Below are 57,671 nucleotides of genomic sequence, written 5' to 3' on the forward strand. Positions count from 1 at the left end.
AACCTTCCGATGGCTGCCTGATGCTCAAGAGCAACGTCTACCTGTACGGCGACGGCATGGGCGACACCACGGTCAAGCTGGCCGATGGTTCCGACACCAAGATCACCGGCATCATCCGCTCGGCCTATGGTGAAGAAACCCATGATTTCGGCGTGAGCAACCTCACCATCGACGGCAACCGCGACAGCACCACCGGCAAGGTCGATGGCTGGTTCAACGGCTATATCCCCGGCGAAGAAGGCTACGATTCCAACGTCACCCTCGACAGCGTCGAGATCAAGGATTGCTCCGGGTACGGTTTCGACCCCCACGAGCAGACCGTCAACATGGTTATCAAGAACAGCGTGTCCCACGGCAACGGCCTGGACGGCTTCGTCGCCGACTTCCTCAGCGACAGCACCTTCGAAAACAACATTGCCTACAACAACGACCGCCACGGTTTCAACGTCGTCACCAGCACTCACGATTTCACCATGACCAATAACGTCGCCTACGACAACGGTGGCAATGGCATCGTGGTCCAGCGCGGCAGCGAGGACATCCCCTCCCCCAGCAACATCACCATCACGGGCGGCGAGGTGTACGGCAACGGCGCCGAAGGCGTGCTGATCAAGCTCTCCAGCGAGGTCACCGTCACCGGCGTCGATATCCATGACAACGCCAGCGCCGGGATCCGCATCTACGGCAGCAACCACGTCGAGGTCATCGACAACACGCTCAACAACAATTCCCTGGGCGGCGCCGTACCGGAAATCATCATCCAGTCCTACGACGATACCCTGGGCGTGTCCGGCAAGTATTTCAACGGCAGCGACAACCTCATCCAGGGCAACATTATCAGCGGCAGCGACCTGTCGACCTACGGTGTCGCCGAGCGCAATGAAGACGGCACCGACCGTAACGCCATCATCGCCAACACCATCAGCCACACGAGCAAGGGCGCCACGCTGGTCTACGGCGACGGCAGCTACGTCAGCGCCACGGTGCCAATGACGACCGTGCAAGGTACGGCGGGCAACGACATCCTGACGGGCACCAGCGCCAGCGAGATTTTCTATGGCGCGGCAGGCAACGACACTCTCAACGCCGGGGCCGGAAGCGACATCCTGGTAGGCGGCGCGGGCATCGACAAACTCACCGGCGGCACCGGCGCCGATACGTTCCGGTTCGTCGCGCAGTCGGACAGTTACCGCAACGCGACGACAAGCTTCGATGACACCATCACCGATTTCGACGTCACCCAGGACAAGATCGACCTCGCCGGCCTCGGTTTCACCGGCCTGGGCAACGGCCGCGGCGGCACCCTGCAAGTCAGCTACAGCGCCAGCAACAACCGGACCTACATCAAGGACTTCGACGCCGACGCCAGCGGCAACCGCTTCGAGCTGATCCTCACGGGCAACCTCGCCAGCACCCTGACCGCCAATAACTTCATCTTCAACCGGGTGATCACCGGCACCAGCGGCAGCGACTCGCTGTTGGGCAGCGATGCGGCCGACACCCTGCTCGGCCTGGCGGGCAACGACAGCCTCAGTGGCGGCGCCGGCGACGACAAGCTCGACGGCGGTGCCGGCATGGACACCCTCACCGGCGGCACGGGCGCGGACACTTTTGTGTTCGCCAATCGCCTGGACAGCTACCGCAACTACAACACCGGCGGCGCCAATCTCGGCGACCTGATCACCGACTTCAACATCAGCGCCGACAAAATCGATCTCTCGGCCATGGGCTTCACCGGCCTGGGAGATGGCAAGAACAACACCGTGTACCTGGTGCTCAACAGCGCAGGCACCAAGACCTACATCAAATCCCTGGAGGCCGACGCCAACGGCAACCGCTTCGAAGTAGCACTGGACGGTAATTACCTCAACACCCTGACCAGCGCCAACTTCGTCTTCGCCACGTCCTCGCCGACCAACCAGGCGCCCGTGCTGGCCACGCCGTTGCTGGACCAGAACGCCACTGAAAACACCCCGTTCAACTACGTGGTGCCGGCGACCAGCTTCACCGATCCGGATAACGACAGCCTCAGCTACACCGCCAGGCTCGCCAATGGCAGCGCCCTGCCCAGTTGGCTGACCTTCGATGCGGCCACCCGCACCTTCAACGGCACGCCACCCGATACGGCATCGGGCACCTACTCGATCCAGGTCACCGCGACCGATGGCAGCAACGCCACCGTCAGCGACAGCTTTACGCTCGCCGTGCAGGACGTCCCCGCCGCCATTGTGATCAATGGCACACCGAACAACGACACGCTGACCGGCACCGCAGCCAATGAGCAACTGTTCGGTGGCGCGGGCAACGACACCCTCAACGGCGGCGCCGGCAACGATATCCTGGTCGGCGGCACCGGGGTCGACAAGCTCACCGGTGGCACGGGCGCCGATGTGTTCCGCTACACCTCCAAGCTCGACAGCTACCGCACCAGTTCCACCAGCGCCAGCGACCAGATCCTCGACTTCGACGTGGCCGCCGACAAGATCGACGTTTCCGCGCTCGGCTATACGGGCCTGGGCAACGGGCTCAACGGTACCCTGCAGGTCACCTACAGTTCGTCGACCAACCGCACCTACCTCAAGGACCTGACGGTGGATGCCAACGGCAACCGGTTCGAGATTTCCATGGCGGGCAACTTCGTCAGCAGCCTGACGGCCAGTCACTTCGTCTTCGCCGACCAAGGCACCCCCACCAATGTGGCGCCCGTGGTGGTCACCCCACTCCTGGACCAGAACGCCAGTGAGAGCACGCCGTTCAAATACACCGTGGCCAGCAACAGCTTCAGCGACGCCAACCAGGATGTGCTGACCTACACCGCAACCCTCGCCAACGGCAACGCCCTGCCCGCCTGGCTGAGTTTCAATGCCACCAACCTGACCTTCAGCGGCACGCCCACCAGTACCGCGGCGGGCAACTACGACGTCTTGGTCAAGGCCACCGATCCGTCAGGCGCCTCGGTCAGCGACAACTTCACCCTGGTGGTCGCCGATGCGCCCGCCAACACCATCACTGGCACCGCCAACGCCGAGACACTCAATGGCACGACGGGCGCCGACCTGATCCTCGGGCTTGGCGGCAACGACACGATCAAGGCCGGCACCGGTGCGGATATCGTCGATGGCGGTGCCGGACGCGACTCGCTGTACGGCGGTGATGGCGCCGACACGTTTCGCTACAACAACCTGTCCGACAGCTACCGCGACTACGACACCGGTGGTGTCACGGCCACCGACACGATTTACGATTTCACAGCCGGCGTCGACAAAATCGACGTCTCCGGGTTGGGTTTTCTTGGTCTCGGCGACGGCACCAACAGCACCTTGTACATGACTCTCAACGCGGCCGGCGACAAGACCTACGTCAAGTCCGCCGAAGCCGACGCCGATGGCAATCGCTTCGAGATCGCCCTCAATGGCAACTACCTAAACACCCTTACCGCCAACGACTTCGTCTTCGCCGAGCGCGCCCAGCAGGACATCCTCTACCTGCCAACCCTGGGTCAATCCAACGCGCGCCTGCTGCGCATGAGCGAGGACGATGATCAATCCGGCACTTCGATGCTGGTCAACGACCTCAACCGCTACACCACCTACGACGTGCGCAGCCAGTTCAACGATGCCGATGGCAACGGCATCGACATCGCGGTGGGCGGTAGCACGGTCAACGGCCTGTCCACCCTCAGCGCCGAGGAACTCAAGCTGTGCTGGTGGTTGACCGACACCAACCAACCCGGGGCGGCACTGTTGCGCGCGGTGACGTTGCTGCGCGACCAGCGCACCGAATTGCAGTCGATCGATAACGTCACCATGGGCATCATCTGGGGCCAGGGTGAAGAAGCCGCCCAGGAAATCGCCCGTGCCACGGACAAGGCCGCAGCGGCGGCGGCGTACAAGGCCGCGACCTTGAAGGTATTCGACTACCTGCATGCCCAGTTCGGCAACTTCAGCGTGTACCTGATGGAAACCGGTCATTACTCAGAGGACGCGGCCCGGGCCCGGGGTTATTCAGAAGAGAAGATCGCTGCCATCGTCGAGGGCGTCGGTTATGTCCGCGCCGCCCAGGAGGCCATGGCCGCCGAACGCGCCGACGTCAAGCTGGCGGTGGACTACACCGACCTGCCGTTGCGCTATGAAGTCGATCCGCTGGTGTATCCCGATGACGTCTGGCACCTGCACGAGGAATCGGCGGAGATCGTCGGCCAACGCCTGGCGGACTACATTGCCAATGACCTCGGCTTCCAGGGCAACCCCGACGACAATAACAGCGTGCAGGACATCTTCAACAAAGGCCAGAACCAGGGCGGGATGATCGCCGGCACCGACCAGGACGACACCCTGGTGGGCAGTGCGGGCAACGACAACCTGGATGGCGACTTGGGCGCCGACACCTTGACCGGTGGCGATGGCAACGACATCTACGTGGTCGACAATGCGTTCGACAGCGTGGTGGAAACCAACACCTCGACCGCGCAGATCGATACGGTGCAAGCCTCGGTCAGTTGGACGCTGGGGGCCAATCTCGAGAACCTGGTGCTCACCGGCGTGTCGGACATCGACGGCACCGGCAACGAACGGCGCAACTTCATCACCGGCAATGTCGCCAACAACGTGATCGACGGCGCCGCCGGGGCTGACAGCATGAGCGGCGGCGATGGCAACGACACGTATTTTGTCGACAATGCCGACGACAGCGTGATCGAGACCAGCACCAACGCAGTGACCGGCGGGATCGACAGCGTGCACAGCAGCCTGGCGGCCTACACCTTGGGCAGTAACGTCGAGAACTTGTATGTCGATAGCCCCGGCGCCGCCAATGGCACCGGCAACGCCTTGGACAATACGTTGTTCGCCAGTGCCGGCAACAATGTCCTGGATGGACGCGATGGCATGGATACGGCGAGCTATGAACGGGCACTGTCCGGCGTGACCGTCAACCTCTCGACGTCGGCGCAGCAGAACACCGTGGGTTCCGGGCTCGACACCTTGAAATTCATCGAGAACCTGGTAGGCAGCGCCTCCGCCGACACGCTGTCGGGGAACAGTGCGGCAAACGTCCTCGACGGCGGGGCCGGCAACGATACGTTGGTGGGCGGTTCGGGCGATGACCGCTTGATCGGCGGCGCAGGCACCGACAACCTCACCGGCGGCACCGGCGCGGACACCTACGCGTTTGGTGCGCTGTCGGACATGGGCGTCGGGGCTTTGCGCGATGTGATCAGTGGTTTCAAGAGTGCCGAGTTCGACAAGTTGGACCTCACCGACCTGGACGCCAACCCACTGACCGCCGGGGTCGATGCCTTCACGTTCATCGGCAGTAACGCCTTCGACGCCAGCAATGCCACCGGCCAGTTGCGCTTCGTCGATGGCGTCCTCTCCGGCAGTACCAACGCCGACGCCACCCCCGAGTTCGAATTCGAACTGGTCGGCGTCAAGGAGCTGCACGCCAGCGACTTCACTGCCTGACCCAAGCCCCCTCCGGGGGGGCTTGAGCTGAAAAACCCAAGACAACCGCAGACCAGAACTGTGGGAGCGGGCTTGCTCGCGAAGGCGCCGGCACATCCAACAGGGATGTTGACTGACACACCGCTTTCGCGAGCAGGCTCGCTCCCACAGGAGTCGTGTTGTGCGTGAAAAATTCAGGTCAACCACAGGGGATCTGTTGTGCCTGAAAAATCCAGGTCAACCACAGGGGATCTGTTGTGCCTGAAAAATCCAGGTCAACCACAGGGGCTCTGTTGTGCCTGAAAAATCCAGTTCAACCGCAGATCAAAACTGTGGGAGCGGGCTTGCTCGCGAAGGCGCCGGCACATCCAACAGGGATGCTGACTGACACACCGCTTTCGCGAGCAAGCCCGCTCCCACAGGAGTCGTGTTGTTCCTGAAAAACCCAGGTCAACCACAGGGGCTCTGCTGTGCCAGAAAAACCCAGGGCAACCACAGGGGCCCTGCTGTGCCAGAAAAATCCAAGTCAACCACAGGGGCCCTGCTGTGCCAGAAAAATCCAAGTCAACCACAGGGGCCCTGCTGTGCCAGAAAAACCCAGGGCAACCACAGGGGCCCTGCTGTGCCAGAAAAACCCAGGGCAACCACAGGGGCCCTGCTGTGCCAGAAAAATCCAAGTCAACCACAGGGGCCCTGCTGTGCCAGAAAAATCCAAGTCAACCACAGGGGCCCTGCTGTGCCAGAAAAATCCAAGTCAACCACAGGGGCCCTGCTGTGCCAGAAAAACCCAGGGCAACCACAGGGGCCCTGCTGTGCCAGAAAAACCCAGGGCAACCACAGGGGCCCTGCTGTGCCAGAAAAATCCAAGTCAACCACAGGGGCCCTGCTGTGCCAGAAAAACCCCAGGGCAACCACAGGGGCCCTGCTGTGCCAGGAAAATCCAGGTCAACCACAGGGGCTCTGCTGTGCCTGAAAAATCCAGGTCAACCACAGGGGCTCTGCTGTGCCTGAAAAATCCAGGTCAACCACAGGGGCCCTGCTGTGCCAGAAAAACCCAGGGCAACCATGATCAAAACTGTGGGAGCGAGCCTGCTCGCGAAGGCCCCGGCACATCCAACAGGGATGCTGACTGACACACCGCTTTCGCGAGCAGGCTCGCTCCCACAGGGGGTTTGTGGTGCCAGGAAAATCCAGGCAACCACAGGGATGCTCAAACTTGAACCCAGGCTTGTCTAGAACAGGCTTTGCACCTGCTCCAGCACTGCGCGGTTCATCTGGCCGGTGTGGGTGTGCAGGCTCACATAGCTTTGCAGCATGTCGAGCTTGGTGTTGAGCAGGTCCCGGCGGGCCTGGAACAGTCGCTGCTGGGCGTCAAGGATATCCACCGTGGAACGCACCCCGCCCTGGAAGCCTTTTTCCGTCGAGGTCAGCGCTCGCTGGTTTGACTCCACCGCCCGCTGCATGGCCTTGCTCTTGGCGAACCCGGCGACGACGCCCAGGTAATCGGCCTCGATGTCCTCGGCCAGCTGCTGGCGCTGCACGTCGTAGTCAGACTGTGCACCCGCCAGTTGCGCTTCGGCCTTGGCCACCGAGGCCCGTACCGCCCCGCCGCGGTACAGCGGAATGTCCAACTGCACCCCCACATAATAGGTGTCCTGGCGCGGGTCGAGTTCCTGGTATTGACGGGTTTCACGGCGGGTCAACTGAGTGGTCAATGACAACGTCGGATAATGACCAGCACGCTGACTGTCGGCCTGGGCCTCGGCGACTTTCACCGCTGCCAGCCGAGCGGCCAGCTCGGGGCTGGCCTGACGGGCAATCGCGGTCCAGTATGGCAAGTCCTGCTCCGGCGGGATCGGGCTACCGGCGGCCAGTTCCTCGCGCATCGGCAGGATGTCATCGATGGGCACACTGGCCCGCCCGGACAACGCCCGCAATGCCGCCACGCGACGGGCCTGGGCTTCGGCTTCCTGGGCCTGCACCAGGTCGAGCCGCGCCTGGGCCTCGTCGATATCGGTAATCGCCCCCTGGCCGCCCTCATAAAGCTTTTTGCTCTGGATGACCAAGCCTTGGATCGCCGCCTTCTGCTGCTGGATCAGCTTGATCTCGTTCTCGGCCCGGGCGACGTCGAAATACCCCTTCGCCACTCGGTCATACAAGGTCTGGCCGGCCACGTCGAACACCTGGGTGCCCAGTTTCCCCCGCGCCTTGCCTTCCTGGTACGCCGCCCAGCGGGCCTTGTCGTAGAGCGGTTGTTGCGCCGCCAGGGTGACGTTGTTCGCCTGGTAATCATTGCTGTTGACGTAACTGCTGTCGTCGCCGCCGTCGGTCCGCCCACCGTAGCCATAACGCGAGGACAGCGAGACTTGCGGATAGAGGCCGCCGCGACCGATGTCCTCCTCGTGCCGCGAGGCTTCAAAGGCGTGGGCCGCCGCTTGCACGGTCGGATCGTTGAGGCGCGAGGCATCGTAGGCAGCGGTGAGGCTCAAGCCACTCTCCGCGGCCCACACAGGACTGAGCACCACCCAACCGGTCCACAGGCTTAGCAGTACACGCACGCAAGAGCGGCAACGGTCGACCATGCTCATTCCTCCTTGAAGGCTGCCAGCAAGCGTTCACGCAACGGTTTCATCAGGTAATTCATCAAGGTGCGTTCGCCCGTCACCACCGTGACATCGGCAAGCATGCCGGGGCGCACCAGCAGGCCGGCGCTTTGCAACGCGGCCACGGTGTCGGCGGGAATCTCGACCTTGGCGGAGAAGTACGGTAGGTGCGTCTGCTCGTCGATCAGTTGGTCGGCCGACACGGTCGTCACGGTGCCGGTGACCGTCGGCGTATCCACCCGTTGCAGCGCGGTGAAATGCACGTGCACCGGCAGGCCCGGGCGCAGTTTGTTGGCCATCAGCGGCTCGAAGCGGGCGGTGATCGCCATCGGCGCATCCAGCGGCACCACTTGCATCAGGGTCTGGCCAGCCTGCGCCACGCCGCCGACCGTATGAATGCTCACGTCCATTACCTGCCCGGCCACCGGTGCGCGGATCGCACCGTTGTCCACTTCGAACTGCAAGGCCCGGATCTGATCGGCATAACCGGCCGCCTCGGCCGAGACCTCGCTGAGCTGCGTCTCGGCATCGCGGCGAAATTCCTGCTGCGCCTGCAAGGCCTTGAGCCGGCTTTCGTTGATCGCCTGGCGGGTCCTGCCGACATCCCCCACGCCGGAGGCGATCTGCCCCGCCAACTGGGCCGCGTTGCGCTCGGCCTCGAACAGTTTGTTGCGCGGAACGTAGCCTTCCCGGGCCAGGTCACGCAGGCCTTCAAGCTCCTGCTGCTGAAAACGCATCTGCGCGTCGTAGTTGCGCTTGACGCCTTCGTAGCCCAGCAACTGTTGCTGCAACGCCGCGACTTCGTGCTCGATGATCTGCAAGCGGCTGCCCAGCTCCGCACGACGTGTGATGAACAACTGACTCTGCAAGGCCATGGCCGCCTTCACTCGTGGCTCGTCGGCGCGCGCCAGCAGCTGCGCAGGCCATTGGATCTCGGCGCTGCCCAGGCGCTCGGCAATCAGGCGTGCCTCGATGCTGCGATCATTGAGCAGCTTGCCCAGGGTCACGTCCAGTTGCGACTGCGCTTGCACCGTGTTCAGTTGCACGAGCAATTGCCCCTGGGTAACCCGGTCGCCATCGCTCACCAGCAGCTTTTCCACCACTCCGCCGACCAACGACTGCACCGCCTTGCGCTCCCCCGCCACCACCACGGTGCCGCTGCCCACCACTCCCTGGTCGAGTGGCGCCAGGCAGGCCCAGAGCAGGAAACCGCCCAGCGTCAGGACCAGGAATCCCACGCCATAACGCGCCGCATTCCCGGCATCAGTCCGAGCGCTGGGTAGTGTCGTGGTGCCGCGCACGCTCAGCCCCTGCTCGCTGTAGGTCTGTGCCTCAGGGATCAGATCACGCATCGCCGCCCGCCTCCCGGACCGCGGCCGGTCGCGGCCCCGGCATCAGTGCCTTGAGCACCCGGTCCCGAGGGCCGAACGCTTGTTGAGTCCCGTCCTTCAACACGAGGATGTGATCGACCACCGCCAGCACACTGGGCCGATGCGTGATCAAGACCACAGTGCTGCCGGCCGCCTTGAGGGCACTGATGGCTTGGACCAGCGCCAGCTCGCCGGCGTCATCGAGATTGGAGTTGGGTTCATCGAGCACGATCAGCGAGGGCCTTCCGTAGAGCGCGCGCGCCAGGCCCAGGCGTTGTTTCTGCCCACCGGACAAGCCAAGCCCGCCGGGGCCCAGCGGCGTGTCGTAGCCCTTGGGAAACCGCAGGATCATTTCGTGGATACCGGCATGCCGTCCGGCAGCGATGATCTGGTCGGCGTCCTGCTCACCGAAACGGGCGATGTTGTCGGCGACCGTGCCGTCGAACAACTCGATGTCCTGGGGCAGGTAGCCGAGGTGCGGGCCCAGGGCGTCGTGGGACCACTGGCTGATCTCGGCATCGTCCAGGCGCACCGACCCGCCCATGGCCGGCCAGACCCCGACCAGGGCGCGGGCCAGGGTCGATTTGCCACTGGCACTGGGCCCGACCACGGCCAGCACGTCGCCCTTGGCGAGGCTGAAATTGATCCCGCGCAGGATCGGTTGCGAAGCCCCCGGCGGGCCGACATACAACTGCTCCAGGCGCACCGCCCCGGTGGGCGGCGGCAATGGCATGCGCAAGCGATCACGAGGGTGCTGCGCCAACAGTTGGCTCAGGCGCTGGTAGCTCTGGCGCCCGGAATTGAATTGCTTCCACGAGCCGATGGCGATTTCCACCGGCGCCAGGGCTCGCCCCAGCAACAGCGACATCGCAATCATCATGCCCGCCGACAGTTGGCCTTCCAGTACCAGCAAGGCCCCCAGCCCGAGGGCCAGGGATTGTCCGGAAATCCGCACGAAACGCGTCGCCGAGGTGATGCGCGCACCGCGGTCGCTGGCATGGGCCTGGGCGGCAATGATGCGCTGCTGCAACAGGCTCCAGCGCTGGCGCAACGGCCCGAGCATGCCCAGGGCCTGGATGACTTCAGCGTTGTGCAACGTGCTGTTGACATAGATTGACGACTGCACCCCCAGGCGATTGGCTTCGCCCAGGCGCGTACGTGTCGCCAGTTCGCCCCACAGCGCCAAGCCGATCAGCACCAGGGCGAGCACCAGCGTCAGCACGCCGAACCAGGGATGGAAGATGAACGCCACCAGCAGGAAGATCGGCAGCCAGGGTGCGTCGAGCAGCGCGATCAGGCCCTGCCCGGTGATCAACTGCCGCAGTGTCGCCAGGTCATTGAGCACCTGCGCCGGGTTAGCGTTGTGTTCCCGCAGGCTGCGGGCGAAGGCGGCGTCGAATACCCGCTCGCCCAAGGCATCGTCCAGCCCCGCGCTCATGCGAATCATCACCTCGCCGCGCACCCACTCGATCAGGGCACTGAACATGAACAGTCCCAGGGCCATCAAGGTGAGCATGAACAAGGTGGTTTCGTTACGGCTGGTGAGGACCCGGTCGTAGACCTGCATCATGTACAGCGACGGCACCAGCACCAGCAAGTTGATCACGCCACTGAACAGCGCCAGGGCCCAGAACACCCGGCGGTAGCTCAGCAAGGCAGCATCGATGTCATGACGTGGATCGAGTAGAAACCCCATGGGAAAATCGCCTGCAAGAGAAAGGGTCGGTCCAGGACGCAATCCATCGCAAAGCTCTTTTCCCCGAAAGTGCTCGAGAAAAACCATCCAGCTGATATGCCGATAACAGGGACGATCCTCATCCCCACAGACGCCAATTACTGACAACGCGACCGCGGGTTAGTGCCGGTTCGCAGGGCTGGGTTTGCAAGTGGGTGACAGGCGGAAGGGCCGCGCTTCAAGACTGGGGTTTTTACGTCTTGAATGGGCTGAAAAGAGGGTTTGTTGACGCCAGTAACGTGGCGTCAACAGGGGTAAAAAATGAGGGATCAGCCGAGGGAAGCGACACTCTCGGGCTGGGGTGGATGCCGCGACGTCGCCAGGCCGATAAACGAAATGATCAGCGCCAGGCCCAGGGTCGTGCTCACCTCGCTGCGGTGCTCGGGCGAGATCATCATGACCGCCAGCGCCGCCGAAATGAACACGATGACCAACCAGGTCAACCAGGGGAACAACCACATGCGAAGAGGCAGCTCGATGTTCTGTCGTTGCAGCATCCGGCGCATGCGCAGTTGCGAGATGGCGATCACCAGGTACACCAGCAAGGCGATGGCACCGGAGCTGGCGAGCAGGAACTGGAACAGGCCGGCGGGCATGAAGTAGCTGAACAAGGTGACACCCGCGCCCAGCACGGTACTGGCAATCACCGCGGACCGTGGCACACCGGCCGAGGACGTCACCTTCACGGCCTTTGGCGCATCGCCGCGACGGCCCAGGGAATACAGCATCCGCGAGGCGATGTAGATCGAGGAGTTCATGCAACTGGCCACGGCAATCAGCACCACCACATCCACCAGGAATTTGGCGTGGGGAATGTTCATCAACTCAAGCGCCCGCTGGTAGGAGCCCACTGAAGCCAGGAGTGGATCGTTCCACGGCACCACGGAAATGACCACGAAGATCGACAGCAGGTAGAACACACCGATGCGCCAGATCACCGAACGGGTGGCCTTGGCAATGTTCTGCGCGGGGTTGTCGGATTCAGCCGCCGCGATGGTCACCGCCTCCGTACCGATGAAGCTGAACATGATGGTGATGAACGCGCCCACTACCGCCGACAGGCCGTTGGGGGCGAACCCGCCATGCTCCTCCATCAACCGGCCCAGGCCGCTGGCTTCGCGCTCGGGAATCCAGCCCATCAGCACTGCGAAACCCAGGGAGATAAAACCAATGATCGCCACGACCTTAGCCATGGCGAACCAGAATTCGAACTCACCGTACTTCGACACGCTGAACAGGTTCGTCACCGCCAGCAAAACGATCGACACCGAGGCGAACAGCCAGGCATCGACGGCGGGAAACCATTGGTTGAGCACATGGCCGGCGGCCAACGCTTCGATGGGAATCACCAGCACCCAGAACCACCAGTAGAGCCACCCGATGGTGAAGCCGGCCCAGCGCCCGATGGCCTGGTCGGCATAGGTGGAGAAGGAGCCAGTGTCCGGATTGGCGACCGCCATCTCACCCAGCATGCGCATGACCAGGACCACCAACGTCCCGGAAAACAGATAGGCCAGCATGACGGCCGGGCCGGCGGCGGCAATGGCATGACCCGATCCCACGAACAGACCCGCACCGATGATCCCGGCAATGGACAGCATGGTGACGTGACGAGGCTTGAAGCCCTGTGCCAGATGGCCGTTCGAATCCTTGAAGCTGGGGCTGGTCATTTTCTTATTCTCTTGTGATCGAACATTGAGGCGCGCGCAGGAACAATCGGTGTTTCGGTTTTTCCGCCCCTCCTGGAAGCGGCACCATCAGATTTGTATTGATCCACCCTGGGCGAACGTGCGCACTTGCGGTGAAAAGTTGCGCCACGTTACCTGCCTTCCCTCTTGAGTTAGTTACCTGAACGCGCCACCTATGTGCCTGATTTCGCCAAGTCAGGCATGGCGTTTTGCCTCTTGCCAAGCGTCTGGACCGGGGCATTCAGCCAGGTCCGTGGGGCTGGAATGAAATACCCTTTAAAAACTTCTGGGTTAAGTATTTTGTGTGGAGCACCAGGCGCTATCGCCATGCCTGTCAGTTTTGTGGTGTCAACAAATCCTGGGAACAGCCCAAAACAACTGTGGGAGCGGGCTTGCTCGCGAAGGCGGTGTGTCAGCCACATCAATGGCGACTGACCCGACGCCTTCGCGAGCAAGCCCGCTCCCACAAGGGGGTTGGGGTTCAGCTCAAGTCAACAGCACTTGGGCCCACCCTTGCCGCCGTAACGGGCCTCCTGGCGTTCCCGGAAGAACGCCTCGTAGTCCATCATCGGCTTGTCCGGGTGCTTGGTTTGCATGTGCTCGACGTAGTTGTCGTAGTCGGGCATGCCGACCATCAGGCGCGCGGCCTGACCGAGGTATTTACCCAGGCGACTCAAGTCATTGAACATCGTTGCAATCCTCTATCAAGCGTCCGGCAGGGCCTGGAAGGGTGCTTCTTTGTCCGTGCGTTCTTTCGTGCCCCAGGCGGCGATGCCAACCTTGAGCGCGTAGAACAGGATGCTGAAGACCACGAACAGGAACAACACCGTCAGCGTTGCGTTGGTGTAGGCGTTGAACACCACGTGCTGCATCTGCTCGATGCTCTTGGCCGGGGCCAGGATCTGGCCGGCGGCCAGGGCATCGTTGTATTTGCGCGCCAGGGCCAGGAAGCCGATCGCCGGGTTGGCGTCGAACAGCTTGATCAGGCCCGCGGTGGTGGTGCAGATCAGCAGCCAGCTGGCCGGCAGCAGCGTGACCCAGACGTAGCGCTGGCGCTTCATCTTGATCAGTACCACGGTGGCGAGCATCAGGGCGATCCCGGCCAGCATCTGGTTGGAGATGCCGAACAGCGGCCACAAGGTGTTGATGCCGCCCAGCGGATCGATCACGCCCTGGTACAGCAGATAACCCCACAGCGCCACACAGCCGGCGGTGGCGATCAGGTTGGCGGTCCACGATTCGGTGCGCTTGAGGGCCGGCACGAACGAGCCAAGCAGGTCCTGCAGCATGAACCGTCCGGCACGGGTGCCGGCGTCTACCGCGGTGAGGATGAACAGCGCTTCGAACAGGATCGCGAAGTGGTACCAGAACGCCATGGTGTTCTCACCCGGCAGCACCGAGTGCAGGATCTGCGCGATCCCGACCGCCAGGGTCGGCGCACCGCCGGCACGGGCCAGGATGGTGGTCTCGCCGATGTCCTTGGCCACCGCTTGCAGCGCGTCGGGGGTGATTGCAAAGCCCCAACTGCTGACAGTCTGGGCCACGGCCACCACATCGGTACCGACGATCGCCGCCGGGCTGTTCATGGCGAAGTACACGCCCGGCTCGATCACCGAGGCCGCGACCATGGCCATGATCGCCACGAAGGACTCCATCAGCATGCCGCCGTAACCGATGTAGCGGGCGTTGGTTTCGTTATCCAGCAGCTTGGGCGTGGTCCCCGAGGAGATCAGCGCGTGGAAACCCGAAACCGCGCCGCAGGCGATGGTGATGAACAGGAACGGGAACAGACCGCCCTTCCACACCGGCCCGGTGCCGTCGGTGAACTGGGTCAGTGCCGGCATCTTCAGCTCGGGCATGGTGACCAGGATGCCGATCGCCAGGGCGACGATGGTGCCGATCTTGAGGAACGTGGACAGGTAGTCCCGTGGCGCCAGGATCAGCCACACCGGCAGCACCGCCGCGACAAAACCGTAGCCGATCAGCATCCAGGTGATCTGGATCCCGGTGAAGGTGAAGGCCTTGGCCCAGACCGGGTCGGCGGCGATCTGCCCGCCCAGCCAGATCGAACCGAGCAGCAACAGCACGCCGATGATCGAGATCTCGCCGATGCGGCCCGGGCGGATGTAGCGCATGTAGATGCCCATGAACATCGCGATCGGGATGGTCGCCATCACCGTGAAGATGCCCCACGGGCTCTCGGCCAGGGCCTTGACCACGATCAGCGCCAGCACCGCGAGGATGATGATCATGATCAGGAAGCAGCCGAACAGCGCGATGGTGCCAGGAATGCGGCCCATTTCCTCGCGCACCATGTCGCCCAGGGAGCGACCGTTGCGGCGGGTGGACAGGAACAGGACCATGAAGTCCTGCACCGCACCGGCCAGCACCACGCCGGCGATCAGCCAGAGCGTGCCGGGCAGGTAGCCCATCTGCGCCGCCAGCACCGGCCCGACCAACGGCCCCGCGCCGGCAATGGCCGCAAAGTGGTGGCCGAAAAGGATGTGTTTGTTGGTCGGGACGTAGTCCAGGCCATCATTGTTGAGCACGGCGGGGGTGGCCCGGCGCGCATCGAGTTGCATCACGTTGTTGGCGATGAAGAGGCTGTAGTAGCGGTAGGCGACCAGGTAGATGGCCACGGCGGCGACGACGATCCAGAGGGCGTTGATGGGTTCGCCGCGGCGCAAGGCCACGACACTCAACGCACAGGCTCCCAGAACAGCCACGGCAAACCAGGCGAGGTGTTTAACCAGACGGGTTGTCATTGCGTGTCTCCTGCCGATATCCAGTGGATTGCGGCGATTGTTTTTATAGTGTGCCCCGGCTATTCGGAGCCGACCCAATATCCCTGCAACGGGTCAACAAATAAATCCGTAGTACTACGTAGAACCCCAATTCCCCCTGTGGGAGCAAGGCTTGCCCGCGATAGCGTCGATACGGTTTTCCATAAACCGCGGCGCCTGCATCGCGAGCAAGCTTTGCTCCCACATGTCTTGCTCCACAGGTTTGTGCCGGGCAGGCTGGTTTGGCATATGATGCCGCCATTCGCCTCCCCGCCGAGCCCGGACAGGAGTACAGATGCTGCTCAAACACAAAATCGTCGCCCTCGGGATCTTGCCGCTGGTCCTGGCCATCGCGGTCATCTGTGCCCTGGTGATCTCGCTCAACCGCCAATTGGGCGATCAACAGGCGCAACTGATCGAAGACAGCATCCTGGCGAGCAAGCGCGCCGAGTTGAAGAACTATGTCGAGATGGCGCAGAGCCTGATCGCCCCGCTGTATGACGACGGCCAGGGAAACGCGCGCGCGCAACAGCAGGTCCTGGAAGAACTGCGCAAGCTCAGCTTCGGCATCAACGGTTACTTTTTCGTGTATGACCGCCAGGGTCGCAGCCTCATGCATGCCCGCCAGTCGGAATTGGTCGGGCAGTACCTCTGGGACATGAAAGACCCCCACGGCTTGCCGGTGATCCAGGCGCTGATCAGAAGCGCCGAGTCAGGCGATGGTTTCCAGCGCTACGCCTGGAACAAGCCCTCCTCCGGCCAGGTGACCGACAAGTTGGCCTACGTCGTGAGGCTCGACAAATGGGGCTGGACGCTTGGCACGGGGATCTACCTGGAGGATGTCGAACGCGCCACCCAACAAGCCCGTGACGAAGTCGCCCATGGCATCCACACCACCATGCAAGCCATCGCTGCCATCGCATTGGTAGCGGTCCTGCTGGTATTCGCCGGAGGCATGACCCTGAACGTCAGCGAACATCGCCTGGCGGACCAGAAGCTGCAGCGGCTGAACCAGCGCATCGTAAGCCTGCAGGAAGAAGAACGCTCACGGGTTTCTCGCGAGCTGCATGACGGCATCAGCCAATTGCTGGTATCGATCAAGTTCCAGTTCGAACTGGCCAGCCATGTGTTGGAGAACGGTCAGGACAACGGCCTGGGTATCCTGAAGACCGCCACCGACCGGCTAGGCGACGCCATCGGCGAGATCCGTAGCATCTCCCACGACTTGCGCTCCTCCCTGCTCGACACCTTGGGTCTGCCCGCCGCCATCGGCCAGCTCGCCAGCGAATTCCAGCAGCGCAGCGGGCTGGAAGTGTCCTACCGCAGCAACGAATTCGATTGCCGCTTGGAAAATGGCGCCCCCGTCTCGCTGTTTCGCATTGCCCAGGAGGCCCTGACCAATATCGAGCGCCATGCCGGGGCGAAAAGCGTCGGCATCAGCCTATTCGGCTCCAGCCAGTCCCTGCGCCTGACGGTGGTCGATGACGGGATGGGGTTCAACGTCCCGCAAGTGGAACGCGGCCATGCCGGCATCGGCCTGCGTAACATCCGCGAACGGGTCGAGCATTTCGGCGGACGCCTGGAAGTGACGTCGGTGCCAGGCCGCAGCGAACTGGACATCCTGCTGCCCATGAACCTCTCGGTCACGCAAAGCTGATGCCCCCTCTCCAACCAGAGCACTTGCCGATGACCCTGCCTCCCGTGATTCGCGTCGCGCTGGTCGACGACCATTCCTTGGTCCGCGACGGCATCAGGGCCCTGCTCTCGGTGATGCCGCAACTGGACGTGGTAGGCGAAGCCGAGAACGGCGCACAGGCGATCGAAATGGTCGGTCGCTGCCAACCGGACCTGCTGCTGATGGACATCGGTCTCAAGGACAAGAACGGCCTTGAGCTGACCCGATTACTGGGCAAACAATACCCCAGCCTCAAGATCCTCATCCTCAGCATGTACGACAATTATGAGTACGTGAGCGAATCCGTACGCGCCGGCGCCAGCGGCTACGTGCTCAAGAACGCGCCATCGCGGGAAATCATCGCGGCCATCGAGGCCATCATCAGCGGCGGCACCTTCTACAGTGCCGAGATCGCCCAGCGGCTCGCCACCGACCGGCACAGCGACAACGAGCTGACGCCACGGGAGAGCCAAGTGCTGGCGAAAATGGTCCAGGGCCTGAACAACAAGGAAATGGCCCGCGAACTGGACATCAGCGTACGCACCGTCGAAACCCATCGCCTGAGCATCCGCCGCAAGCTGAACATCGACAAACCCGCGGCCCTGGTGAAATACGCGATCGACCACGGGATCATTTCCCGCTAGAGGCCCGCACAGCACTTGTGGCGAGGGAGCTTGCTCCCGCTCGGTTGCGCAGCGACCGTAAAACATTGGGGTCGCTGCGCAACCCAGCGGGAGCAAGCTCCCTCGCCACAGGTACCCCTTATCCAGCGTAGTAACCAGGCTGCTCAAGATCATCCAACAGGCTCGGGCCACTTGGCATCCATCCCAGCAAGGCACGGGTGTATTCGCTGGACACCGCCATGTTCGCCGCCGCCATATGGGCAAACCAGCCGAAATGCTCGCGCTCCCGGGATTCGACCGGCAACCCCAGGCCACCACCGATCGCCTGGGCAATGGCCTTGAACGGCACGGCCTCGTCGGCGACGGCGTGGTAGACCGACTGCGTCACGCCCTGCTCCAGCGCAAGCCGATAGACCCGTGCGGCGTCCAGCCGGTGCACACCCGACCAACAGTGGCCGCCGTCTCCGAGATAGGCCGAGACGCCCGTCTTCCGGGCCAGGCGAATCAGGAGAGGCACGAATCCGTAGTCGCCGAGGCCATGGACCGAGGGTGCCAGGCGTACGGTCGCGCACCGCACACCACGTTCCACCAGCGCCCGGGCCGCCGTTTCGGACTTACGCGGCGAAGCCGGGCTGGGCACCTCCAGCTCGCTCGCGCCCCGGGTCAAGCCCAGCAGGCCGGACGTCACCAGCAAAGGCCGCTCAGACCCTTGCAGCGCGCTGCCCAATACTTCGATGACATGGCGGTCCTGCTCAGCGTTCTCGGCAAACCGCGAGAAGTCATGATTGAACGCGGTGTGAATCACCGCATCCGCCGCCGAGGCGGCCTGGTGCAGGACGTCGAGGTCTTCCAACGTGCCGCGGACCACCTTCGCGCCGGTCGCGGCCAGCGCAGCGACCTTGTGCTCGGAACGGGCCAGGCCCGTGACCCGATAGCCGGCCCCCCTCAATTCCTGGACCACGGCAGACCCCACCCAGCCCGTGGCACCGGTAACGAATACATGCATGTTTCAAACTCCTGTTAAAACCTATCGAGGAACACCACTGACGGACTCAAACCGGCTGCCGGCCTTGGCCCTCCGGCAGCAACAGCACCAGCGCCACGACAACGGCCAGCATCACCGCCACGGCCCCACCGAGGTAAACCGCGCCGATGCCCCACGTACCCGCCAACGCCCCGGCCAGCGGACTGCTGAGTCCCAGGGAGATGTCGAGGAAAGCGACATAGGCGCCCATGGCGAGACTGCGGTTCTGCGGCGGCGCACGCTTCACCGCCTCCACCCCGAAGCCCGGGAAAGCCAGGGAATAGCCGAAGCCGGTGAACGCCGCCCCCAAGCAGGCGATTGCCGCCGTGTCTGCCCCCCAGATCAACAACAGCCCAACGGCTTCGATCACCACGCAAACCAGGGCGACACGGGCCCCGCCGATCTTGTCGGGCAGGTGGCCAAAAAGCAGGCGCGCACCGATGAAGGCCAGGCCGAAGGCGGTGAACGCCAGGGAGGCATCGCCCCAAGCCCTGGCGGCGAACAACAGCGCGATAAAAGCTGTGATGACCCCAAAACCAACGCTGCAAAACGCCAACCCCATGCCTGGCACCCACACGGCCCCCATCACCTTGTAGAACGGTGCCCGCCGGGTCGCTGTAGGGGCGACCGCCGGCACACCCGAAACAATCAGCAGCGCCAGCAGCGGGACGAACACCGTGGCGACGGCAATGCCCGTGAACCCCCAACCGCCATTCAGCGCCACGCCGAGCGGAGCGCCCAGGGCATAGGCGCCGTACATGGCGATGCCATTCCAGGCCATGACCTTGCCGGCATGCTGCGCGCCCACCAGGCCCATGCCCCACCCCAGCGCACCGGTGACAATGAGACTTTCCCCGAATGCCAGCAGCACACGTCCGCCCAACAGCAGCCAGACCGACGTCACAGGTGCGGCAACGAACGCCTGGGAAAGCAGATAGACCAACCCGGAAACCGCCGCCGTCACCAGGCCAACCATGACCGCGCGCTTGCCACCGCGCATGTCGGCGAAATTGCCGGCCCAGGCCCGTGACAACAGCGCCGCGGCGAACTGTGCGCCGACCACCAGGCCAATCACCAGCGTGCCCATGCCCAGCGTGTCATGCAGGTGAAGAGGCAACACCGGCAATTGCATGCCCAGGGTCAGAAAACCGATGAACACCGTCAGCGTGAGCGGCAACAGCTTGAACACCGGATTGGCACCGAGGGATGCCTGGGGCACCGAAGAGGCACCGAGATGAATGTTTTCTTGAGTCATAACCCTACCCACGGAAAGGATGCGATGTGACGTTGAACGCGGCCTGTGGATCCCACTAGAATGCGATCAATTCGTCGCATTCAAGATACGAATAATCCGTCGCGTTTCCTATTCGCATTCCCTGTCGAGGTTCACGTCCGCATGTCCGATCGCCCAAGCCCGCAGATTTCCTCGCGCAAACAGCCGAAACAGGCACGCTCCACCGAGCTCGTCGCCGCCGTTCTGGAGGCGGCTGTTCAGGTTTTGGCGACCCAGGGTGCGGCACGTTTCACAGTGGCCCGTGTTGCCGAGCGAGCGGGCGTCAGTGTCGGCTCGGTGTATCAATACTTTCCGAACAAAGCGGCGATCCTGTTCCGCCTGCAAAGCGATGAATGGCGGCAAACCAGCGACATGCTGCGCGAGATTCTGGAAGACAACCGCAAGCCGCCCTTCGAGCGCCTGCGCACCCTGGTGCGGGCGTTCATCCAGTCCGAATGCGACGAGGCCCAAATACGCGTCGCCCTCAACGACGCCGCGCCGCTCTACCGCGACGCCCCCGAGCACCAGGCCGCGCGGCTGTCGGTGCAACAGTCGGTGGACGCTTTCATGCTGCAAGCCTTGCCAGACGCCCCGGCACAAACCCGTGCCCTCGCAGGTGACCTGGTGATCACCACGCTGAGCGCCGTGGGCAAGCGTTTTTCATCAGCGCCCCGCTCTCCCGTGGAGGTTGCCGTGTATAGCGACGCCATGGCCGATATGTTCTGCGCCTACCTGGAAAGCCTGCAGTGACAGCCGGCCGGCACTTTTACTACACTCCCCGATCTTGTTTCCCTCCGCTACGAGACGTCCAATCCCTATGAAAACCATAACAAGCTCGATGACGTTCTGTGGCCTGTTGGCGCTCTCCTGCGGCGCCCTGGCCGAGCCGGCTCCCTCGCTGCTGGATCAGGTCCAGCAGCGCGGCGAACTGAAGGTCTGCACCACCGGCGACTACAAGCCCTACACCTTTAAAACCCAAGCTGGCGAATACGAAGGCATCGACATCGACATGGCGCGCTCACTGGCCGCCAGCCTCGGCGTCAAGGTGCAATGGGTGCAGACCACCTGGAAGACCCTGATGCCGGATATGGTTGCAGGCCAATGCGACATCGGTATGGGCGGGATTTCGGTGACGCTGGAGCGCCAGAAAAAGGCCTATTTCAGCTCCACCCTCGACGTGGATGGCAAGATCCCCCTGGTGCGTTGCGAAGACAAGGAGCGTTACCAGACCATCGAGCAGATGAACCAGTCATCGGTGCGTCTTGTCGAGCCGGCGGGCGGCACCAACGAAGCCTTCGTCCGCGCGTTCCTGCCCAACGGCCAGCTCAGCTTCCACGACAACGTGACCATCTTCCAGCAACTGCTGGACAAGAAAGCCGACGTGATGATCACCGACGCGTCCGAAGCGCTCTACCAGCAAAAACTCAAGCCCGGCCTGTGCGCCGTCAACCCGACTCGCTACCTGCAATATGGCGAGAAGGCCTACCTGCTGCCACGGGATGACAACACCTGGAAAATGTACGTCGACCAATGGCTGCACCTGAGCAAGGCCAATGGTAGCTACCAGAAGGTGATTGGCCAGTGGCTGGCCGTTCCGGCCGCCCAGTAACCGTTCACTGACGAAACAAAAATCCCTGTGGGAGCCGAGCCTGCTCGCGATGGCGTCAGGTCAGCCACATTGATCTTGGCTGACACACCGCTATCGCGAGCAGGCTCGCTCCCACCAGGGATCCACGGCGTATGCAAGTCCTGAGTCCACCCCAAAACAACTGTGGGAGCGGGCTTGCTCGCGATAGCGGTGGGCCAGCTTGCAGTGATGCTGGATGTCCCGACGCATTCGCGAGCAAGCCCGCTCCCACCGGGATCCACGGCGTATGCAAATCCTGAGTCCACCCCAAAACAACTGTGGGAGCGGGCTTGCTCGCGAAAGCGGTGGGCCAGCTTGCAGTGATGCTGGATGTCCCGACGCATTCGCGAGCAAGCCCGCTCCCACCGGGATCCACGGCGTATGCAAATCCTGAGTCCGCCCCAAAACAACTGTGGGAGCGGGCTTGCTCGCGAAAGCGGTGGGCCAGCTTGCAGTGATGCTGATGTCCCGACGCATTCGCGAGCAAGCCCGCTCCCACCGGGATCCACGGCGTATGCAAATCCTGAGTCCGCCCCAAAACAACTGTGGGAGCGGGCTTGCTCGCGAAAGCGGTGGGCCAGCTTGCAGTGATGCTGGATGTCCCGACGCATTCGCGAGCAAGCCCGCTCCCACCGGGATCCACGGCGTATGCAAATCCTGAGTCCGCCCCAAAACAACTGTGGGAGCGGGCTTGCTCGCGAAAGCGGTGGGCCAGCTTGCAGTGATGCTGGATGTCCCGACGCATTCGCGAGCAAGCCCGCTCCCACCGGGATCCACGGCGTATGCAAATCCTGAGTCCGCCCCAAAACAACTGTGGGAGCGGGCTTGCTCGCGAAAGCGGTGGGCCAGCTAGCAGTGATGCTGGATGTCCCGACGCATTCGCGAGCAAGCCCGCTCCCACCGGGATCCACGGCGTATGCAAATCCTGAGTCCGCCCCAAAACAACTGTGGGAGCGGGCTTGCTCGCGAAAGCGGTGGGCCAGCTTGCAGTGATGCTGATGTCCCGACGCATTCGCGAGCAAGCCCGCTCCCACCGGGATCCACGGCGTATGCAAATCCTGAGTCCGCCCCAAAACAACTGTGGGAGCGGGCTTGCTCGCGAAAGCGGTGGGCCAGCTTGCAGTGATGCTGGATGTCCCGACGCATTCGCGAGCAAGCCCGCTCCCACCGGGATCCACGGCGTATGCAAATCCTGAGTCCGCCCCAAAACAACTGTGGGAGCGGGCTTGCTCGCGAAAGCGGTGGGCCAGCTTGCAGTGATGCTGGATGTCCCGACGCATTCGCGAGCAAGCCCGCTCCCACCGGGATCCACGGCGTATGCAAATCCTGAGTCCGCCCCAAAACAACTGTGGGAGCCGAGCTTGCTCGCGATGGCGTCAGGTCAGCCACATTGATCTTGGCTGACACTCCGCTATCGCGAGCAGGCTCGCTCCCACAGGAAATCTACGGCGTATGCGAGTCCTGAGGCCACTCCAAAACAGTTGCTCCCACAGGGTCGGATCTGTTCAGGCCTGACGCTGGTGTCAGGCCCATTCACCTCATTGCGCCGCCCGCACCTTGGCGATTTCGTCGTACATCGCTTTCACCAGGTCGCCATCCAGGGATTTGGCGAACTTGTCGATCACCGGCTGCACGCGCTCACGCATGCGATCTTTCTCGGCGGGGCTGATTTCATTGACGGTCATCGCAGCGGCCAATGTCGCCTTGGCCTTGTCCATGCTCGCCGCCGTGACTTCACGCTGGAATGTCTGCGCCTCGGCCGCGGCCGCGCGAATCATTGCCTTTTCATCGTCGTTGAGGCGATTCCAGGTTTTCTGGCTGATGATCAACGACTGCGGATTGAAGATGTGCCCGGTGACGGAAAGATACTTCTGCACCTCGTAGAACTTGTTGCCTTCAATCACCGTGAAAGGGTTCTCCTGCCCATCGATGGTGTGCTGCTCAAGGCCGGTGTAGACCTCGGGGAACGCCATCGGCACCGGGTTGGCGCCCAGGGCGGTAAAGGTTTCCAGGTAGATTGGCGATTGGATCACACGCAGTTTCAAGCCTTGCATATCTTCCAGCTTGGTCACCGGGTGCTTGCTGTTGGTCAGGTTGCGAAAACCCAGGTCCCAATAACCCAGCCCTACCAGGCCTTTACTGTCCAGTTGCGCCGCCAGTTTCTGCCCGACCGGTCCATCGATGACCGCATGGGCTTCCTCGACGTTGTTGAACAGGAACGGGAAATCGAGCATGGCGTAATCCGGGGCCTGGGCGGCCAGGATGCCGGAGTTGAGCACGGTGATGTCCAGGGTGCCGCCCTGCAACGCCGACACCGTTTGCACGTCACCGCCCAGCGTACCGCCAGGGAACAGGCGGACCTTGATCTTGCCACCGCTCTTCTCGCTGAGCAGGTCGGCGAACTTCTGCGCGCCCTGGCCCTGGGGGTGTTCCTTGACGTTCTGGAAGGCGAATCGCAGGGTACGTTCGCGAATCTCATCCGCATGGCTGGCCACGTTGCCCAACAGCAAGCCCGTCGCGCACGCCCCGGCCAGCAGGGTTTTCATCAGTTTTCCCATGTCACTCTCCGATCGTTATTGTTTTTAAGGTCGAGCTAGCCAACACCGGGGTCAGCCGGTGAAGAATTTCAACGGCCCCAGGACCAATTGCGGGAACAGGACCAGCAGGAACAGCACCGCAAGTTGCGCAAGCAGGAACGGCCACACGCCGCGAACGATTTCTTCGATATTGAGCTTGGAAACGCCGCTCACCACATTGAGCACAGTACCCACAGGTGGGGTAATCAGGCCGATGGCCGTGTTGATCAGGAACAACACGCCAAAGTAGACCGGGTCGATGCCCGCCTGGGTGATCGCCGGCATAAGCACCGGTGTGAGGATGAGGATGCTTGGCGTCATGTCCATGACCGTACCAACCAGGATGATCATCAGCATGATCACCACCAACAGCAGGGTCGGGCTATCCATGAACGGCTCAAGCACCGCCGCCAATTGACCCGGCAAGTCGGCAATGGTCACCAGCCAGGAAGAAACCATGGCGGCGGCGACCAGCAGCATCACCACCGAGGTGGTCTTGGCCGAAGACAGGATTACCCCATACAACTGGCTGACTTTCATTTCCCGGTAGATCACCAGGGAGACGAATAGCGAATAGACCGCCGCCACCACTGCCGCTTCCGTCGGGGTGAAAATGCCGAATTTAAGGCCGAAAATAATGATGATCGGCAAGCCCATGGCCCAGCTGCCCTCCACCAAGGCCCGCAGGACCTCGGCGCGGGATTGCTTGGGTGGCGTCTCGACATTCTCGCTGCGGGAGACGAACCACCAAGCAATGGCGAGCGCCACCCCGAGCATGATTCCCGGCACGATGCCGGCCAGGAACAATTTGGAAATCGATACCCCGGACGCCACGCCAAAGACAATGAAGCCAATGCTCGGCGGAATGATCGGCGCGATAATGCCGCCGGCAGCAATCAAACCCGCCGAGCGTGCCCGATTGTGCCCGGCCAACACCATCATCGGCACCAGCAACGCCGCCAATGCCGCCGCATCGGCCACGGCCGAACCGGACAGCGACGCCAGCAGGCAGGAGGCGATGATCGCCACGTAGCCCAGACCGCCGCGCTTGTGCCCCACCAGTGCCATGGCGATGTTGACGATGCGTTTGGACAGCCCGCCGACGTTCATGATTTCGCCGGCCAGCATGAAGAACGGCACGGCCATCAGCGGGAAGCTGTCCGCGCCGTTGAGCAGGTTCTGGGCAATGATTTGCGCGTCGAACAGGTCCAGGTAAACCATCAACGCCACGCTGACCACCAGCAAGGCAAACGCAATGGGCATGCCCAGGGCCATGCTGCCTATCAGGGACCCGAGAAAAATAACCAGTGTCATGGGTGGGTACTCTTGATGGGGTCAGGGGCGGTGGCGTTATGGGTGATCAGCTCTGCGTCGTTGTCCTTGACCATCACCCACTCGTCATCCCCCAGCTTGCCGAACAGCGCCAGGTAGAGCTCGTAAAGCAGGATCGCTGCGGCACTGGCGCCGAACACCAGGCCGGCACCGTAGAACAGCGACATGGACAATCCTGACGCCGGGGCGACGACATTCAGGTTGATCGCTGCCTGTTGCCAACAGCCACTGAAAATCAGCCAGCAGATGTACAACATCAAAAGGTGACTGATGACCAGGCAAATACGCTTGCCTGCCGCCGGCAAGCGCTTGACCAGGCTGTCCATGCCCAGGTGGGCACGGTCCTTGAGCGCCACCAGGGCACCGAGAAAAATCATCCAGACAAAGAACCAGCGCGACAGCTCCTCCGACACACTGATGCCCGAGTTGAAGGCATAGCGCAGCACCACATTGCCGAACACCAGCGCGATCATCGCGACCATGCACACCACGATCAGCAGCTTCAGCAGCTTGAAATACAGATCCACGACTTTTGTCATCTTGAAAACTCCGAGCTTGTCGAGCGCCGACATCCCGCTGGCGCGATAAGACCGCAACAACGTGGGTCGCTAGCGAATCAAACCTGGAAGGCTGGACGGTGCACTTGAAAGATGGATCAAGGAGACGGCGCGGGACGCTCGCAGACGGACTGCCATGGGATGTTCCTCTATTTTTATTATGGTCTCGGCCACGTGGGACAAGACAGGTGCCGCTAAAATGTACCACCCGGTTAGTTTGGTCAATAACCCACGCAGGGATACACCGCAAAGCGTGCGATTATCGACCAGACAATTCACGGTTTTTCAGCTCGTCGAGCACTCGGCAGCGCCTCGCCTCCCCATGCCTCAACAGGATTTGTATCGCTCTGTATAGGAAGCACGGCTTGATACGAAACGACAGATTTCGCCCCCGCCTCGCACACATCGTCGATACATCTGCGCGTTTAACTGTGATCACCGGACAGCAACACCTTCGCTGCCACGGACTTACTCAATCAAACGCAAGGAGAATCACCATGTTCAACTTCTCGAAACTGTCGTCCTTGGCAATCGCCCTGGCACTGGTTGGCGGTGTCGGCCTGGCGAACGCTGCCTCGGCAAAGAACGACCCGGCCCAGGCTGAGCATCAACTGGCTGAAGGCGGCTCTGATCGTTTGAGCCAGAATCGCGTGGCTGAAGGTGGTTCCGATCGTTTGAGCCAGAATCGCGTGGCTGAAGGTGGTTCCGATCGTTTGAGCCAGAATCGCGTGGCTGAAGGTGGTTCCGATCGTTTGAGCCAGAATCGCGTGGCAGAGGGTGGTGCTGATCGGTTGCAGGAGCTGCGTGAACGCAGCCCGGTGTGAAGGAAGCGCTTCTGTGGCGAGGGAGCTTGCTCCCGCTGGGCTGCGTAGCAGCCCCCTGCCCACTCCCACGCGTTCAGGTGAGCTTTGCGACTGCTTCGCAGTCGAGCGGGAGCAAGCTCCCTCGCCACAAAAGCCCAGAAACTCAGAAACTCAGAAACTCAGAAACTCAAGCCTTACTGGCCCAAAACTCAAGCCTCATGACTCATGACTCATGGCTTGATGTTCTTCAACTCACCGAGCAACGCGAGCAATTGCTGCATCTTCTCCTCGCCAAATTGCTCTTCGATCCGCCGGTAATTGCTTTCCATGCCCTCGCTCATGGACACGAAACATTGCTGGCCACGCTCGGTCAGGCCCACGAAGACCCGACGCTGGTCCTGGCTGGATTTCTGCCGACGCACCAACCCGTCACGCTCCAGGCGACTGAGCACACCGGTCATGCTCGGCTTGAGAATGCAGGCCTGATGGGCGAGCTGGTGGCTTTCCAACTCACCTTGCTGATGGAGGATGCGGATCACTCGCCACTGCTGTTCCGTGAGGTCATGCTGGTTCAGCGCCGGACGAAAAAAAGCCATCGCCGCTTCGCGGGCTTGCAACAGGGTCAGGGTCAAAGAGGGTCTGGGATTGGCCATGTTCGAACTGTGTGAATGGGCGAGTCGGCAGCTTAGTGTCGTCTCCAGGCTGCCGCAAGAAGCAAAGTCTCTCGGGAGCTTCTGTGGCGAGGGAGCTTGCTCCCGCTCGGCTGCGCAGCAGTCGTCAGTCTCGCCTGGTACACCGTGTCGAATGGTCTTGGGGCTGCTGCGCAGCCCAGCGGGAGCAAGCTCCCTCGCCACGGGACTATCTGCATAAAGTACGGCTGCGTTTTCAGCGCAACCCCGATTGCCGCTGGCGATACTCCCCCGGCGTGAGTTGGGCGTAACGCTGGAAAAAGCGGCTGAAATACGCCGGATCCTTGAAGCCGAGCTGGTAGCAGATTTCATTGGCCGAGCTGCCGGTGAACAACAAGAGGCGCTTGGCCTCCTGCATCAGCCGCTCCATGATCAGGCGCTTGGAGGGCAAATCGGCGATGCGTCGACACACGTCGTTGAGGCGCGCCTCGGTCACGCCGATGCCTTCGGCGTAGCGCGACAGCGGCCAATGCTGCAGGTAATGGGCCTCGATCAGCTCATTGAAGCGGTGAAAGATCTTCAGGTCTTCATGCCGCGCGGGCCTGGCTTCCAGGGAGTTGGAACACAAGCGCAGCAAGCTGATCATGATCAAACGCGTCAACCCATCCAGCGCCGCGCTACGCCCCGGATGCCCCGCCACTACTTCCTCGCTCAGTTCCTCGAACAAGTATTCCAACCGCCGCACCTCCCCTGCCTGTCCAGGCCCCAGTTGCGCCAAGGCCACGCAGGCGGCCGGCAGTTGCACGCCAGCCGGCGCCAGGCTCGGATCGGCGTCGATCAACTGCCATACCAGTTGTTGGCGCACCGTCAGCACATGCCCGTCGCTGTCGGCCTCGGTCACGAAGGCATGGGGAATGGTCGGCGGGGTGAGGAAAAACATCGGGCCGGATTCGACGTATTGCTGGTCATCGAGGTACACCCGCACGGTGCCGCTCTTGACGTAGTGCACCTGGAAGAACCGGTCGTGGCGATGCACCGGCATGTTACGGCCGAAAAAACCCGCCAGGTTGGCGAGGCGGTCGTAATGCACTTCGGCATCGCTGTAACGCTGGTCGTACACCTGACCAATGTTGATGTTCGGGATCGGCTGGCGCTCGGTCATCACGCAGTGCTCGTTTTTATTCTGATTCAGGTACCTGCCGCCCTCATCCTGCACCGAATCCGGCAAGGCAACCAGTGCCGGTCATTCTGTCACGCTTGACGATAGTTAACATCTTAATTATAACTGTTAACACATTAACAATAACCGCAGAGCCCGCATCACTCTGCCATCGCCAGGAGACAAGCATGAGCCGTGCCCTGCATGACGTCGCGACCGGCACCCTGTTCGGGGTCGCGCTGAACTACCAGGGGCTGCTGAAACAGCGCCTCGCCGAGTTCGAGCAACCGCCCTACCAGAAGCCGCCGCTCAAGCCCGTGCTGTTCATCAAGACGCCCAATACCCGCAACCGGCACGACGCCGATGTGGTTCACCCAGGTGGCGGCGAAACGCTGCAACCAGGACCGGCCCTTGGCGTGGTGATAGGCAAATCGGCCAGCCGCGTCAGCGCCGCCGAGGCCATGGACTACGTGGCCGGCTACACCGTCGTCAATGAATTCAGCCTCCCGGAAGACAGCTATTACCGCCCCGCCGTCAAGGCCAAGTGCCGGGACGGCTTTTGCGCCATCGGTCCGGAACTGGTGCCGAGCGCCCAGGTGGCCGACCCCCACAGCCTGGCGATCACGCTGTACGTCAATGGCGAGGTCCGCCAGCAAAACAGCACGGCCAACTTCGTGCGCAACATTCCCCAGTTGATTGCCGAGATCAGCGAGTTCATGACTCTGCATGCCGGCGATGTGCTGATCACCGGCACGCCTGAGGGGCGGGTCGATGTGCTGCCCGGCGATCGCGTCGAAGTGGCCATCAGCGGCCTGGGTCGCCTGGTCAATACCGTCGTGGCCGAGGAAACAGGAGCAGGTTCATGAAACACGCGCGCATTCGTTTTGCAGGTCAGGATCACGCCGTCACCGTTGAAGCCCACAATGCCGTACGCCTGGCCGACGGTCGCCTGCTGGCCGAGGACCAGGTCCAGTGGCTGCCACCGGCCACCGGCAGCATGTTCGCCCTGGGCCTGAACTACGCCGATCACGCCGCCGAACTGGCGTTCAAGCCGCCGACCGAACCCCTGGCATTCATCAAGTCGCCTGGCACCTACACCGGCCACAACCAGGCAACCTGGCGTCCCGACAATGTCGCCTACATGCATTACGAGTGCGAGCTGGTGGCGGTCATCGGCAAAGCCGCGCGCAACGTCAAGCGCGAGGATGCGCTGGGCTACCTGGCCGGCTACACCGTGTGCAACGACTACGCGATCCGCGATTACCTGGAAAACTACTACCGCCCCAACCTGCGGGTGAAGAACCGTGACGCGACCACGCCCGTCGGCCCCTGGATCGTCGATGTGGCCGATGTGCCGGACCCGAGCAACCTGACGCTGCGCACCTGGATCAACGGCGAGCTGCGCCAGGAAGGCAGCACGAAGGACATGATTTTCGACATCCCCTACCTGATCGAATACCTGTCCAGCTTCATGACCCTGCAGCCCGGCGACATGATCGCCACCGGCACGCCGGAAGGCCTGGCGGACGTGGTGCCCGGTGACGAAGTGGTGGTGGAAGTGGAAGGCGTCGGTCGCCTGGTCAATCGAATTGTCAGCGAAGCCGAGTTCTTCGCATCCCGTAAAGAGGCTTGAGCAGCATGATCAAACATTGGATCAATGGCCGTGAGGTCGAAAGCAAAGACGTCTTCGTCAACTACAACCCGGCCACCGGGGAGGCCATCGGCGAAGTCGCCAGCGGCGGTGCCGAGGAAGTGGCCCAAGCGGTCGCGGCGGCCAAGGAAGCGTTTCCGAAATGGGCCAACACCCCCGCCAAGGAACGCGCCCGGCTGATGCGCAAGCTCGGTGAACTGATCGAGCAGAACGTGCCGAAGCTGGCCGAACTGGAAACCCTCGACACCGGTTTGCCGATCCACCAGACCAAGAACGTGCTGATTCCGCGCGCTTCCCACAACTTCGATTTCTTTGCCGAAGTCTGCACGCGAATGGACGGCCATACCTACCCGGTCGACGATCAGATGCTCAACTACACCCTGTACCAGCCGGTGGGTGTCTGCGCGTTGGTTTCCCCCTGGAACGTGCCGTTCATGACCGCGACCTGGAAGACCGCGCCATGCCTGGCGCTGGGCAACACGGCCGTGCTGAAGATGTCCGAGCTGTCGCCGTTGACCGCCAACGAACTGGGTCGCCTGGCGGTCGAGGCCGGCATTCCCAACGGCGTGTTGAATGTGATCCAGGGTTATGGCGCCACGGCCGGCGATGCGCTGGTGCGTCATCCGGACGTGCGGGCGATTTCTTTCACCGGCGGTACCGCCACCGGCAAGAAAATCATGCAGACCGCCGGGTTGAAAAAGTACTCGATGGAACTGGGTGGAAAATCGCCGGTGCTGATCTTCGAAGACGCCAACCTCGAACGGGCCCTCGACGCCGCGTTGTTCACGATTTTTTCCCTCAATGGCGAACGCTGCACCGCTGGCAGTCGGATCTTCATCCAGGAAAGCGTCTACCCGCAGTTCGTCGCCGAGTTCGCCGCCCGTGCCAAACGCTTGATCGTCGGTGATCCGCAAGACCCGAAGACCCAGGTCGGCTCGATGATCACCCAGGGCCATTACGACAAGGTCACCGGCTACATCAAGATCGGCCTCGAAGAAGGCGCCACGCTCTTGGCCGGTGGCCTGGAGCGTCCGGCCAATTTGCCGGCGCACTTGAGCCGCGGCCAGTTCATCCAGCCGACCGTGTTCGCCGACGTCAACAACAAGATGCGCATCGCCCAGGAAGAAATCTTCGGCCCGGTGGTGTGCCTGATCCCGTTCAAGGACGAAGCCGAAGCCTTGCAGCTGGCCAACGACACCGAATACGGCCTGGCCTCGTACATCTGGACCCAGGACATCGGCAAGGCCCATCGCCTGGCCTACGGCATCGAGGCCGGCATGGTGTTCATCAACAGCCAGAACGTGCGCGACCTGCGCCAGCCTTTCGGCGGCGTAAAGGGTTCCGGAACCGGCCGCGAAGGCGGACAGTACAGCTTTGAAGTGTTTGCCGAGATCAAGAACGTTTGCATCTCCATGGGCAGTCATCACATACCGCGGTGGGGGGTGTGACCCAGATCGGGTGATCCCTCTGTAGCAGGTGATGCATCTGCGGCAAGAGATACACCCTGTGGCGAGGGAGCTTGCTCCCGCTGGGCTGCGAAGCGGCCCCGCTTTTTCCTGGCGATTGCTGCGCAATCGAGCGGGAGCAAGCTCCCTCGCCACAAGCGCTCATCGGCAAGACTTGATTCACCGTTTCAAGATCAACAAGAACAACATTTCAGGAGAATCATCATGGGCGAAGTCGTCCTGGCTGCGAAAATCTGCCACGTTCCCTCGATGTACCTGTCGGAGCTGCCCGGCAAGCACCACGGTTGCCGCGCCGCCGCGATTGCCGGCCACAAGGAAATCGGCCGTCGCGCCCGTGAGCTGGGCGCCGACACGGCCGTGGTGTTCGACGTGCACTGGCTGGTCAACAGCGCCTATCACGTCAACAGCGGCGAGCACTTCAAGGGCGTCTACACCAGCAACGAGCTACCGCACTTCATCAAGAACATGGAGTACGAATACGCAGGCGCGCCGGAACTGGGCGAACTGATCGCCGCCGAGGCCAATGCTGTGGATGTGCGCACCCTGGCCCACAACATTCCAAGCCTGGAGCTGGAATACGGCACCCTAGTGCCCATGCGCTACATGCACATGGATGTCCCCCAAGCGCAGAAATTCAACGTCGTGTCCATTGCCGCCTGGTGCGCCTGGCATCGCCTGCAAGACAGCTTCGCCTTCGGCGCCGCGGTGCGCCGGGCCATCGAAAAAAGCGATCGCAAGGTGCTGGTGCTGGCGTCCGGTTCGTTGTCCCACCGTTTCTCCGATGATCGCAACGCCGAAGCCAACATCCACAACTGGACGCGAGAGTTTGACAAGCAGGTGGACCTGCACGTCGTCGACATGTGGCGCCAGGGCCGCTGGAAAGAGTTCTGCGCCATGCTCCCGGACTACGCCGAACACTGCTTTGGCGAAGGCAAGATGCATGACACCGCGATGCTGCTGGGGCTGCTCGGCGGACCGGACTACGACAAGCCTGCCGAAATCATCACCGAGCCGTTCGGCAGCTCCGGCACCGGACAGATCAATGCCATTTTTCCAGTCTGAATAGAGCAGCTGCAAGCCGCAAGCTACAAGCTGACCGCGCTCAACTTGCCGCTTGCAGCTGACAACTCAAAACTGCCGACCCAGGAGGCCCCATGCCGCATTTCATCGCTGAATACACCGACAACATCGAACGCCAAGCCGACCTGCCCGGCCTGTTCGAAAAGGTCCATGCCGTGCTGGGCGACAGCGGCGTGTTCCCCCTGGGCGGCATCCGCAGCCGCGGCGTACGCCTGGACACCTGGCGCATGGCCGACGGCAAGCATGACTACGCCTTCGTGCACATGACCTTGAAAGTCGGCCACGGTCGCGACCTGGCCACCCGCCAGAAAGTCGCGGAAAAACTCTTCGAGGCCATCACTGCGCACTTCGCCGAACTCCAGGCGCAACGCCTGCTGGCCCTGTCGTTCGAGATGATCGAGCTGCACGAACAACTCAACTTCAAGGCCAACAACGTCCACGCCTTCCTCAAGGGTCAGGCCAGCTGAATCCATCTGCCCCGCTCTCCCCATCGGCCTCTCTGACAAAAAGTACAAGATCATGAGCACAGCCAATACCGCCGACACTGTCGGCACCATCGCCCACGACCGCACCCATGCCACCATCACCTGGCGGCTGATGCCGCTGCTGCTGGTCTGTTACCTCTTCGCCCACCTGGACCGCATCAACATCGGCTTCGCGAAGATGCAGATGAGCGCCGACCTGCAGTTCAGCGACACGGTCTACGGCTTCGGCGCCGGCCTGTTCTTCATCGCCTATGCGCTGTTTGGCGTGCCCAGCAACATGGCCCTGGACCGGGTCGGCCCGCGGCGCTGGATCGCTACCCTGATGGTAGTCTGGGGCGCCTTGTCCACCGGCATGTTCCTCATCGAAAGCGCCGCCGGTTTCTACGTGCTGCGCTTTCTGCTGGGCGTGGCCGAGGCCGGTTTCTTTCCCGGCATCCTCGTCTTTCTCAACCGCTGGTATCCGGCCCGGCGCCGGGCCCAGGTGACGGCGTTGTTTGCTATCGCGGTGCCAATGGCCGGGGTGATTGGCGGGCCCTTGTCCGGCGGTATTCTCGAGCATTTCCATGACCTTGGCGGCCTGCGCGGCTGGCAGTGGATGTTCGTCATCGAAGGGCTGCCGGTGATCCTGCTCGGCTTGGTTGTGCTCAAGTGCCTGCCGGACAGTTTCGAGGCGGTCAACTGGCTGACACCCCAGGCCAAGCAACAGCTGCGCGAACAACTGAGCCTTGAAGAGCAGCGCAAATCCATCACCTCGTTCTCGGCGATTCTCAACAACCCCCAAGTCTGGTTGTTGGTGGCGGTGTACTTCGCCGTGATGCTGGCGGTGAACACCTTGGCCTTCTGGATGCCGACCCTGATCCACGGTGCTGGCATCGGCAGCGACGGCAAGGTCGGGCTGCTCAGCGCGGTGCCCTATCTGGCCGGCTGCTTCTTCATGATCGGCTGCGGGCGCTCCTCCGACCGCCATCGCGAACGCCGCTGGCACCTGTGCGTGCCGCTGTTGATGGCCGCGCTGGGCATCGCGGTCGCCGGGCTTTCCCCTGGCAACCCGACCCTGGTGCTCAGCGGCCTGATCGTCGCCGGCATGGGCGCCAGTGCGGCGTTGCCGATGTTCTGGCAACTGCCGCCAGCCTTCCTGTCCAACGGCACCCAGGCCGCCGGCATCGCGCTGATCAGCTCCTTTGGCAGCATCGCCTCATTCTTTGCGCCCTACTTGATCGGCTGGATGCGCGACACCACCCAGAGCGCCAGCCTCGCCCTGTACGTGCTGGCCCTGCTCATCGCCCTTGGCGGCTTGCTGGTGCTGCGCACCCGGGCTGCCATCGTCAATCCTCAATAAGAGACCCTTGCCATGCTTGACCAGACCTTCATCCAGCAAGCCGCCGCGCGCCTCGACCAGGCCGAACGCACCCGTGAGCAGGTGCGACAGTTTTCCCTCGACCACCCGGCAATCACCCTTGAGGACGCCTACGCCATCCAGCGCGCCTGGGTCGCGCAAAAGATCAAGGACGGGCGCAAGCTGGTCGGCCACAAGATTGGCCTGACCTCCCGGGCCATGCAGGTGTCGTCGAACATCACCGAGCCGGACTACGGCGCGCTGCTCGACGACATGTTTTTCGATGAAGGCACCGACATCCCGTTCGAGCGTTTCATCGTGCCACGGGTGGAAGTGGAACTGGCGTTCATCCTCGGCAAGCCGTTGAAAGGCCCGAACGTAACGGTGTTCGACGTGCTCGACGCCACCGAATGGGTGATCCCGGCGCTGGAAATCATCGACGCGCGCATCCAGCAGGTCGACCCACACACCAAGGCGACCCGCAAGGTCTTCGACACCATTTCCGACAACGCCGCCAATGCTGGGGTGGTCATGGGCGGTCGTGCCGTGCGCCCGACCGAGATCGACCTGCGCAAGGTGCCGGCGGTGCTCTACCGCAACGGCGTGATCGAAGAATCCGGCGTCTCGGCGGCGGTGCTCAATCACCCGGCCAAAGGCGTGGCCTGGCTGGCGAACAAGCTGGCGGCCTATGACGTCACCCTGCAACCGGGACAGATCATCCTCGGCGGTTCCTTCACCCGCCCCGTGGCCGCCAACCCCGGCGATACCTTCCATGTCGACTACGACATGCTCGGTTCCATCGCCTGCCGTTTCGTCTGATCGGAGACCGTCTCATGGACATGCCCATCAATACCTTCAAGCAACGCCTGCGCAGCGGCGAAGCACAGATCGGCCTCTGGCTGGGGTTGGCCGATGCCTACTGTGCGGAGCTGGCGGCCAATGCCGGCTTCGACTGGCTGCTGATCGACGGCGAACACGCGCCGAACGACTTGCGCACTCTGCTCGGCCAGCTCCAGGCCGTGGCCCCCTACCCCAGCCAGCCGGTGATACGCCCGGTGATCGGCGCCACGGCGCTGATCAAGCAAGTGCTCGATATCGGCGTGCAAACCTTGCTGGTGCCGATGGTGGAAAGCGCCGACCAGGCGCGCGAACTGGTGCGTGCCATCCACTACCCGCCCCACGGTGTCCGCGGTGTCGGCAGTGCGCTGGCCCGGGCGTCCCGCTGGAACAGCATCCCCGGCTACCTCGACAAGGCCGATGAACAGATGTGCCTGTTGGTGCAGATCGAGAGCCGCGAGGGCCTGGCCAACCTGGATGCCATTGCCGCGGTGGACGGTGTGGATGGGGTCTTCATCGGCCCGGCGGACCTGAGCGCGTCCATGGGGTTTCGCGGCAACCCCGGTCACCCGGATGTGCAAGCGGCCATCGAAGACGCCATCGCCCGCATCCGCCAGGCCGGCAAGGCTGCCGGGATTCTCAGCGCCGATGAAAAACTGGCCCGGCGTTACCTCGAGCTAGGCGCGGCGTTTGTCGCGGTGGGCGTGGATACGACGGTGTTGATGCGGGGCTTGCAGACACTGGCGGCGACGTTCAAGGGCACACCAAAGCCGACGGTTGGCGGCGTGTACTGACACACCAATCTCTATGGCGAGGGAGCTTGCTCCCGCTGGGCTGCGCAGCAGCCCCTGGATCAGCCGCCGCAGAGTTTCAGGCAATAGCGTTGGGGCCGCTTCGCGGCCCAGCGGGAGCAAGCTCCCTCGCCACAAAAGCTAGCTCCACTTGGCGGTCTCAGCGCCTGATCGCCTTCAGCTCATTGAGCAACCCCAGCAACGTCTGCAATTTTTCTTCCCCCAGTTTTTCCTGCAAACGCTGATAGTTCGCTTCCATGCTCTGGCTCATCGAATCGAAGCTCGCCTGCCCTTGCGGCGCCAGGCGCACCAGCACCCGTCGCTGATCCTGTTCGGCCTTGCGCCGCACCACCATGCCCGCCGCTTCCATGCGCACCAATACCCCGGTCATGCTGGGCTTGAGGATGCAGGCCAGTTCGGCCAGGCGATTAATTTCCAGCTCGTCGTGCTGGCTAAGGATACGGATGACCCGCCATTGCTGCTCGGTCAAGCCGTGTTGGTTGAGGGAAGGCCGGAAAAAACCCATGGCCGCTTCGCGGGCCTGGAGCAGGGTCAGGGTCAAGGATTGGCGCGGCTGAGGCATGGGTTAGGTTCGCGAGAAGATTTAGTTAATGAGTTAACTAAATATTAACAGCTTCCAACCCATGCCGGACGCTCCGTTCACAGAATCTAGATCAAGCGATGGCCCTTGTGGCGAGGGAGCTTGCTCCCGCTGGGCTCTGTAGGAGCTGGCGAACGCTCGGGCCGCGTTCGGACGAACTTTTGATCTTTCGCTCGAGGTTCAAATGTCTGGAAAAAGATCGCAGCCTCGCTCCGCTCGACAGCTCCTACAGGCCCAGCGGGAGCAAGCTCCCTCACCACAGCGAAGCGCTCAGTATCGCTGCAAACTCAAGCGCCCTTGATCACTCCCTTGAGCACTTGCTTGAAATGCTCGACCTGTTCCTCGCTGAACTGGCCGAACACCTTATCCTGCTGTTCCTTGGCAATCGCCCAGAGCCCCTCAGTCTCATCGATGCCCTTGACCGTCAGGCGTACCCGCTCGCCTTCATCGCTCACCAGGCCCTTGCGCTTGAGGTTGGCCACGGCTTCTTCGATCTCGCGCACCGGCATTGCCACTTCCCGCTGCAGGTCACACAGGTTCAGCCCGGCGTCGTTCTCCAGCACCATCAACATCCGCGCTTCGCTGGTGCGCAAGCCGGTGGACAACTGACGCGGCTGGTAGCTCGCCTGGTAGGCTCGCAGCGCCTGGGTCATCAGGTAATACAGGTTGTGGCTCAAGCGGCCTTGGAAATGGCTGCTGGGGGACTGGCCCTCTTCCCGTTTGGTCATGCGTGTGTGAGGCAAGACCATCGAGTAGGCGCCCTGGTGGTAGAGCAACGGCGAACGGCCGAAATCATCAAAGGCCACGACCTTGCCGATCATGATCCAGTGATCGCCACCATCGACCTGCTGGAATTTTTCGCAGTGAAAACGCGCCGAGCAGTCCACAAACACCGGGGCACCGCCTTCGCCGGCCTCGAATTCGATTTCAGCGAAGCGATCATCCTTAGGTCGCGCGAAGTTGTTTGACAGGTCGATCTGGTCGGCGGCCAACACGTTCACCGCGAAATGACTGGCGGCCTCGAACACGTCGTGGCTGCTGGAGCGCTTATCGATGCTCCACAGGATCAGCGGTGGATCCAGGGACACCGAGTTGAAACTGTTGGCCGTCACCCCGACCTTGCGGCCATCTTCAGTGGCGGCGGTGACCACGGTCACGCCGGTGGCGAAGTTACCCAGGGCCCGGCGGAACGCGCGGGTGTCGAAAGTGGTATCACAAAGACTGGACATGCAAGACTCCCGGCCGCCTCAAGGGACGGCCTCGATTATTGTTCTAGGGACACGCGGTCAAACCATGGAAGGATCGGGATCGAGCCCCATCAGCTCACGACCGAGGATCTGCGCGCAGACGTCATAGTCGGTGTAGGCATGGGCCCCGGTCAGGTGGGCGTCGCGGAACAGCCGTTGCAACTCGTTGCTCTCGAACCAGGCGCCGCCGCCGGCCGCCTCCATCAAGCGGTCGACGGCCTGGATGCACATCTTGGTGGCGTAGCCTTGGTTGGTCCGCCAGAACGCCAGGGTTTCCCGGCTGGGGTACGCGTGGCGCTCGCCGTGTTCGGCGTGCTCCTGCCAGGTTTTTTCCAGGAAAGCACGGGCCGCCGCCACCTGATGGGTAGACTCGGCCAGGCGCATCAATGCCGGGGTGGCGGCACCGACGGCCGCGCCCGTGTAGGCCCGCACGCGGTTGCGGGTTTTCTCGCGAAAGACCTCCAGCATGCGCTCCGCCACGCCCAGGCTGACCGTGGAGAAACCACTGGCGAAGTACGGCCGGTACGGCGAGTAGAAAATCTTGCTGTCCGGGTAGAGGCCGAATCCACCGGACTTGCCTTCCATCATGTCCTTGGCTTTCTGGATCCGGTGTTCCGGCACGAAAGCGTTGTCGATGATCAAGGTCTTGCTGCCACTGCCGCGCATGCCCACCGCGAACCAGTCATCGCGAATGTCATAGTCGCTGCGCGGCAGCACCGCAAAGCAATAGTCCTGGGTGCCTTCGGCGTTTTTGCGGCGAAACCCCACGATCGCCCATTCGGCATGATCGCAGCCGCTGCTCCAGCCCATTTCACCGCTGAACATCACACCGCCGTCGGCCTCTTCGGTGCGGCCAAACGGTGCAATGCTGCTGCTGGCGGTGGCATCCGGGTCATCACCCCAGATTTCCTCCTGGGCCTTGGCCGGGAACATTGCCAACTGATGGCTGTGGGTGCACAACAGGCTCATGGCCCAGGCCGTGCTGGCACAGGCACCGGCCAACAGCGCGATGCAATCGGCGAACTGCGGCAGGGAAATCTCCAGGCCACCATAGGGTTTGGGCTGGAAGGCCCGGTGCATGCCGATGCTCTTGAGCAAGGCGATATTTTCGGCGGGCACGCTACGGTCTTTCTCCGCCTGGAAGGCGTTTGCGGCAATGGCCGGCAGGAGGGGCTTGAGGTCTTCGAGCAGCGGGTTTGGCTTTTTCATGGACGGGCTCTTTTATTATTGGCGTCTGCCGTTCCCGCCTTTGCCCGGCAACCCGGGGCGCACAAACAGCGGGATCAGTGATTAAGGCCGGTCCAGTATGGGCAATCGCGGGCAGGTGAAAAATGCACCTTCCAGATCCAAGATTGTACTTTTCATGGGGCAGGCTTCGGCCTCCGTGGCGCCCTCGGTCAAATCCCTCGGCACGGATGATCAAGACAAGCGCCCTGCCAAGGCTCTTAATAGGGCCATCCCTTGCCAAGCCTTGCGTAGGCGTGGCAACGGCGTTCTCTTTCACTTTGTCAGGTTGCGTCATGATCACTATCGAAACGCCCACCTATTACACGGCCACCAAGAAATACAACCTCAGCTTCCCCACGCTGGAACAGGACGTGGACGCCGACGTCGTGATCATTGGCGGTGGTTTCTCCGGCATCAATACTGCGCTGGAACTTGCTGAAAAAGGCATCACCAACATCGTGGTGCTGGAGGCGCGTTACCTTGGGTTCGGCGGCACCGGGCGCAACGGCGGGCAGATCATGGCCGGCATCGGTCATGACCTGGAAAAGATCAAGAAGGACGTGGGTGAGGACGGCTTGCGCCAAGTCTTCGAGATCAGCGACCTGGGTGCCGACATCATCAAGGACCGCATCGCCAAGTACGCCATCGATGCCGATTTCTGCCACGGTTACGGCTACATGGGTTTCAACGCCCGCCAGGAAAAAACCCTGCGGGCCTGGGAAAAAGATTTCAAGTCGATCAACAGCAAGCACGAGATCCGCTTCCTTGGCGGCTCCGACGTGCAGCAGATCATCGGTTCCAAAGCCTACGGCAGCGCGTTGCTGCACATGGGCGGCGGACATGTGCACTCGCTGAACCTGTTGCTGGGTGAAGCCAAGGCGGTGGTCAGCCACGGCGTGCGGATTTTCGAGAACAGCCCGGCCCTGGAAGTCAGCTATGGCGAGCGCATCACCGTGCGCACCGGGCGCGGCTCGGTCAGGGCCAGCAAGCTGCTTTGGGCCTGCGACAGTTTCCTCAACAAACTGGAACCGGAACTGCACCGCTCGACCATCAACACCTACGCCTTCCAGATGATGACCGAGCCGTTGTCGGACGAACTGATCCAGCGCATCAGCCCGATTCGCGGCGCCTACAGCGACATTCGCCCGGTGATCGACTATTACCGCGTCACCAACGAAAACCGCCTGCTGTTCGGTGCCGCGACGCCGTTGGTGGAACACATCCCCCAGGATCTCAAGGCCTGGAACCGGCGCCTGATGCTGAAGATCTTCCCGTACCTCAAGGACGTGAAGATCGACCTGGCCTGGGGCGGCCCGATGGCCTGCAGCCCGAACCTGTTCCCGCAGATCGGCACCCTGCCCGGGCGCAGCAACGCGTTTTTCGTCCAAGGTTACTCAGGCTTTGGCGTCACGCCGAGCCACATCATCTGCAAGGTGCTGGCCGAAGGCATGAGCGAAGGTTCGGCGCGCTACGACCTGGTCAGCTCGATCCACCGCCCGACCATCATTGGCAAAGACGCCATTCGTCCGTTGCTGCTGACGGCCGGCAAGTCCTGGCATCAGCTGTCGGGCTACTGGAATGGCCGGCGCTGACGGTCAGATGCCAATCAGCTAAGCAAAAACCCTGTGGGAGCGGGCTTGCTCGCGAAAGCGGTGGGTCAAGCAGCATTGATGTCGACTGGTACGCCGTCTTCGCGAGCAAGCCCGCTCCCACAGATTCAGTGGTTTCACTGACCGGAACTAGACATACATACCCTCTGCTTTTCACTCATCAGGAGTCACTGCCATGCCCCTTATCACCCTCGAAAAAGACATCCAGCTGTCCGACCTGGACGCCTGGGGCACCGTCGCCGATCTCGGCTCGCAGATTCTCGAAGGCGAGGTCAAGGCCTTCGGCAAGATGACCTTCGGCGCCCCCACCGACCCGGTCAGCAGCGCCTACTTCGGCACCACCCAAGGCAAGTTCCGGATGGTCTACCCGTTCGCCGAACAAGCCACCGTGGTCACCGGTGAAGTGGTCCTCACCGACGAGGCCACCGGCCAGAGCACCCGCTACAAGGCCGGCGACAGCTGGTTCGTGACCAAGGGCACGCCGGTGCTGTGGGAAGTGGTCAGCGAAAGTTTCGTCAAGCACTACTTCGCGGTAGCCTGACCGGACAGGGCTGCCGGCCCCACCGGCAGCCCACTTGCGAAGGTTGCGACCATGAACGTCATCCCGACCCAGGACATCGCCGGCCAGTGCCTGCACGCCTTCACCCAACTGGTCCCGGTCAGCCGGGCGGCGTTCTACTGCGTGGATCGGCACCTGCAGGTCCATGACTTCAGCCTCCATGGGATGAGCGGCGAGATGCACCGCGACTACCTGGACAACTACCGACAGTTCGACCCGCTGCACCCGCGCCGCTGTGCGCCCAGCGAACTGGCCGTGGTGCCGTTGGGCCTGGCGATGGCCCGCCAACCGCTGCGGGACAACCATCGTTATCGCGACTTCCTGCAACGCTACGGTGTGGTCGATGTGGTGGAAGTCTTTGCCCATCGCGACGGTCAGCCGCAAGCGGCTATTTCGTTACTGCGCACCGCAGAGCAAGGCATCTTCACCCCTCAGCAGTTGAGCCAACTCAGCGCGTTGCAGGCCTTGCTGCAACTGGCCGTGGCCCATTTGCCGGCTCATGAGGACGCGCTGGCCGACCTGACACCCAAGGAGCGCCAGATCGCCTGGCTGCTGCGCCAAGGCGTCAGCAACAAACAATTGGCCCGGGAACTGGAGGTGGGTTTGCCGACCATCAAGACTCACCTGATCCACCTCTTCCGCAAAGTCGGTGTGAGCAGCCGCACCGAGTTGGTCAGCGCGCTGTTCCTCTGATCAACCATTCGGTTGATAGGCCGCCGTTGCCCGGCGCCTCATGATCCGAGTGGTTAATTCAACCACCGGAGCCTTGCAATGAGCACATCTTCAGACTGGATCACCGTCGGCGCCCTGGCCGATGGCTTTGCCCCCGAAGCCTTCATCCTGCCCAACCTGGCCGACCTGGATGGCAAGACCTTCACCCTGCATTTCGCCAATGGCTGGCAGATCGAGCATCGCTTCGAGCAGGACACCCTGACCTGGAACGCCGCCGATGGGCACTCCAGCGGCACCGCGCCCTACCGAGCCACTTCGGTGCGCCCGGGCCTGTACCTGGTGGACTTCATCAAGCGCGAAGGCGAGCTGACGTCGTCGATAAGCCTGGTGCTCGATACCGCCAACGCCGCGTTCACCGCCGTGATCGGCCGCATGCCCAGCCAGGAACAGACCGGCGAAGGCCTCTACCACCGCGCATTGGCCGGCAAGCCACTGACCTCGGTTCAAGCGCAGTTCCTCCACGGCAGCCTCGACCGTCCCTGGCAGCCTGGCCTGTGTCCGCACGCGCCGACCACCGAACTGGTGGGGCTGCGCAACCTGTATCGCTACAGCCCGAGCGAAGTCTACGAACACATTTACCTCAACGACCAGTTCTACTCCTGGCAGTGCCTGAAGGGCGTTGAACAAGGCCTGTGCGACACCGATCGCTGCGACACCTACAAGATCGCCGACCAGTTGTACCTCTTCGTCTGGCGGGAAAAGATCATCCCGACCCTGGGCCTGGTACTGATCGACCTGCAACAGCACCGCAGCGACGGCAAGATCTTCGGTTACGCCGGCGCGGCGTTCGATGAGCTTTCCAATTTCCCGGTCAGTTCCTACTGCCAAGTGCTCAATCAGACGGAGTATCCCGATGCCTGACTCACGCACCGTGGTGATCACCGGTGCCGGCACCGGCATCGGCGCCGCTTGCGCCCGGCTGTATGCCGGCGAAGGCGCCAACCTGGTGCTGATCGGCCGCCGCCGCGAACCCCTGGAAGCACTCGCCGAGGACATCGGTGGCTTGGTGTTGGTGGGCGATGCGGCCTGCCCGAGCACCTGGGACAGCTTCATCGAGCAGATTCACGCGCGTTACGGCCGACTCGACGTGTTGCTGGCCTGTGCCGGCGGCTTGGGCATGGGCAGCGCCACCGAGACTCAGCCATCGGCCTGGGAAGCCGCCCTGCGCAGCAATCTCGACAGCGCTTTCTACAGCGCCCGGGCGTGCCTGCCTCTGTTGCAGGAAAGCGCCGGCAACATCGTGCTGATCGCCTCCATCGCGTCATTGGCGGCAGGCCCCCACGTGTGCGGCTACACCACCGCCAAGCATGCGTTGCTCGGCCTCAACCGCTCTCTGGCAAGGGATTACGGGCCTCACGGCGTACGGGTCAATGCGGTCTGCCCAGGCTGGGTGCGCACCCCCATGGCCGATGAAGAAATGCAGGCATTGATGCAGTTCCATGGCGAAACGTTGCAGCAGGCCTACGACCGGGTCTGCGCCGACGTGCCGTTGCGCAGGCCGGCCAGCGCGGAGGAAATCGCCATTGTCTGCCGTTTCCTGGCCTCGCCTGATGCGTCGATCATCACCGGGGCGACGCTGGTGGCCGATGGCGGCTCCAGCATCGTCGACGTGCCGACCCTGGCCTTCAGCCGGATGGAGGCCCGCGATGCCTGACGATCTGGATTTCAGCGGCCAGACCGTACTGGTCACGGGCGGCGCACAAGGTATTGGCCGGGCCATCGTTGAAGCGTTTGCCCTGCGCGGAGCCCGCGTGGTGATTGCCGACCTGGGCCTGGCCCGGGCCGAAGCAGTGGCCGGCGAATTGACCGCCGTGGGCTGTCAGGTGCAAGCGGTGGCGGTTGACCTGGCCGACGCGACGGCGATCTTCGACATGATGTCTGCGCTGGAACAACGCTTGGGGCGGCTGGATACCTTGGTGCACAACGCCGGGTATTTTCCGCTGACGCCGTTCGCCGAGATCACCCCGGCGATACTGCAACGAACGCTGGCGGTGAACCTGTCGGCGCTGTTCTGGCTGACCCAGGCCGCATTGCCGATGTTCCGGCGCCAGGGCCGGGGCTGCGTGCTGGTGACCTCCTCGGTCACCGGCCCGCGGGTGGCGTATCCGGGGCTCAGCCACTACGCGGCCTCCAAGGCCGGGGTCAATGGTTTCATTCGCAACGCCGCGCTGGAACTGGCGGCCGAGAATGTCCGCGTCAACGGGGTTGAACCGGGCATGATCGCCACACCGGCCATGGCCAACCTGGGCGACGACGAGGTCAACCAGGACATCGCCCGCCGAGTACCGCTGGGTCGTTTGGGCCAACCGAGCGACATCGCCGGGGCCATGTTGTTCCTGGCGTCGAGCCTGGCTGGCTATGTGACTGGGCAGACGTTGGTGGTGGATGGGGGTTCGACTTTGCCGGAGGTTTGAACCTATGGGAGCGGTACCTAGCTGAGGTGGTGAATGTACCGCCGCCTTCGCGAGCAAGCCCGCTCCCACACTTTCCAATGTCATTCACAAATCCTGCTCATCACAACCCCCTTTGTGGGAGCGGGCTTGCTCGCGAAAGCGGTGGGTCAGACTGCAAAGCCATTGGATATATCCACTCAAGCCACCCCCTGCCCCACCTGCAAACGACTGGAACGAAACGCCTTGGGCGACTGCTCGAACTGCTTCTTGAACGAACGGCTGAAATGCGCCGAATCGGTGAAGCCCCACTTGTAGGCGATCGAGGTAATGGACTCGTCCCGCAGGAACGGGTTGATCAGGTCATCGGCGCTGCGCTTGAGCCGGGCTCGCTGGATGTAGCGACACACGCTGTCATCCTGTTCTTCGAACAAACGATACAGATGCCGCACCGAAATATTCAGCCGATTGGCCAGGCCCACGGGGCTGAGGCCTGGCTGGGTAAGTGATTCGTCGATGACCTTCTGGACATAGCTGCGCAAATGGCTGCCCTGCAACGCCACCCCTTCGTCACGACCATCGCTACCCTGTTCCAGGGCCGAGCCCAACAGAGAAACGAAGGCACTGTGCAAGGCTTCACCCTCGCCCGCCGCGCCCTCGCCGTCCGGTGTGTCCTTGCACAGTTGATCCATCAATACATGCAGCATCCGCCCACACGCCTTGCTGGACGAAACCTTGCCAAAGGTCTTGGTTTCCCCGCCCAGTTGCCGCGACACGTCCTGGCGAGACAAGGACAGCACCGCGTGCTCGATCAGGCCGAACGGGGTGATCTCAAGCGCGCCTGCCGAATCCATCAACAACAATTCACCGGGCGCCAACTGGATGCTCCGGCCGTTCTGGGTAATGCGGCAGTAACCGCTGCGCTGGCTGACCAGGAGGCAATCCTGGTCATCATCATGATCGGCGTTGGGGGAGTGACGCTTGATGTTACCGGCATTGGTCCGCAGGTTGGCGAGGGCAAGGCCTCCCCGATGAAAATTCGACACTTCACCAATGAACAGCGCGCGATTGAAGGCCAGCTCGGTATCGAAGTGGCCGCAAGTCGCCCGCAGATCCCGGTTCCAGGTGTCCAGACCGTCCTGCCCAACCTGTTGCATGCTCATGGCATTCTCCGCAGTGGCTTTTTGTTTTTGTGCGGCAATAGTTAACATGTTATCTATATGCACGCAACAAGTACCTGATCGCCAGAGCAGTAGCAGGAATAATGCCAGGACAGCACAACAGAATCAGAGCGTTGCCAATACCCGCTGCAGGCCGCTCAAGGTCGCCAGCAGGACGCCGCGCTGCTCGCGGCTCAACGGGATATAACGACGAAAGGCCGGCATGCGATTGACCACTTCGCTACCGCCCATGTGTTCCAGGCGCACGCACCACTGGCGGCCCTGCAGATCGATGCGCAGCCGCTTGAAATCCAGCGGCATGAGGGCCTGATACAACACGCGGTCCTTCTCCACGGCCGCCTGCACCCTGGCCGCCAGGTCACTGCGCCCGTCTCGCTGCCGACAACGAATGCCGCTGCGCCGGACAGCCCCGCCGTGGTGCAACTCCAGGCGCGCCGTGCCCTCTCGGGAAGCAGGCACGCGTAGCACGAATTCGGTCATCACCAGGTGCATCAACAACTGCGATTCGGTGCGCTCGACAACTTCCAACTGCAAGCTGCCGTCGTCGGTGACTGCCGTGGCGACGGTCGGGCCTGTGACCTCGAATCGCGCCAATGCGAGGTTGCGCCGCACATGTTCCAAGGTCACCCCGGGCCGATAACCGGCCGGGGCGCGCTGGGCGCTGAATACCTCAGACAGCTTTTGCAGCAGGGTCGACAAACTCGCCCGCAGGTTGCCCTGGCTCATGGGAAAACTCCTTGGCCAGTACGTCTTCCACCAACGCTGGCTTGAATGGATTGACCTTCTGCACCACCAGGGTCCAGAACAAGGCGTACGCCGCGGTGCCGCCGAGCATCACCGCGAAGGGCACGTAGATGTCCGCCGGATTCATGCCGGGCGGTGTGATGAACCACATGCCCAGCAGAATGCCGACACTGGACAGGATCTGCGGCAACGGGAACCACGGTGAGCGATAGGCCCGCGGCAGATCGGGGCGACGAATCCGCAGGCTGACCACCGACACGGTCACCAGCAGGTAGGCAAAACTCCAGGCGCACACCGCCGCCAACACCAGGTGCATGATGTTGTCGGGATTGCCGCCCAGCCACCACGCATGCAGGCAAGGAATCAGCATCGCCACCAAGATGCACAGCAACGGCGTCTTGAAGCGAGGATGCAAATAAGTGAAGACCTTCGGCAATGCGCCGTCCACCGCCATGCCGTAGAGAATCCGTGGCACGCCGGCCATCAGGGTGTTGATGGTCGCCGCACCGGCGAACAGAAAGCCGATGCCCAGCCACATCGGGCCGATATCGCCCATGACCTGTTCGGCGAACCGCGGAATCGCCATGGGGGTGTCCAGCAGATGCACGCCGCTGGTGGCATCGAGCAGCACGTTTTCCACCTGGCGCTTCATCGCCGCACCGTAGATGAACATGCAGGTGGCGACGCTGAACAAGCCCAGCATCATGGCCCGGGGCATGGTCCGGGCGGAATTGCGCAGGTCCGGTGCCAGGGGCGTGACGAATTCGCAGCCGACGAACATGAACATGGCCATGCCCACCAACGACAACACCGTGACCAGATCGGTGCCCACCACGGAGGCGCCAAACCAGCCCTCCAGCTCCACCGCCGGCGCGGCGATCAGGCCCAACACGCCGAACACCATCAGGGTGGTCCACATGCCGAATGTCAGGATGATCTCCGCCCGGCCAAAGGCGCTGACGCCGAACGCATTGAGCACCCCAAACACCACCACGAAGCCCACGCCCAGCAACCAGGAACCGCCCGCCGATTCGGCCAGGGTGTTGAGGTGCTCGAAGTTCACCAGGGCCATGACCCCGGCCAGGATGGTCTCGGCGGTGCCGGCGAACACATGGACAATCAGATAGGCCGACAAGGTGCCGGTAATCGCGAAGAAACGGCCCATGCCACAGTTGATGTAGTCATAGACCGAGCCGGTGGTGGGAAGAATCGACGCGGCCTCGGCGAACGTCGTCGCCTGGGCCAGCATCATCACCACGGCGATCAGCATCGCCATGGCAAAGGCGCTGCCGCCGATGCCAAAGCCCATGGTCGCGGTGAGAATCACGGGGCTTGCCATGATCAGGCCAATGGTGCTGGCCAACGCGGTGGGAAAACCCACCGAACCCCGGTTCAAGTGCTCGGTGAGCCTGTCATTGATCGACATGGTGCAAGGTCCTCGAAAGCGCATTTTTAGTATGGATGCCACAGCCGTCCAGGACCCGGCGATCATGCCTTCCCCAACCGGTCCCTGATCGAAACGGCGTTGCGTGCAGCCTTACTCTGCGCCGCCCCGCCCCAGGCGTCTTGCCCATGTCTGCCGGTGGTTTTGTTGCTGCCTGCCAACACCGCCACGCTGGCGGCCTGGGTCAACTCCTTGGCAGGCAGGTGAAAGACTTCCCCGGGGGCCGCTCCCTTTAATGCGCGCTCTGCTGTCCTATCACACTGGGGAATCCACCATGGAGCACACACGCCGTACACCTTTGCTGCGCAACGCCATCGGTTTGGGCATCGCCCTGCTGGTCGCCGACTCATCGGCCCAGGCCTATGAGCTTTACGCCGACGAAGACACTACCGTCACCGGTAACTTCCTGGCGGTCTACGGGCTGTTCAACAGCCGCAAGAACTATGACGGCACCACCGGTGGTTCGAGCTGGCGCGAAGGTTTCATCAAGTATGGCCTGAGTATCGACCAGACACTTGGCAGCCTGGGCAGTGTCTACGGGACGGCCAATCTGGTCAGCTCCGGCACTTGGGGCGATGGCGATGCGGCCGGCCTGAGCGACGGTTCCGAACGCACCACCAAGTTCGACGAAGCCTTTGCCGGCTGGCGCTCGGGGGACTTGTTCCCGGCATTGGGCAAGGACGGTGTCGATCTGTCCTACGGCCGCCAAGTGATTACCCTCGGCGACGGTTTCATCATCAATGACGATGGCCTGAACCTGGGCAAAGGCGTGGCCGATGGCGAACTCAACCGTGGCGGCGCCTATTACCTGGCGGCCCGGCATGCCTTCGACGAAACCGCCGTCGTGCGCCTGGGCGGCAAGGACGGCGTGCATGGCAGCCTGATGTGGATCAAGTCCGACAACCGCGCCCAGGCCAACACTGAAATGGCCGCCGGCACCCTGGAATACACCGCCGCACCAGGCACCCTGGGACTGACCTATATCCATGGCCTCGATGTCGACGACCGCTACGCCAGCGATTTCCAGAAGCAACGCGACGGCATGGACATCTACAGCCTGCGTGGCGCCGGCAATGCCGGCATCGAAAATGCTCATTTCTCTTTCGAGTATGCCTGGCAGGACAAGGACGCGGGCCCGGAGAAGGCCTGGTACGCCGAAGCCGGCTACACCTTCGCCGACCTGCCCTGGACGCCGGACCTGACCTATCGCTACAGCCGCTATTCCAAGGATTGGGACTCGATGTTCAACGGCCAGAACCGTGGCTACGGCACCTGGTTCCAGGGTGAAGTGGCGGGCAACTACGCCGGGCCCTTCAACAGCAACACCGCCATCCAGCACGTCGGCCTCAAGCTCAAGCCGGCGGAAAACGTGACCCTTGGCGCGCTGTTCTTCGACTACCAGACCCTGCACAGCCGCCAAGCGCCGAACCTCGATGCCCGGGAGCTGGACCTGTACGTGGAATGGGCGGTGAATGAACATCTGATCGTCACGCCGCTGGTGGGTTTGTACACGCCTGAGAAGGATGCGGACAACGGGGGCAATCAGGTGGGCGGCAACGGCACCAACGTCTACAGCCAGTTGGTGGTGGCGGTTCCGTTCTAGACGACCGACCTTAGGAGCTGCCGAAGATGCGATCTTTTGATCTTTCGCTTGAGATTCAAGTGTCTGGGGAAAGATCGCAGCCTCGTTGCACTCGTCAGCTCCTACTGCAACATGGTCTGGATCTGATGGGTTGCCTGCCGGGTGCTTTGCGCCAGCTTGCGCACCTCATCGGCCACCACCGAGAAACCGCGCCCGACATCTCCGGCCCTGGCCGCTTCGATCGCGGCGTTCAAGGCGAGCAGATTGGTCTGGTCGGCAATGCCCTTGATCACCCCCACCACCGTGGCAATCTGGGCGTAGGTCACCTGGTTCTGTTCCAGCATGCGCTGGTGGGTGGACTGGGCCGAGCGCTCATCGCTGATATCACGCACCGCACCGATGACCCGCACCAGTTGCCCATGGGGGTCACGTACCGCCCGACCGCGTTCGCGGCACCAGATGTAGTCCCGGCTCTTGTGGCGCATGCGGTATTCGAAGACGTATTCGCCGCTGCCCTGGGAACCGAGAATCTCGCGGTCGAAAATGGCCATGATCTTCGGCAGGTCATCCGGGTGGGTGATGCCGACCTGGGCATCCCAGCCATCGGGCAGGTCGCCAGGACCGTACCCCAGCAGCGCACGGAACTGACTGGAAAAACGCATGCCACTGGCCGGGTGCTGGAGATCGCCGTCGACCACGGTAATGTCCCAGCAGCCTTCCGTCAGGGTCGACTGCAGCAGTTCCCAGATCTGCGCGTCCTGGCGATGTTGCTGTAGCTGCTGGTTGTATTCGCCCAAACGATGTTCAAGCACCTGCTCACGCTCGCGGGCTTGCTCCAGTTGCTGGCGAGCCAGGTGCAACTCATGCTCGCTTTGCTGCCGGCGCAAGGTTTGCGCTTGCACTTGTGCCTCGGCCTGGTGCAACCGCGCGGCGACGCTCGCCATTTGCCCCGCATACTGTTCAAGGACCGTCCGCAGTGGCGGATACGCATCGAGCATCGGCGTGGCCTGCCTTTCACCGGCCAGCACACGCTGCACCTGGGCAATCAACGCCAATTTCTGTTTGTTGGTCTGGAGAAACATCGCCCGCCCCTTTGCCCATCAAGTCAAAACCGAATCTGATCGCAAACCGGCCAGGCTGGCTTGTCCCTGGCTGCACAGGACCTTGCTCCTGGCTGCCAATCGCTCGGGCTGGCAGCCACAGACATACCGCGCGGCAGGCACAGTCAAGCCGGGCGGTGGCGCCGGGATTACCCTCGGGCTTTCCCTTGTTCGCGATCAGGAAACCCTCATGAGCGATATTGCCCTGCTGCCTCAGGTCGAAGCCTTCCTCGCTAGACATCACGCCCTGTTCATCGACGGTGGCTACGTCGAAAGCCAGAGCCGCCAGACGTTGGACGTCGTCAACCCCGCCACCGGCCAAGTCATCGCCCAGGTCAGCGACGCCGCCCCCGGCGACATCGATGCGGCGGTGGATTCGTCCCGTCGCGGTTTCAAGCAATGGTCGCAAACCGCGCCAGCGGTTCGCGGCCATGTGCTGCTCAAGTTGGCGGACCTGTTGGAGCGCAACCGCGAAGAACTGGCGCAGATCGAAACCTGCCAGTCGGGGAAGATCATCCACATCTCCCGGGCCTTCGAAGTCGACCAGGCCGCGCACTTCCTGCGTTACTACGCCGGCTGGGCGACCAAGATCGGTGGCGAGACGATCACCCCCTCGTTGCCGTCCTTCGCTGGGGAACGCTACACCGCGTTCACCTTGCGTGAACCGGTCGGGGTGGTGGTCGGTATCGTACCGTGGAATTTTTCCACCATGATCGCCATCTGGAAACTGGCCTCGGCCCTGGTCACCGGCTGCAGCATCATCATCAAGCCCAGCGAGTTCACCCCGCTGACCATCCTGCGCATCGCTGAACTGGCCATGGAAGCCGGCCTGCCGGCCGGTGCCCTGAACGTATTGACCGGTGGCGGCCAGGTGGGCAAAGGACTGATCGAGCATCCTGGGACCAATAAGGTGTCATTCACCGGTTCCGTGCCCACCGGCCTGGCGGTGGGCCAGGCGGCCATGGGCGCCGGGCTGACCCGTGCGACCTTGGAACTGGGCGGGAAGAATGCCGCGGGGTTCCTGCGCGATATCGATCCCGAGGTGGCGGTCAACGGCATCATCGAGGCGGGCTTCCTGCATTCGGGACAAATCTGCGCGGCGGCGGAACGGTTCTTCGTCCATCGCTCGCAGATCGAGTCGATCATGGACAAACTGGCCCAGCGCTTGAGTAAGCTCACCATTGGCTCGCCCCTGGACGAACGCACCGAATTCGGCCCGGTGACCAACCGCCAGCACCAGCACAAACTCGGGGAGTTCTTCGCCAAGGCCCGCGCGCAGAACAACACCATCGTCCACGGCGGCAAGCTGATCGATGGGCCGGGTTGCTACGTCGAGCCGACCATCATCCTCGCCAACCGCCGCGACGACAGCCTGCTCAACGAAGAGACCTTCGGCCCGATCGCCACTTTTTTTCCTTACGACACTGAGGAAGAACTGCTGGAACTGATGAACGACACGCCCTACGGCCTCAGCGCCAGCCTCTGGACCAATGACCTGGGCAAGGCCCTGCGCATGGTTCCCGCCATCGAAGCCGGCACCGTATGGGTGAACATGCACACCCTGCTCGACCCGGCCGTGCCATTTGGCGGCAGCAAATCTTCCGGGATGGGCCGTGAATTTGGCAGTGCATTCATCGATGACTACACCGAACTGAAATCGGTGATGATCCGCTACTGAGCGGCAAAAGGGCTCTGGGACACTGACCCAGAGCCTCATTCACCACACATACATTGTGGGAGCTGAGCTTGCTCGCGATAGCGGTGGGTAGGCTTGCATTCATGTTGAAGGTGCCAACGCCATCGCGAGCAAGCTCGGCTCCCACAGGGTAATGGGCTTGCACAAATCCGGGGTTCACCACGAACCCCCTGTGGGAGCTGAGCTTGCTCGCGATAGCGGTGGGTAGGCTTGCATTCACGTTGAAGGTGCCAACGCCATCGCGAGCAAGCTCGGCTCCCACAGGGTAATGGGGTTGCACAAATCCGGGGTTCACCACGAACCCCCTGTGGGAGCTGAGCTTGCTCGCGATAGCGGACTGTCAGTCAATGATGATACCGACTGACCGAAAGCCTTCGCGAGCAAGTCCGCTCCCACGGGGCCTGCGGGTGAGTCAGGAAACGTGTTCGCGCGAGTTATTCGCCCAAGGCCTGGTTGAAGGACGTGTCGATAATCCCGGCGGTGGTCAGCGGGGCCGGCAGCGCCTTGACCTTGAACAGGAAATCCGCCGTGCTTTGCAGGTCGGCGGCGGCCTGTCGGTCCACCGGGCCGATGCTCATGTGAGCCTGGCGCAACCAATGGCGCGAGACGTTCTGGTCGAGGTTGGCCTTTTTCGCCCACAGGTCCGCGTATGCGTCGGTGTGGGTGTCGACCCAGGCACGTGCCTGCTTCACCCGCCCGAGGAAGTCGGCAATGGCTTCGCGCTTGTTGTCGATGGCCGGTGTCGAAGCGGCAATGGCGCTGAGGCCGGGCATGAGGTTTTTCGCCGTCAGGATCGGCCGGGCGCCGGAGAACAGGATCTGCTGCGAGATGTAGGGTTCCCACACCGGAAAAGCATCAATGCTGCCCTGGGGCAAGGCCGCCGCCGCGTCGATAGGCATCAGCTTGATGAAGTCCACATGGTGCTCCGGCAGGCCGGCCTGTTCCAGGGCACGCAGGGTCAGTTGCTGGCTCCAGGCGCCTGGCCAATAGGCGACCTTCTTGCCCTTGAGGTCGGCGATGGTCTTGACCGGTGAGTCCTTGGGCACCAGCAGCGCGATGGTGTCCGGGTTCTGCCGCGAAACACCGATCAGTTTCACCGGAGCCTGTTTGGCAGCCAGGAACAGGAACCCCGAATCGCCGAGGAAACCCAGGTCCAGGTCGCCGGTATTCAGTGCCTCGGCCAGGGGCGCGGCGGCCTGGAAATGTTTCCAGTCGACGCGGTAGGGAGCGCCCTCAAGCACACCCGAAGCCTCCATCGAGGCCCGCACGTTGTAATAGTTCTGGTCGCCGACATGCAGGACCAACGGCTCGCTGGCCTGGGACAACGGTGCGGCGAACAATGTGCTGAGGAGCAGAGAACGGAAGAACTTCATGAAGGCATTCCTGAATGGATTTCATAGAACATAACGCTCTTATAATCCCCACTAGAAATTCTTTTAACGCATAAGCTCATCGCCACAAAGCAGCCAGTGTCCAGGGTGCAACAATGCCGCAACAGACTGTTGGTTGGGTAACATCTCCTTGAAGCCACATTTCCCAGGCGACCGCTTCGATTCTTCGGTCATGGGTATACCCTCCAAAGCTATATCAATAACCGTAAGAAATAATCGATCTAAGCTGAGTCCTGAAGTGCCCACCGCGCCGGCTCAACCGATCAACCTCGCATACACTGGCCGGTCGATATTCCCCCCGGTCAGAATCACCGCCACCTTTTTCCCCTGCATCGCTTCACGCTCCTGCATGAGCGCCGCCAAGGCCGCGGCGCCCGCGCCTTCGGCGAGGTTGTGGGTGTCGGTGTAATACACCCGCATGGCCTCGGCAATTTCAGCGTCGCTGACCGCTACGATCCGCGCCGCAGCGGCACCGTAGATGGCCAAGGCCTCGGGAATGGGTTTGCGCACGGCCAGTCCGTCGGCAAAGGTATTGGCCGAAGGGGTTTCGCAAAGTCTTCCCGTTTCAAAGGACGACTTCGCCGCGTCGGCCTCGGTGGACACGACGCCCACCACGCGGGTTTTCAGGCCCAAGGCATCGCGGGCGGCGATGACTGCGCAAATCCCCGATCCGCAGCCTATCGGCACGTAGACCGTATCCAGGTCCGGCACCGCCTGGAACAGCTCAAGCCCGTAGGTCGCCACACCCTTGACCAATTCGGGATGAAACGGCGGCACCAGGTAGAGTCCCTGGGCGTGGGCCAAGCGTAAGGCCTCTTCGCGGGCCTCATCGAAATCGCGGCCATACTCGACCACCTCGCCGCCAAAGCCACGCATGGCGTTGTTCTTCTCCACCGAGTTACCTTGCGGCACGACAATCAGCGCTTTCAAACCCAAGGCAGTGGCCGCCAGCGCCAGGCTCTGGCCGTGATTGCCGCGCGTCGCCGTGACGATGCCTTTTGCCTCCGGGTGTTCGCGCTTGAGCCAATGCACGAAGGTCAGGCCACCGCGCGCCTTGAAGGCCCCGGTCGGGGTGTGGTTTTCATGCTTGACCCACACGGTGCAACCCAACCGTTCAGCCAACAACGGCCAGGCGTATTGGGCAGTGGCGGGCATGAATTGATAGAGATGGCGGGCAGCCTGTTCAATGTCGTCGCGGGTCAGTGTGTGCATGGTGGGCCTCCAGGTTTTTGCCCAGTCTAATCAGCGCGCCATCGACGGGCTTTCAGAAAACTGACCTGACTTTCGGGCCCGCTCTTCACTACTATGCAGTCCATGAGCTCGCGAAACCGCCAACCGCCGCCCCCACCTGAACCGGTCCGTCGTATCGAGGCCGGTCCCTGGGCGATCGAATTGCTGCCCGGCTGCGCCTACGCCACTCGCTATGTCGCGGCCCAGTCAGCCATCGGCTTTGCTTTCGACAGCCAGCGTGGCCTGCACGCCATCGGCAGCGACCGGGTCCGGCCGTTTGACGCGTTGCCCAACGGCCTGGCATTCGTTCCCGTCGGATGCGACGTGTTTTCCGAATCTCCCGCTGGCGGTGAATACCTGCGAGTCGTGCGTACCGACGGTATGGCGTTACCGGGGACGCATGCATTCAACAATCGCATTGACCCGCAGGCCATCACCCTCGCATTGAGAATGCGCAGCGCGCTGTTGCGTGCCACCGCAGAGGACGATTGGGAAGCCTGGGCGCTCGGGTTGGCTGAACGCGTGATCGGTCACAAAGCGTTTTCACCACGCCCTCAAGGCTCCATCACGGACAGCCGGATGCGCCTGCTCGACGACTTCATCGACGCCAGTCTCGACAGCCCGGTGGGGGTCCAGGCCATGGCGGGGCTGCTTGGCTTGTCCGAGGGTTATTTCATGCGGGCGTTCAAGCAGGCGACTGGCAAAAGCCCGCACAGCTACCTGATCGACCGGCGCCTCGCCAAGGCACGGGCGCTGATGCGTGACTCAACCGCCCGGCTGACCGACATCGCACACACCTGTGGCTTCAACTCCCAGGCGCACATGACCACGCTGTTCAAGCAACGCCTTGGCATCAGTCCGGCGCAGTTGCGCAGGTAGTTGTTCGGGTCTGATACACCGTTATCGCGAGCAGGCTCGCTCCCACAAAGGTCGGCGGTGGATTCCGATCCCTGGAACGCCTCGAAACCACTGTGGGAGCGGGCTTGCTCGCGAAGACGGCGTTACATCCAACATCTTCACCAACTGACCCACCGCTTTCGCGAGCAAGCCCGCTCCCACAAGGTGACCGCGTTCGCTTCAAGTCATGCGCGTGCGCAGCACGATGCCCGACTAACCAGCGGTAACAGTCATGCCGCCGTCCGCCATGACCACCGCACCGACCACAAAACTCGCACGGTCCGAGGCCAGGAACGCCACCACCTCGGCAATTTCCTGCGGCTGTGCAGCCCGACCGATGGGCGCAGCTTCACCGTGCCGGGCGAGGAACGCCGGACCGTCCTCGACCACGTCATTGAGGATGTTGGTGACCACATCGCCAACCCCGATGGCATTGACACGAATACCCTGCTCGATGACTTCCAGCGCCAAGGTGCGCGTCAGTTGCGCCAGGGCCCCCTTGGAGGCGGTGTAGGCGGCAATGGTCGGGAAGGCAAAATAGGACGCGTAGGAGGCAATGTTGACGATGGCCCCCGATTGGTTGGGCATCATCGCCTTGACCGCTTCGCGTGAGTGCAGAAAGGCGGCGGTGGCGTTGACCGCCTGGATGCGTTCCCAGTCCTGGCGCGTCATGTCGATCACTAACTTGTTGATGATGATCCCGGCGTTGTTGACCAGGATGTCCAGCCGGCCGAACTGCTCGACGGCCAGGCCCACGGCGCGCTCGGCGGCGCCATCCGCGGTGATGTCGGCCTCCAGCGGCACCAGCCCCGGACGGGCCAGCTCATGGACGGCGGGGTTGATGTCTTCAGCCACCACCTTGGCGCCGCGGGCATGCAACAGCAATGCGACAGCCCTGCCGATGCCACTGGCAGCGCCGGTGACCAGCGCAACCTTGCCTTCGACTTCGTGGGGAATAGTGGGTTGGATATCGGTCATGATCGCTCTCCTGCGTGAGCGGGCAGACGAGACATTCGCCGGCCCGGCGCCCATGGGCGCTGTCGTTATCGACGGCTTCACTGTCTCGCATCGGCGGATGCCGGGCTTTCGCAGGCTTGCTGGGACTGTCGGGGTCTTGCGCGAATCTGTCCGTGAGGGCCAAAGCATTGCTCTAGCTGAACCATCGCCATCGCCATCGCGAGCAAGCTCGCTCCCACAGGGGAGTGGCGGTGGATGAGCCTCTCGCAGGCGCCCCAAAAAATGTGGGAGCGAGCTTGCTCGCGATGACGGTCGCACCGTCAACATCATTTCATGAGCTGTTGATCCAGGCAGCGGCATTAGCGAACCAGATGCTGGACGCCAATCGCTGGCCTGTCGGGAATAATGGCGGCGGACTACAAAGACTCTGCGGTCTGGATGAGCGAATTGAGCACCAGCTTTATTTCAGTCGCTGGATCTTTATGCCCTTGCAATATCAAGCCTTCGGCCAAGGCCGTGAAGGTCTTCGCAAGCGCGGC

The 57,671-nt window shown here is 62.4% G+C and carries 46 protein-coding genes and 2 pseudogenes (2 of these 48 cut by a window edge); 23 read left to right on the forward strand and 25 right to left on the reverse strand.

The window, feature by feature from the left end:
• Nucleotides 1–5,462 carry the 3' portion of a putative Ig domain-containing protein gene (locus tag M1D99_RS17885; protein WP_458130538.1) on the forward strand. Its footprint begins 151 nt before the window's first position, so only the last 5,462 of its 5,613 coding nucleotides appear in the window; its start codon lies beyond the left edge, outside the window; it ends in the stop codon at nucleotides 5,460–5,462.
• Between the two features lie 1,211 nt (nucleotides 5,463–6,673).
• On the opposite strand, the gene M1D99_RS17890 is transcribed toward M1D99_RS17885, so the two are convergent.
• The 6 genes from M1D99_RS17890 to M1D99_RS17915 form a co-directional block, all read right to left on the reverse strand.
• A complete protein-coding gene (locus M1D99_RS17890; protein WP_434570795.1) occupies nucleotides 6,674–8,023 on the reverse strand; it encodes a TolC family outer membrane protein in 1,350 nt (449 codons plus the stop codon).
• A 2-nt stretch (nucleotides 8,024–8,025) separates the two neighbouring features.
• Nucleotides 8,026–9,396, reverse strand: a complete 1,371-nt coding sequence (locus M1D99_RS17895) for an HlyD family type I secretion periplasmic adaptor subunit (RefSeq protein WP_186710289.1) — start codon at nucleotides 9,394–9,396, stop codon at nucleotides 8,026–8,028.
• Nucleotides 9,389–11,110, reverse strand: a complete 1,722-nt coding sequence (locus tag M1D99_RS17900; RefSeq protein WP_458130539.1) for a type I secretion system permease/ATPase — start codon at nucleotides 11,108–11,110, stop codon at nucleotides 9,389–9,391. The genes M1D99_RS17895 and M1D99_RS17900 overlap by 8 nt, the downstream gene beginning before the upstream one ends.
• A gap of 308 nt (nucleotides 11,111–11,418) precedes the next feature.
• The gene (locus M1D99_RS17905) at nucleotides 11,419–12,819 is read right to left on the reverse strand and encodes an amino acid permease (protein WP_434570798.1); all 1,401 of its coding nucleotides are present in this window, start codon (nucleotides 12,817–12,819) and stop codon (nucleotides 11,419–11,421) included.
• Between the two features lie 509 nt (nucleotides 12,820–13,328).
• Nucleotides 13,329–13,526 carry a YbdD/YjiX family protein gene (locus M1D99_RS17910; protein ID WP_003182142.1) on the reverse strand — a complete coding sequence of 66 codons (198 nt, stop codon included), beginning with the start codon at nucleotides 13,524–13,526 and terminating at the stop codon, nucleotides 13,329–13,331.
• A gap of 15 nt (nucleotides 13,527–13,541) precedes the next feature.
• Nucleotides 13,542–15,602, reverse strand: a complete 2,061-nt coding sequence (locus M1D99_RS17915) for a carbon starvation CstA family protein (protein ID WP_045156376.1) — start codon at nucleotides 15,600–15,602, stop codon at nucleotides 13,542–13,544.
• 313 nt (nucleotides 15,603–15,915) lie between these two features.
• Between M1D99_RS17915 and M1D99_RS17920 the strand changes: the two genes are divergently transcribed.
• Both M1D99_RS17920 and M1D99_RS17925 read left to right on the forward strand, forming a co-directional pair.
• A complete protein-coding gene (locus tag M1D99_RS17920; RefSeq protein ID WP_434570802.1) occupies nucleotides 15,916–17,277 on the forward strand; it encodes a cache domain-containing protein in 1,362 nt (453 codons plus the stop codon).
• A gap of 29 nt (nucleotides 17,278–17,306) precedes the next feature.
• Nucleotides 17,307–17,939, forward strand: coding sequence for a response regulator (locus M1D99_RS17925; RefSeq protein WP_186710874.1), 633 nt, complete (start codon nucleotides 17,307–17,309; stop codon nucleotides 17,937–17,939).
• A 118-nt stretch (nucleotides 17,940–18,057) separates the two neighbouring features.
• On the opposite strand, the gene M1D99_RS17930 is transcribed toward M1D99_RS17925, so the two are convergent.
• Both M1D99_RS17930 and M1D99_RS17935 read right to left on the reverse strand, forming a co-directional pair.
• Nucleotides 18,058–18,924, reverse strand: a complete 867-nt coding sequence (locus M1D99_RS17930; protein WP_458130540.1) for an SDR family oxidoreductase — start codon at nucleotides 18,922–18,924, stop codon at nucleotides 18,058–18,060.
• Between the two features lie 46 nt (nucleotides 18,925–18,970).
• Complete coding sequence (locus M1D99_RS17935) at nucleotides 18,971–20,197, reverse strand: arabinose transporter (protein WP_458130541.1); 1,227 nt, start codon at nucleotides 20,195–20,197, stop codon at nucleotides 18,971–18,973.
• A 141-nt stretch (nucleotides 20,198–20,338) separates the two neighbouring features.
• Here M1D99_RS17935 and M1D99_RS17940 point away from each other — a divergent pair, with 141 nt between their 5' ends.
• Both M1D99_RS17940 and M1D99_RS17945 read left to right on the forward strand, forming a co-directional pair.
• Nucleotides 20,339–20,965 carry a TetR family transcriptional regulator gene (locus tag M1D99_RS17940; protein ID WP_434570808.1) on the forward strand — a complete coding sequence of 209 codons (627 nt, stop codon included), beginning with the start codon at nucleotides 20,339–20,341 and terminating at the stop codon, nucleotides 20,963–20,965.
• A 67-nt stretch (nucleotides 20,966–21,032) separates the two neighbouring features.
• The gene (locus M1D99_RS17945) at nucleotides 21,033–21,824 is read left to right on the forward strand and encodes a transporter substrate-binding domain-containing protein (protein WP_458130542.1); all 792 of its coding nucleotides are present in this window, start codon (nucleotides 21,033–21,035) and stop codon (nucleotides 21,822–21,824) included.
• Between the two features lie 1,556 nt (nucleotides 21,825–23,380).
• On the opposite strand, the gene M1D99_RS17950 is transcribed toward M1D99_RS17945, so the two are convergent.
• From M1D99_RS17950 to M1D99_RS17960, 3 genes are read right to left on the reverse strand one after another with little or no spacing between them, the layout of a single operon-like run.
• Complete coding sequence (locus M1D99_RS17950) at nucleotides 23,381–24,400, reverse strand: TRAP transporter substrate-binding protein (RefSeq protein WP_458130543.1); 1,020 nt, start codon at nucleotides 24,398–24,400, stop codon at nucleotides 23,381–23,383.
• 51 nt (nucleotides 24,401–24,451) lie between these two features.
• Nucleotides 24,452–25,732: a TRAP transporter large permease subunit gene (locus M1D99_RS17955; RefSeq protein ID WP_186707422.1), complete on the reverse strand. Its 1,281-nt coding sequence runs from the start codon at nucleotides 25,730–25,732 to the stop codon at nucleotides 24,452–24,454.
• Entirely contained in the window at nucleotides 25,729–26,289 is a 561-nt protein-coding gene (locus tag M1D99_RS17960; protein WP_458130544.1) for a TRAP transporter small permease, read from the reverse strand. Before M1D99_RS17960 ends, M1D99_RS17955 begins: the two co-directional genes overlap by 4 nt.
• Before the next feature lie 515 nt (nucleotides 26,290–26,804).
• Here M1D99_RS17960 and M1D99_RS17965 point away from each other — a divergent pair.
• Nucleotides 26,805–27,131 carry a phage infection protein gene (locus M1D99_RS17965; protein ID WP_411384574.1) on the forward strand — a complete coding sequence of 109 codons (327 nt, stop codon included), beginning with the start codon at nucleotides 26,805–26,807 and terminating at the stop codon, nucleotides 27,129–27,131.
• A 209-nt stretch (nucleotides 27,132–27,340) separates the two neighbouring features.
• Here the strand turns inward: M1D99_RS17965 and hpaR (M1D99_RS17970) are convergent, their stop codons facing one another.
• Nucleotides 27,341–27,763, reverse strand: coding sequence for a homoprotocatechuate degradation operon regulator HpaR (gene hpaR / locus M1D99_RS17970; protein WP_186707419.1), 423 nt, complete (start codon nucleotides 27,761–27,763; stop codon nucleotides 27,341–27,343).
• A 232-nt stretch (nucleotides 27,764–27,995) separates the two neighbouring features.
• On the reverse strand, nucleotides 27,996–28,901 hold the full coding sequence (gene hpaA, locus M1D99_RS17975; protein WP_186707418.1) for a 4-hydroxyphenylacetate catabolism regulatory protein HpaA: 906 nt from the start codon (nucleotides 28,899–28,901) through the stop codon (nucleotides 27,996–27,998).
• A 185-nt stretch (nucleotides 28,902–29,086) separates the two neighbouring features.
• Here hpaA and M1D99_RS17980 point away from each other — a divergent pair, with 185 nt between their 5' ends.
• The 8 genes from M1D99_RS17980 (at nucleotide 29,087) to hpaI (ending at nucleotide 36,547) form a co-directional block, all read left to right on the forward strand.
• The gene (locus M1D99_RS17980) at nucleotides 29,087–29,764 is read left to right on the forward strand and encodes a fumarylacetoacetate hydrolase family protein (protein WP_434570818.1); all 678 of its coding nucleotides are present in this window, start codon (nucleotides 29,087–29,089) and stop codon (nucleotides 29,762–29,764) included.
• A complete protein-coding gene (locus M1D99_RS17985; protein ID WP_186707416.1) occupies nucleotides 29,761–30,531 on the forward strand; it encodes a fumarylacetoacetate hydrolase family protein in 771 nt (256 codons plus the stop codon). The genes M1D99_RS17980 and M1D99_RS17985 overlap by 4 nt, the downstream gene beginning before the upstream one ends.
• Before the next feature lie 5 nt (nucleotides 30,532–30,536).
• Nucleotides 30,537–31,997, forward strand: coding sequence for a 5-carboxymethyl-2-hydroxymuconate semialdehyde dehydrogenase (gene hpaE, locus M1D99_RS17990; RefSeq protein ID WP_434570820.1), 1,461 nt, complete (start codon nucleotides 30,537–30,539; stop codon nucleotides 31,995–31,997).
• A gap of 222 nt (nucleotides 31,998–32,219) precedes the next feature.
• Nucleotides 32,220–33,077: a 3,4-dihydroxyphenylacetate 2,3-dioxygenase gene (hpaD, locus tag M1D99_RS17995; RefSeq protein WP_186707414.1), complete on the forward strand. Its 858-nt coding sequence runs from the start codon at nucleotides 32,220–32,222 to the stop codon at nucleotides 33,075–33,077.
• A 92-nt stretch (nucleotides 33,078–33,169) separates the two neighbouring features.
• Nucleotides 33,170–33,562 carry a 5-carboxymethyl-2-hydroxymuconate isomerase gene (locus M1D99_RS18000; RefSeq protein ID WP_458130545.1) on the forward strand — a complete coding sequence of 131 codons (393 nt, stop codon included), beginning with the start codon at nucleotides 33,170–33,172 and terminating at the stop codon, nucleotides 33,560–33,562.
• Nucleotides 33,563–33,614: 52 nt separating this feature from the next.
• A complete protein-coding gene (locus M1D99_RS18005) occupies nucleotides 33,615–34,919 on the forward strand; it encodes an MFS transporter (protein WP_186730908.1) in 1,305 nt (434 codons plus the stop codon).
• A 12-nt stretch (nucleotides 34,920–34,931) separates the two neighbouring features.
• Nucleotides 34,932–35,735 carry a 2-oxo-hept-4-ene-1,7-dioate hydratase gene (hpaH, locus tag M1D99_RS18010; protein WP_434570822.1) on the forward strand — a complete coding sequence of 268 codons (804 nt, stop codon included), beginning with the start codon at nucleotides 34,932–34,934 and terminating at the stop codon, nucleotides 35,733–35,735.
• A gap of 14 nt (nucleotides 35,736–35,749) precedes the next feature.
• Entirely contained in the window at nucleotides 35,750–36,547 is a 798-nt protein-coding gene (gene hpaI / locus M1D99_RS18015; protein WP_434570824.1) for a 4-hydroxy-2-oxoheptanedioate aldolase, read from the forward strand.
• 157 nt (nucleotides 36,548–36,704) lie between these two features.
• On the opposite strand, the gene hpaR (M1D99_RS18020) is transcribed toward hpaI, so the two are convergent.
• The 3 genes from hpaR (M1D99_RS18020) to M1D99_RS18030 all read right to left on the reverse strand — a co-directional run bounded on the left by hpaR (M1D99_RS18020) (nucleotide 36,705) and on the right by M1D99_RS18030 (nucleotide 39,601).
• On the reverse strand, nucleotides 36,705–37,127 hold the full coding sequence (gene hpaR, locus M1D99_RS18020; protein ID WP_053184362.1) for a homoprotocatechuate degradation operon regulator HpaR: 423 nt from the start codon (nucleotides 37,125–37,127) through the stop codon (nucleotides 36,705–36,707).
• A gap of 305 nt (nucleotides 37,128–37,432) precedes the next feature.
• Nucleotides 37,433–38,374 (reverse strand): p-hydroxyphenylacetate 3-hydroxylase reductase component, encoded by a 942-nt coding sequence (locus M1D99_RS18025; RefSeq protein WP_186730852.1) that lies wholly within the window; start codon nucleotides 38,372–38,374, stop codon nucleotides 37,433–37,435.
• A 57-nt stretch (nucleotides 38,375–38,431) separates the two neighbouring features.
• Complete coding sequence (locus M1D99_RS18030) at nucleotides 38,432–39,601, reverse strand: p-hydroxyphenylacetate 3-hydroxylase oxygenase component (protein WP_434570829.1); 1,170 nt, start codon at nucleotides 39,599–39,601, stop codon at nucleotides 38,432–38,434.
• Between the two features lie 311 nt (nucleotides 39,602–39,912).
• On the opposite strand from M1D99_RS18030, the gene M1D99_RS18035 reads away from it, so the two are divergent.
• From M1D99_RS18035 to M1D99_RS18060, 6 genes are all read left to right on the forward strand, one after another.
• Nucleotides 39,913–41,211 carry an NAD(P)/FAD-dependent oxidoreductase gene (locus M1D99_RS18035; RefSeq protein WP_186707406.1) on the forward strand — a complete coding sequence of 433 codons (1,299 nt, stop codon included), beginning with the start codon at nucleotides 39,913–39,915 and terminating at the stop codon, nucleotides 41,209–41,211.
• Between the two features lie 193 nt (nucleotides 41,212–41,404).
• Nucleotides 41,405–41,770: a cupin domain-containing protein gene (locus M1D99_RS18040; RefSeq protein ID WP_046065473.1), complete on the forward strand. Its 366-nt coding sequence runs from the start codon at nucleotides 41,405–41,407 to the stop codon at nucleotides 41,768–41,770.
• Nucleotides 41,771–41,821: 51 nt separating this feature from the next.
• Complete coding sequence (locus tag M1D99_RS18045; protein WP_186707405.1) at nucleotides 41,822–42,481, forward strand: helix-turn-helix transcriptional regulator; 660 nt, start codon at nucleotides 41,822–41,824, stop codon at nucleotides 42,479–42,481.
• 78 nt (nucleotides 42,482–42,559) lie between these two features.
• A complete protein-coding gene (locus M1D99_RS18050) occupies nucleotides 42,560–43,381 on the forward strand; it encodes a molybdenum cofactor biosynthesis F family protein (protein WP_434570832.1) in 822 nt (273 codons plus the stop codon).
• Nucleotides 43,374–44,174 (forward strand): SDR family NAD(P)-dependent oxidoreductase, encoded by an 801-nt coding sequence (locus tag M1D99_RS18055; protein WP_434570834.1) that lies wholly within the window; start codon nucleotides 43,374–43,376, stop codon nucleotides 44,172–44,174. Before M1D99_RS18050 ends, M1D99_RS18055 begins: the two co-directional genes overlap by 8 nt.
• The gene (locus M1D99_RS18060) at nucleotides 44,167–44,934 is read left to right on the forward strand and encodes an SDR family oxidoreductase (RefSeq protein ID WP_434570836.1); all 768 of its coding nucleotides are present in this window, start codon (nucleotides 44,167–44,169) and stop codon (nucleotides 44,932–44,934) included. The genes M1D99_RS18055 and M1D99_RS18060 overlap by 8 nt, the downstream gene beginning before the upstream one ends.
• A gap of 176 nt (nucleotides 44,935–45,110) precedes the next feature.
• On the opposite strand, the gene feaR is transcribed toward M1D99_RS18060, so the two are convergent.
• The 3 genes from feaR to M1D99_RS18075 all read right to left on the reverse strand — a co-directional run bounded on the left by feaR (nucleotide 45,111) and on the right by M1D99_RS18075 (nucleotide 48,261).
• A complete protein-coding gene (feaR, locus tag M1D99_RS18065; protein WP_186707401.1) occupies nucleotides 45,111–46,073 on the reverse strand; it encodes a transcriptional regulator FeaR in 963 nt (320 codons plus the stop codon).
• 123 nt (nucleotides 46,074–46,196) lie between these two features.
• A complete protein-coding gene (locus M1D99_RS18070; RefSeq protein ID WP_434570838.1) occupies nucleotides 46,197–46,817 on the reverse strand; it encodes a DUF3156 family protein in 621 nt (206 codons plus the stop codon).
• A complete protein-coding gene (locus M1D99_RS18075; protein WP_434570840.1) occupies nucleotides 46,762–48,261 on the reverse strand; it encodes an APC family permease in 1,500 nt (499 codons plus the stop codon). The genes M1D99_RS18070 and M1D99_RS18075 overlap by 56 nt, the downstream gene beginning before the upstream one ends.
• Nucleotides 48,262–48,553: 292 nt before the next feature.
• Between M1D99_RS18075 and M1D99_RS18080 the strand changes: the two genes are divergently transcribed.
• The gene (locus M1D99_RS18080; protein ID WP_434570842.1) at nucleotides 48,554–49,882 is read left to right on the forward strand and encodes an alginate export family protein; all 1,329 of its coding nucleotides are present in this window, start codon (nucleotides 48,554–48,556) and stop codon (nucleotides 49,880–49,882) included.
• Between the two features lie 104 nt (nucleotides 49,883–49,986).
• On the opposite strand, the pseudogene M1D99_RS18085 reads toward M1D99_RS18080, so the two are convergent.
• Nucleotides 49,987–50,175: pseudogene (locus M1D99_RS18085) on the reverse strand (methyl-accepting chemotaxis protein); the annotation flags it as partial.
• A 105-nt stretch (nucleotides 50,176–50,280) separates the two neighbouring features.
• Nucleotides 50,281–50,943: pseudogene (locus tag M1D99_RS18090) on the reverse strand (PAS domain-containing protein); the annotation flags it as partial.
• Nucleotides 50,944–51,151: 208 nt separating this feature from the next.
• Here M1D99_RS18090 and M1D99_RS18095 point away from each other — a divergent pair.
• Nucleotides 51,152–52,639 (forward strand): aldehyde dehydrogenase family protein, encoded by a 1,488-nt coding sequence (locus M1D99_RS18095; RefSeq protein WP_434570844.1) that lies wholly within the window; start codon nucleotides 51,152–51,154, stop codon nucleotides 52,637–52,639.
• Nucleotides 52,640–53,091: 452 nt separating this feature from the next.
• Here M1D99_RS18095 and M1D99_RS18100 read toward each other — a convergent pair whose 3' ends face one another.
• Both M1D99_RS18100 and M1D99_RS18105 read right to left on the reverse strand, forming a co-directional pair.
• Entirely contained in the window at nucleotides 53,092–54,030 is a 939-nt protein-coding gene (locus M1D99_RS18100) for an ABC transporter substrate-binding protein (RefSeq protein WP_434570846.1), read from the reverse strand.
• Between the two features lie 273 nt (nucleotides 54,031–54,303).
• The gene (locus M1D99_RS18105) at nucleotides 54,304–55,260 is read right to left on the reverse strand and encodes a threonine dehydratase (protein ID WP_434570847.1); all 957 of its coding nucleotides are present in this window, start codon (nucleotides 55,258–55,260) and stop codon (nucleotides 54,304–54,306) included.
• 93 nt (nucleotides 55,261–55,353) lie between these two features.
• Between M1D99_RS18105 and M1D99_RS18110 the strand changes: the two genes are divergently transcribed.
• Entirely contained in the window at nucleotides 55,354–56,157 is an 804-nt protein-coding gene (locus tag M1D99_RS18110; RefSeq protein ID WP_458130546.1) for a helix-turn-helix transcriptional regulator, read from the forward strand.
• 231 nt (nucleotides 56,158–56,388) lie between these two features.
• Here the strand turns inward: M1D99_RS18110 and M1D99_RS18115 are convergent, their stop codons facing one another.
• Nucleotides 56,389–57,153: an SDR family NAD(P)-dependent oxidoreductase gene (locus M1D99_RS18115; RefSeq protein WP_458130547.1), complete on the reverse strand. Its 765-nt coding sequence runs from the start codon at nucleotides 57,151–57,153 to the stop codon at nucleotides 56,389–56,391.
• Nucleotides 57,154–57,548: 395 nt separating this feature from the next.
• Nucleotides 57,549–57,671, reverse strand: partial view of a TetR family transcriptional regulator gene (locus M1D99_RS18120; protein ID WP_186707381.1) — the 3' end only. Its footprint extends 474 nt past the window's final position; 123 of the gene's 597 nt are visible here — the last part of the coding sequence; its start codon lies beyond the right edge, outside the window; it ends in the stop codon at nucleotides 57,549–57,551.

Source organism: Pseudomonas sp. R3-41, assembly GCF_054161485.1.

Excerpts from the sequence above, each read along its gene's own strand:
- M1D99_RS17890 (WP_434570795.1), bottom strand. The coding sequence starts at position 8,023 with ATGGTCGACCGTTGCCGCTCTTGCGTGCGTGTACTGCTAAGCCTGTGG.
- M1D99_RS17895 (WP_186710289.1), bottom strand. The coding sequence starts at position 9,396 with ATGCGTGATCTGATCCCTGAGGCACAGACCTACAGCGAGCAGGGGCTG.
- M1D99_RS17900 (WP_458130539.1), bottom strand. The coding sequence starts at position 11,110 with ATGGGGTTTCTACTCGATCCACGTCATGACATCGATGCTGCCTTGCTG.
- M1D99_RS17905 (WP_434570798.1), bottom strand. The coding sequence starts at position 12,819 with ATGACCAGCCCCAGCTTCAAGGATTCGAACGGCCATCTGGCACAGGGC.
- M1D99_RS17910 (WP_003182142.1), bottom strand. The coding sequence starts at position 13,526 with ATGTTCAATGACTTGAGTCGCCTGGGTAAATACCTCGGTCAGGCCGCG.
- M1D99_RS17915 (WP_045156376.1), bottom strand. The coding sequence starts at position 15,602 with ATGACAACCCGTCTGGTTAAACACCTCGCCTGGTTTGCCGTGGCTGTT.
- M1D99_RS17920 (WP_434570802.1), top strand. The coding sequence starts at position 15,916 with ATGCTGCTCAAACACAAAATCGTCGCCCTCGGGATCTTGCCGCTGGTC.
- M1D99_RS17925 (WP_186710874.1), top strand. The coding sequence starts at position 17,307 with ATGACCCTGCCTCCCGTGATTCGCGTCGCGCTGGTCGACGACCATTCC.
- M1D99_RS17930 (WP_458130540.1), bottom strand. The coding sequence starts at position 18,924 with ATGCATGTATTCGTTACCGGTGCCACGGGCTGGGTGGGGTCTGCCGTG.
- M1D99_RS17935 (WP_458130541.1), bottom strand. The coding sequence starts at position 20,197 with ATGACTCAAGAAAACATTCATCTCGGTGCCTCTTCGGTGCCCCAGGCA.
- M1D99_RS17940 (WP_434570808.1), top strand. The coding sequence starts at position 20,339 with ATGTCCGATCGCCCAAGCCCGCAGATTTCCTCGCGCAAACAGCCGAAA.
- M1D99_RS17945 (WP_458130542.1), top strand. The coding sequence starts at position 21,033 with ATGAAAACCATAACAAGCTCGATGACGTTCTGTGGCCTGTTGGCGCTC.
- M1D99_RS17950 (WP_458130543.1), bottom strand. The coding sequence starts at position 24,400 with ATGGGAAAACTGATGAAAACCCTGCTGGCCGGGGCGTGCGCGACGGGC.
- M1D99_RS17955 (WP_186707422.1), bottom strand. The coding sequence starts at position 25,732 with ATGACACTGGTTATTTTTCTCGGGTCCCTGATAGGCAGCATGGCCCTG.
- M1D99_RS17960 (WP_458130544.1), bottom strand. The coding sequence starts at position 26,289 with ATGACAAAAGTCGTGGATCTGTATTTCAAGCTGCTGAAGCTGCTGATC.
- M1D99_RS17965 (WP_411384574.1), top strand. The coding sequence starts at position 26,805 with ATGTTCAACTTCTCGAAACTGTCGTCCTTGGCAATCGCCCTGGCACTG.
- hpaR (WP_186707419.1), bottom strand. The coding sequence starts at position 27,763 with ATGGCCAATCCCAGACCCTCTTTGACCCTGACCCTGTTGCAAGCCCGC.
- hpaA (WP_186707418.1), bottom strand. The coding sequence starts at position 28,901 with ATGACCGAGCGCCAGCCGATCCCGAACATCAACATTGGTCAGGTGTAC.
- M1D99_RS17980 (WP_434570818.1), top strand. The coding sequence starts at position 29,087 with ATGAGCCGTGCCCTGCATGACGTCGCGACCGGCACCCTGTTCGGGGTC.
- M1D99_RS17985 (WP_186707416.1), top strand. The coding sequence starts at position 29,761 with ATGAAACACGCGCGCATTCGTTTTGCAGGTCAGGATCACGCCGTCACC.
- hpaE (WP_434570820.1), top strand. The coding sequence starts at position 30,537 with ATGATCAAACATTGGATCAATGGCCGTGAGGTCGAAAGCAAAGACGTC.
- hpaD (WP_186707414.1), top strand. The coding sequence starts at position 32,220 with ATGGGCGAAGTCGTCCTGGCTGCGAAAATCTGCCACGTTCCCTCGATG.
- M1D99_RS18000 (WP_458130545.1), top strand. The coding sequence starts at position 33,170 with ATGCCGCATTTCATCGCTGAATACACCGACAACATCGAACGCCAAGCC.
- M1D99_RS18005 (WP_186730908.1), top strand. The coding sequence starts at position 33,615 with ATGAGCACAGCCAATACCGCCGACACTGTCGGCACCATCGCCCACGAC.
- hpaH (WP_434570822.1), top strand. The coding sequence starts at position 34,932 with ATGCTTGACCAGACCTTCATCCAGCAAGCCGCCGCGCGCCTCGACCAG.
- hpaI (WP_434570824.1), top strand. The coding sequence starts at position 35,750 with ATGGACATGCCCATCAATACCTTCAAGCAACGCCTGCGCAGCGGCGAA.
- hpaR (WP_053184362.1), bottom strand. The coding sequence starts at position 37,127 with ATGCCTCAGCCGCGCCAATCCTTGACCCTGACCCTGCTCCAGGCCCGC.
- M1D99_RS18025 (WP_186730852.1), bottom strand. The coding sequence starts at position 38,374 with ATGTCCAGTCTTTGTGATACCACTTTCGACACCCGCGCGTTCCGCCGG.
- M1D99_RS18030 (WP_434570829.1), bottom strand. The coding sequence starts at position 39,601 with ATGAAAAAGCCAAACCCGCTGCTCGAAGACCTCAAGCCCCTCCTGCCG.
- M1D99_RS18035 (WP_186707406.1), top strand. The coding sequence starts at position 39,913 with ATGATCACTATCGAAACGCCCACCTATTACACGGCCACCAAGAAATAC.
- M1D99_RS18040 (WP_046065473.1), top strand. The coding sequence starts at position 41,405 with ATGCCCCTTATCACCCTCGAAAAAGACATCCAGCTGTCCGACCTGGAC.
- M1D99_RS18045 (WP_186707405.1), top strand. The coding sequence starts at position 41,822 with ATGAACGTCATCCCGACCCAGGACATCGCCGGCCAGTGCCTGCACGCC.
- M1D99_RS18050 (WP_434570832.1), top strand. The coding sequence starts at position 42,560 with ATGAGCACATCTTCAGACTGGATCACCGTCGGCGCCCTGGCCGATGGC.
- M1D99_RS18055 (WP_434570834.1), top strand. The coding sequence starts at position 43,374 with ATGCCTGACTCACGCACCGTGGTGATCACCGGTGCCGGCACCGGCATC.
- M1D99_RS18060 (WP_434570836.1), top strand. The coding sequence starts at position 44,167 with ATGCCTGACGATCTGGATTTCAGCGGCCAGACCGTACTGGTCACGGGC.
- feaR (WP_186707401.1), bottom strand. The coding sequence starts at position 46,073 with ATGAGCATGCAACAGGTTGGGCAGGACGGTCTGGACACCTGGAACCGG.
- M1D99_RS18070 (WP_434570838.1), bottom strand. The coding sequence starts at position 46,817 with ATGAGCCAGGGCAACCTGCGGGCGAGTTTGTCGACCCTGCTGCAAAAG.
- M1D99_RS18075 (WP_434570840.1), bottom strand. The coding sequence starts at position 48,261 with ATGTCGATCAATGACAGGCTCACCGAGCACTTGAACCGGGGTTCGGTG.
- M1D99_RS18080 (WP_434570842.1), top strand. The coding sequence starts at position 48,554 with ATGGAGCACACACGCCGTACACCTTTGCTGCGCAACGCCATCGGTTTG.
- M1D99_RS18095 (WP_434570844.1), top strand. The coding sequence starts at position 51,152 with ATGAGCGATATTGCCCTGCTGCCTCAGGTCGAAGCCTTCCTCGCTAGA.
- M1D99_RS18100 (WP_434570846.1), bottom strand. The coding sequence starts at position 54,030 with ATGAAGTTCTTCCGTTCTCTGCTCCTCAGCACATTGTTCGCCGCACCG.
- M1D99_RS18105 (WP_434570847.1), bottom strand. The coding sequence starts at position 55,260 with ATGCACACACTGACCCGCGACGACATTGAACAGGCTGCCCGCCATCTC.
- M1D99_RS18110 (WP_458130546.1), top strand. The coding sequence starts at position 55,354 with ATGCAGTCCATGAGCTCGCGAAACCGCCAACCGCCGCCCCCACCTGAA.
- M1D99_RS18115 (WP_458130547.1), bottom strand. The coding sequence starts at position 57,153 with ATGACCGATATCCAACCCACTATTCCCCACGAAGTCGAAGGCAAGGTT.